Source organism: Acinetobacter sp. YH12108 (assembly GCF_013419055.1).
Classification (GTDB): Bacteria; Pseudomonadota; Gammaproteobacteria; order Pseudomonadales; family Moraxellaceae; genus Acinetobacter.
This window is the reverse complement of sequence record NZ_VPAW01000001.1, coordinates 228,272-285,942: the sequence shown is the minus strand read 5'-3', so window position 1 is coordinate 285,942 and position 57,671 is coordinate 228,272. Positions and strand designations below refer to the sequence as shown.

Below are 57,671 nucleotides of genomic sequence, written 5' to 3'. Positions count from 1 at the left end.
GAATTCATGCTAAAATACTCGGCTTTCATCTTTGATCACTTTTCTGATCTTCCATCTGCCAGCCGAGAATTGCTAGCCATGTCTACTGCTTATACCGCTCAGACTGCGCCTAAAGCGTTGTTTGATTACGACAAATATTGGGCGTCATGTTTTGAACCCGCGCCTTTTTTGCCGATGTCACGCGAGGAAATGGACCAACTCGGTTGGGACAGTTGTGACTTTATTTTTGTCTGCGGTGATGCCTATATTGACCACCCGTCATTTGTGACCGGGATCATTGGACGTGTGCTCGAAGCACAAGGTTTCCGCGTGGGGATTATTGCCCAGCCGGACTGGACTAATGTAGAAGCCTTCCGTGTACTCGGTAAGCCGAATATTGCCTGGGGCGTTTCTGCCGGTAATATGGACTCGATGATTAACCGTTATACGGCGGATCGTAAGATTCGTTCAGATGATGCTTATTCTCCAGATAACCAGCCGAATAAACGTCCAGACCGCGCAGCAACCGTCTATTGCCAACGTTGTCGTGAAGCTTTCCCGGATGTGCCGGTATTACTCGGTGGTATTGAAGGTTCATTACGTCGTATCGCACATTATGACTACTGGTCAGATAAAGTTCGTCGTTCGATTCTGATGGATTCTAAAGCAGATCTGTTGATGTACGGTAATGGCGAACGCTCGATCATTGAAATCATGCATCGCCTGGCTAAAGGTGAAAAGATTCATCAGATTACCGATGTCCGTGGTACTGCATTCATTATTAATAAACATAACCGAGCTGCGAAAGCCCAGTTTGTGGAAATTGCATCCAATGATGTCGATACCATTGGCCGTGTCGATCCGATCATCAACCCCTATGTGATGAGCGAAGATATTGATGGTTGTGAAATTGAAAAAGATAAAGGCAACAGCTTAAGCCAATACCAGAATTTCCAGAAAGAAGTGGTAGCCAACCCAATCGTGCGTGAAGGGGATAACCTGGACGCAGATACGCAAATTGTGCAGCTACAACCGGCATCTAAAGCCATTAAACATAAATTACCGCCACGTGAATTGGCAGTGATTCGTTTGCCTTCTTTTGAAGAAGTGGCCAATGATCCTGTGCTTTATGCGCATGCGAACCGTATTCTGCATCTGGAAACCAATCCAGGGAACGCGCGTGCGCTGGTACAAAAACATGGTGAACGTGATGTGTGGATCAATCCGCCACCGATTCCATTGACTACTGAAGAAATGGATTATGTGTTTGACCTGCCTTATGCACGTCTGCCACATCCGGTATATGGTAATGCACGCTTCCCGGCCTTCGACATGATCAAGTTTTCGGTGAACATCATGCGTGGCTGTTTCGGTGGCTGTACTTTCTGTTCGATCACTGAACATGAAGGTCGTATCATCCAGAACCGTTCTGAAGAATCGATTTTACGTGAAGTGGAAAAGATTCGTGATACTGCACCGGGTTTTACCGGCATTATTTCAGATTTGGGTGGCCCAACAGCCAACATGTACCGTTTGGCATGTAAAGATCCTGAGATTGAGAAGAACTGTCGTAAACCATCTTGTGTATTCCCAGGTGTATGTCAAAATTTACATACTGACCATGCACCGTTGACTCAGTTGTATCGTAAGGCACGTGCTTTACCGGGTATTAAAAAGATTCTGATTGGCTCAGGTCTGCGTTATGACCTTGCCGTATTGAACCCGGAATATGTCAGAGAGCTGGTCACCCATCATGTGGGTGGTTATCTGAAGATTGCACCAGAGCATACCGAGAAAGGTCCATTATCCAAGATGATGAAACCGGGGATCGGGACGTATGACCGCTTCAAGCAGATGTTTGACCGTTTCAGTAAAGAAGCCGGTAAGGAACAGTATCTGATTCCTTATTTCATCGCGGCGCATCCGGGTACCACCGATTACGACATGATGAATTTGGCTATCTGGTTGAAAAAGAATGGCTTCCGTGCCGATCAGGTACAAACCTTCTATCCATCACCAATGGCCACTGCAACCACCATGTACTACACCGGTAAAAACCCGCTGGCGAAAGTCGCGCGTTATACTGAAGATGTGGACATCGTGAAAGGTGAGAAACGTCGTCGTCTGCATAAAGCCTTCTTGCGTTATCATGATCCAAACAACTGGCCTTTATTGCGTGAAGCTTTAAAGGAAATGGGGCGTCAGGATCTGATTGGTAACTCGAAACAGCATCTGATTCCAACCTATCAACCTGCTGGTACAGATGGGCAATACCAGTCTGCACGTAAGAAGAATTCGACTGTAGCGGGTGATTCACAGAAACGTACTGCTAACCCAGGTAATCGTGGTCAGGCTCAAAATAACCGTCCGAAAAAAGGCCAGATTCTGACCCAGCATACTGGTCTGCCACCGCGTGAAACGGGTGATGCGAAAAAGCCATTCGGCGGCCCTAAACCTAAAGCAAAATCAAAGCCAAAATCACGTGCTTGATTAAGCTGATAAAAAAGACACTTCGGGTGTCTTTTTTATGTTCAGACTTTATTGATGCGGCTTTCAGGTTCTCAATTAAAATGTAAAATATTTTATTTTTAGTCGATTTAAATTTTTGAAAAATGATATAAAAATAACACTTTGTCGGAATTGTCTTACAGTTCAACCGATTTATATTGCGATCTATCAGGAGACTATTTTACAGTCGCGTATAAGGATTTAACCCTAATTTCTATTGAAATAGTAAAAAGCGGTTTTTAAGTAACTGGCAATCAAGTTTTGCTAAGAATTGTATTGGTCTCTACACAGAATGGTAGCAGGGCAATTTTAAAAATAGTATGGGTTTATACTGGATAACAATAAAACAAGAATGATTATAAGAATGCAAGGATTGAGTCATGACCACCTATATGATTATAGGGAGTTTCTTGGTGTTCTGTGTCGTGCTCATGGCATGGAAGCAGCTAAGGAATAGCCCAAAACCACAAGACAGCGCCTTAAAACAGCGCGCTATTTTTAATCCAAATGAACAACTGACGTTTACACGCCTGAAAGAAGTATTGCCTGATTATATTGTACTGGCCCATGTTTCTTATGATGCACTACTTACCACCAAATTTGGTCGTACCCGGCACAAGTATCGTGATCTGATTGCAGATTTTGTGATTCTGGATCAGCAATATCAGATTGTTGCCATTGTAGCCGTCGATGATCCGGTGATTTTAAAACGTCCACAGCAGGCGCAATTTCAGGATGCCTTGTTGACTATGGCCGGTTATCGGGTCATTCGCTATGAAGATGTACCGGAATATTATCAGTTACGAGGAGATTTCCTGCGTGAGCAGGAGCATTCCAGTAAAGACCAGAGATTTACCGCTGTGAATGATCTCAAAAAATATCATCTCTATTCAGATCTGGAACGACGTAAAGTCAAAGCATTAAACTGATAGAACCTAAACGAAAAAAGTATGCCAAGTGCATACTTTTTTCTATTTTAGATGAGTAGCAATTAGGCCTGAATAGAAGTCTATTCAGGTTTGACGGCTACGACAGTCAGTTCCACTAACACGCGTGGATCATACAGTTTAGCTTCGACACAGGTGCGGGGTAGGGCTTGAATATCCGATACCCAGGCATCCCAGACTTCATTAAACGCTGCATAATCTTTTTCAATATCTTTGAGATAAATCGTCACAGACATGATCTGGCTTTTATCGGTACCGGCATCCGCCAGGAACTGATCGATAATATCCAGTGTCTGCTGGGTTTGACCTTTGATATCCAGATCCAGATCTGTCGCCAGCTGGCCGGCAAGATGAACCAGATTGCCGGCAATGGCGATCTCAGAAAAGCGTTGTGAAACATGCAAACGTTGAACAGACATCAGCTTAATCCTTGGTTTTTGGCATCAAGGCTGCGACTAATGCAGTCAATAGGCAGCCTATCGCAAGATAGATGGCTACATAATGCCATGAACCATTACCCCAAATCACTAAGGAGGCTGCAATCATTGGGGTAAAACCACCACCAATAATACTGGCGACCTGATAACCGACTCCGGCACCGCTATAGCGATATTCCGTACCAAATAGCGAGGTAAAAATCGGTTGATGCACGCTGACCACCATGTCATGCGCGACATTGGCCAGTAGAATGGCGCCAACAATAATCATCCAGGTATTTTGTGCATCCAGTGCCATAAAAAACGGAAAGGCAGACAGTGCACCGATCAGACCACCCCAGACGCACATGGTTTTATGCTGGATTTTATCCGATAGCCAGGCAAAGAAAGGAATACTGAAACAGCTGATCGCACCGACCATCAGGGTGATATTCAGGAAGAACTGTTTGTCCATGCCCAGATTATTGGTGGAATAGTTTAGGGCAAAGTTGGTGACCAGATACATGGTCAGCAGTTCGGTCAAACGTAAGGCAATAATATAAAAGAAAGCTTTAGGATGTTTGCTGATGGCCTGCAAGATTGGCAGTTTTTCTGGATGATGATCTGCCTTAATCACTTTCTCTACGAATTCTTGAGATTCATCCTGATCACGGCGAATCCACATCGCAATCCCGATCAGCACGATACTGGCAATAAACGGAATGCGCCAAGCCCATTCAGCAAAAGCCTCTTCACCCAGTGTGGCAATAATAACGGATACCGCACCCGTTGCCAGTACCAGACCTACGCCATAGCCGACCTGAACACCACTGCTATAAAAGGCTTTTTTGCCTTTAGGGGCATTTTCCACCGCCATCAGGGCAGCACCACCCCATTCACCACCGACTGCAAAGCCTTGAATGGCACGCAGGGTCACCAGTAAAACCGGTGCCCACCAGCCAATGGCTTCGAAATTAGGTAAAAAACCAATCCCGACGGTGGAAATCCCCATCAGGACCACAGTCAGAACCAGCATTTTCTTGCGGCCGAGCTTGTCGCCGAAATGACCAAATACCACACCGCCTAGAGGACGAAACAGGAAGCCTACCCCAAAGGTGGCTAAAGCCGCCAAGGTACCCATATTGGCACCAATGCTTGGGAAAAACTGGTCTTTAAAAATTAAGGCCGCAACAATGCCGTAAAGGAGAAAATCATACCAATCGACAACAGCACCAACAAAACTGGATAACGCCGCTTTACGCGCGCGTCGTTCTTGAATAACAGAAGAATTTACAGAGGACATGCAGGGAGGGATTCCATGAGATACATCAGAGTTGCCCTGTAATATTCGGATTTGATCGTCACGCCAATCACAGGACAGTATGCTGAAAGTAAAGGTGATTTTCAGCATCTCAGCACATACATGGATAATGCATTGCGCAGATAGAGTACTCCAAAAATTCAAAATGTAAAAACAAAGTTGCCGTATTTTTAAACTAACGTCTAATACTTGTACAAAATAGGCTTAAAGTAGCAGCAATTGCGTTTCTGTTTCACGTGCAGCGAGCTGATAGACGCCAAGCCCAATCAGCCGAAACTGCAGTTGAGGAGTAATATGCATCTCTTGAAGCAATAAGTGTAAAGCCTGCTCCAGTTCTTGCGGGCTACGCAGCAGCTGGCTGAAGCTTTTACTATGCTGCATGGTCTGAAAATTTTTCATTCTCAGTTTTACAGTAACCCCGCGGGCAGAGAGCTGTTTTTTTTCCAGACTCTGCCAGAGCTGGGCAATTAATGGCTGCCAGTAAGGCTGGCATTGCGGTAAATACAGATCATCATCGAAAGTCGTTTCCTTGGAAATCTGTTGGCGTTCCCGTTCAGCTTCAACTGGCCGATCATCAATGCCTTGAGCATAGAGAAACAGGCGCCGTCCATATTTGCCAAAATGCTGAATCAGGATCGCTTCTTCAATCTGCTGTAAATCTCCCAAGGTTTCCAGATTCAAACTTTTTAGTTTTTCTTGAGTGACTTTGCCTACACCGGGAATTTTCTTCAGTGGAAGATCCTGAATAAAACGCTGTACTTGTGAAGGTTTGATGACACAGATTCCATTCGGCTTATGCCAGTCAGAGGCGATTTTAGCGAGAAATTTATTCGGCGCCACGCCAGCAGAAGCGGTTAGTCCAGTAGTTTGAAAAATATCTTCACGAATGCGCATTGCCACTTCAGTGGCACTCGGAATCTGCTGCAAATTTTCGGTGACATCCAGATAAGCTTCATCCAGAGACAACGGTTCGATGACCTTGGTATAAGTTTGAAATATTTGATGAATCTGACCAGAGACCTGACGGTATTTGGCAAAATCCGGTTCAATCACGATGACCTGAGGGCAGAGCTTACGTGCTTGAGTCATCGGCATGGCAGAGCGCAGTCCGAATTCGCGGGCCGGATAGGAGGCAGCCGCGACCACTGCCCGCGGATGATGCGAGGCAATCACCACAGGCAGAGCGTTCAGCTCCGGACGTTCACGCAGCTCGACCGAGGCGTAGAAGGCATCCATATCGATATGAATAATTTTGCGCATATCCAGTATCTTAAGTGGCTTTAGCTGGATTGGGAAGAGACCGGATTGACAAGTAAACAGGCTAAAGCATTATTCAAGACGAAGCATATCCTGCCTAAATAATTCAATATCCATTTCATGGTTGAATCAGGGAGAAATTGAGTTTATTTCTTGGCCGGAGGCTGGGACTGATCTGGGGTGGGAATACTGTTCTGCTGTAAAAATTTGATCCAGTCCTGCTCCGAGCCATAAAACACATTCAGGTCCACAGTACGGGCAATGCCGGGAATTTCACCCTGACTGGTATGCTGCCAGAAGGTCCATTTAGGCTGACCCTTTAAATCTGGTAAACCTTGGTACTCACGTACCCAGAGCGGTACGTCAGCAAACTCTCCCGCCAGCACGATGTTATAAAAAGATTTGGACACATAGAAGATCGGCTGCTTGCCATAATGGTGTTTTAAGGCATCATGCATGATCCGGATTTCCTTGAGCATCTGCTCTTTGGAATAGTGATTGATGCATTTGCTGTCATATTCCAGATCCATTACGGGTGGCAGGGCATCACTTTTACGCGGAACCGACTCTATAAAATTCTGAGCCTGAATGCTGCCATCACGGCAAAGCCGGTAAAAATGATAAGCACCGACCAGAAAGCCCTGTTCGCGGGCCTGCAGCCAGTATTCCTGAAACTTGGTATCTTTAAAATCACCGCCTTCTGTGGATTTTAAATAGACAAATTTATATTTCTGTTTTGGGATTTTCTTCCAGTCTATTTCTTTCTGATGATGGGAAACATCAAAACCATGAATCGGATAATCTGCTGCATGCGCTGATGGCTGTTTGAAAACCAGCAGATAAAGCACAGTGGTTACCACAAGCGTAATCAGCAGCCCGACTGCAATCACTGAGTATTTTTTCCAGTTGCTAGAAGTAGGAGCTGCTTTCATGTGCACGGTGGCCTAATCTAGAGATATTCATATCGAGTTTATATTCTGCCCTAGACTGGTGTGTTTTTGGGGATATGCCAGAAAATATAGGCAGCAATAATGTTAATACAGCCTAGACAGAGCAGCGAAACGTGGAAGGCATTATCCAGCTGCTCAGGGCCGAAGTAGGCACTAAACATATTCACTAGCGTACCTGCCAGTGCCACCCCGATACTCATTGACAGCATCATGATCATCGACAGAAAACTGTTACCACTGCTGGCATCCTGCTGGCTTAAATCTTTTAAAGTCAGCGTATTCATTGAGACAAATTGCAGGGAATTCAGAATCCCGAACACAAAGAAATGAATGGCTCTTAGCCAGATAGGGGTTTCCGCCGTAGTCAAGGCAAAACTGGCAATACACAGACCGACCAGCAAGGTGTTGATCAACAAGACTCTACGATAACCGAAACGCTGAATGATTTTGCGAATAATCGGTTTAGATGCTAAAGAACCGAGTACGGTTGGAATCATCAGTAAACCGGTAATAAAAGGTTCAAAACCAAAAGCGACCTGCAACATTAAAGGTAGCAAAAACGGAATCGAGTTGCCGCCGAGCCGGGCAAAGAAATTACCCAGAATGCCAATCGAATAGATTTTATTTTTAAATAATTTACTACGAAATAGCGCATTTAAATGAGTATGCGAATGGTAGGCATAGATGAGTGAGGCAATCAGACCACTTCCGACCAGACTTAAGCTCCACCATAGTGGATATTGTGGATTGGCAAAGTTTTCAATCCCCAGACACAAACCAATCATCGCGATGACCAGTAGAATAAAACCGCCAAAATCAAAACGCTGTACCGTCGGTTCGGTAATATTGGGCATAGCTTTAAAGGTAATCAATGCACCCAGCAGACCAATCGGCAGATTGATCAGGAAAATCCAGTGCCAGGACAGGTATTCCACCATCCAGCCACCTAAGGTTGGACCGATTAAAGGACCCATTAGTCCGGCCAGACTCATCAGACTCATAGCGGATAGAAACTGGGTACGAGGAATAATTTTCAGCATGGCCAGTCGTCCGACTGGAAGCAGCAAAGCACCTCCAATGCCCTGAAATACCCGATAAACCAGCAGTTCATTCAGATTCTCAGACCAGGCACAGCCGAGTGAGGCCAGAGCAAAAATAATGATCGCTGCAAAATAGATATTCCGAACCCCAAAGCGATCTGCCAGCCAGCCACTTAAGGGAATGCAGGCTGCCACAGAAAGCACATAGGCCACCACCACACTATGCATCCGTAACGGATCTTCCTGCAGGTTACTGGCAATCGCAGGCAAGGCGGTATTGATAATCGTGGTATCCAGGCCTTGCATGAAAAAGCCAATCGATACCAGCAAGACCAGCAGTCTGAATTCAGGTTGTAGGGATTGATGCGTAGGAGTGACATTCATGGATTTAAAAAATCATCTATTTTGAATAGTTTAAAGAAATCTATGCAGCAGTGTGACTGAAATAAAAACGATTGTGAATAGGAGTCGTGTAGACAAAATGCTAATGAATTCACAGCCTGATTTCAGTTATTGAAGAGGAAAGGGTAAAAGATATATTTCTATACTGCGAACCTCTCAAATTGATACAGATTCATAAATACGTCATTTTTGGAACACTTCAAGCTTCTTTTTAAGGAGCAGGCTACAAAAAAATATGACGGAAATGTCATGAAAATGAAATAAAACCGTCATAATCTGGGGCAAACTTCCAGAACTGCTGTACTGGGAACTGTCTAGTAAAAGGTTTTGTACTTATGACCATCGAGATTCTGATGGTAGTTGGCTTCTGTCTGGCCGCCTATTCCATCGTGGGGAATGATGTTCCGCAAACATTAGGAACATTTATTTCATCGAACTCACATCGCCCATGGTGGGTACTCTGGATTTACATCAGTACTATTCTGGTTGTGGTGTTAATGTATGGCTGGTTTGCTTCTGGAGTAGGGGATGCCTCTTATGGACGTCTGGAAACCATTCCTTTCCCTGAAGATGGGGTCACCTGGCTATATGTGGTACCGCCTCTTTTACTGATTATTTTGACTAAATATGGCATTCCGGTCAGTACTACTTTCTTGGTGCTCACGATCTTCTCCCCGAGCAGTCTGGGTTCCATGCTGACCAAGTCAATGATGGGTTACGCCGTCGCTTTCTTTGTGGCGATTGTGATCTATCGTATGGTCATGAAAAAACTCGCGGTCTATTTCAGTGAAACCCGTGATCAGCAACATTCACCAATGTGGATGGCCTTGCAATGGCTATCTACGGCATTTCTGTGGAGCCAGTGGTTAATCCAGGATCTGGCCAATATTTTTGTTTATGTGCCGCGTCAGGTGCCGTTTGAATTCCTGATCTTTGCCATTTCTGTATTTGTCATCCTGCTAGGCATGATTCTTTACCAGCGTGGTGGAGCTATCCAGAATATTGTCGATACCAAGACTGGGGTCACCGATGTCCGTTCTGCTACGATTATCGACTTTATTTATGCATTGATTCTGCTGGTGTTCAAAGAGTGGAGTAACATCCCGATGAGTACCACTTGGGTATTCTTGGGGTTATTGGCTGGTCGTGAATTTGCGATTTCGATGCTGGTGACCGAAGTCAACAAGCACCGTACTTCACGGAATGTCAGCAAAGATGCCATGAAACTGATGTTTGGCCTAGCCATTAGTGTGTTCCTGGCGACGACTTTGCCTTGGTTCTATCACACGATTTCCGGTTAATGTCTTGGCATGTATAAATGAAAAAAGCGAGCATCAAGCTCGCTTTTTTATGGCTTTAAATCATTGTTATCTAAAGCAGACGAGAAAATTTAAACCACAAAACGTTGTGGAGCATCCAGATTCAGCAAGGTGGTATAAATCTGATCTGCATGTTCACAGACAATCAATTTAGCCCGATGTTGGGGCGGCAAGAAGCCTTCCTGCACCGCAAGATCAAGCTGGGCAATCAGGGGATTATAAAAGCCATTGACGTTATACAGCATCATCGGTTTTTGATGCTGGTTCAGCTGACCCCAGGTCGCAATTTCCAGAATTTCTTCAAAGGTTCCCAATCCACCCGGCAAGGCGACAAAGGCACAGGCACGATCTGCCATCATGGCCTTACGCTGATGCATGCTGGTGACGATATGCAGTTCTGTGAGTTGAGGATGGGCAATCTCATAATCCAGCATAAATTCCGGAATCACGCCCACCGCTTCACCACCATGCTGAATCATGGTGTCTGCCACCTGGCCCATCAGACCAATACTGGCGCCGCCATAGACCAGACCAAAACCATGTTCGGCCAGACCTTGTGACAGTTGAATCGCTTTTTCCAGATAAATCGGTTTGTTGCCGGCACGAGAGCCACAATATAAAGCTACTAGCGGGCGTGTTGTTTTTGGGGAGTTATCATTAAAATAATCGGTCATTTCCATTACACTTTGCATTTATTTTTTTCACCTTATCATTTTTTTATCTACTTACTATAACTTAGTTAACAAATATGACAATTCCATGAGCAGACCTCATTTTAGGACAAAATCTTTCATTCAAATTCATCCATAATCCCGGATGAAAACAGGTGAATTTCATGCTGTTCTTGATATACTGAAAGTCTGTCTTACTACAATAGAACTCACATGGGTAGTCGAAGTTGGCGCTTTAATTCAGTAAAACGTCACATTATCAAGTCTTTAATTCAAGTCGGGTATCAACCTGTATCTCATCATGCAAATACTTGCTTTTCTCCTCGGTTAGAGGAGCAGATGCAATGATTTTTGAATGGATGTCAGATCCCTCTGCCTGGATTGGCTTACTCACACTGATTGTTCTTGAAATTGTACTCGGGATCGATAACCTGGTCTTTATTGCAATTCTGGCGGAAAAGCTTCCACCCGAACAGCGTAATGCAGCGCGTATTACCGGTCTGGGCTTGGCGCTGTTAATGCGACTGGTGTTGCTGGCATCGATTGCCTGGGTCGTAACGCTTACTGAACCGCTATTCCATATCTTTGAGCATCCATTTTCAGGACGCGACCTGATCTTATTATTCGGTGGTGTATTCCTGCTGTTTAAAGGCACTATGGAGCTGCATGAGCGTCTGGAAGCCAAACCTGTGACCAAGGAAGAAAATCCGGTTCAGGCGGTGTTCTGGATGGTGATTGTGCAGATCGTGGTACTGGACGCCGTGTTCTCGCTCGACAGCGTGATTACTGCGGTTGGTATGGTCAAAGATCTGTCTGTGATGATGATCGCCGTGATTATTGCGGTCGGTATCATGTTGTGGGCCTCTAAAGCCCTCATGGATTTCGTCAACAAGCACCCGACAGTAGTGATTCTCTGTCTGGGCTTCCTGATGATGATTGGTTTCTCGCTGGTGGTTGAAGGCTTCGGTTTCCATATTCCAAAAGGCTATCTGTATGCCGCGATTGGTTTCTCGGTGATTGTCGAGTTCATTAACCAGACCATGAAACGCAATCAGGAAAAAATGGTGACGACAACTGATATGCGTTACCGTACTGCGTCTGCCGTAATGCGTATGCTGGGCGGTAAACCGGCTCAGGACAATGATTCTTCTGAACCGGAAGATGTACTGGCGACTCGTGCCTTTGCTGATGAAGTCTTTGATGACGACGAAAGTGGAGTCTACCATAGCGTTATGGTGCAGGGCGTACTTGGCCTGTCAGAACGTCCGGTGAAATCGGTGATGACACCACGTCCTGAACTGGAATGGATTGATCTGGAAAATGATCATGCCAGTATCAAAGAGCAGTTATTGCATATGAGCCATTCACGCCTGATTGTGGCGCGTGGTGAACTGGACAATATTGCTGGGGTCGTGCTAACCCATAAAGTCCTGAATGAATACATCGAAACAGGTATTTTGGACTTCGAAAAACATCTGCGTGAACCTGTGATTGTGCATGAAAATGCTCAGGTCTTGATGGTGATGGATCAGCTACGTCAGGCACCGCTACAAATGGCACTGGTATTGAACGAATATGGTTCCATTGAAGGGGTGGCGACACCGATTGATGTGCTGGAAGCCATTGCCGGTGAATTCCCGGATGAAGACCAGTTGGAAGCAGCCGTAGAGAGTCTAGAAGATGGCAGCCTGATTCTGGATGGTTCAACCGATATTCGCCATGTGTCACTGCTTCTGGATCGTGATCTGGTCAATGAAACGGAAGAATATTCGACATTGTCGGGTTATATTCTGTTCCATCTGGGGCGCTTGCCAGAAAATGGCGAAAAGCTCGAAGCAGATGATTATATCTTTGAGGTGGTCACGATGGACGGCCACAAGATTGATAAGGTGCATATCATTGCCCCAGCGAACCGGAAAGACTAGTTCAGCGCCCGAAGGACGAAGCTAAAAGTTTGCTAAAATAGCCCGCACTGTCGGGCTATTTTTTATGGAATTGAGATGTCAGAAGCATGTCCATGTGGACGAGGTGAATACGCAAGCTGTTGCCAGCCACTACATCAGGGCCAGCAATTGGCTCAAAACGCCGAGCAATTAATGCGCTCGCGGTATAGTGCCTTTGCCAAGCATGAAATTGATTATATCCAGCAGACTACTGCCCGTGGACAGCAGCAGGCTTTGGACATGCCAGCCATTGCTGAATGGAGTAGAACCAATCAATGGCTGAAGTTGGAAATCGTGCAGGCGAATGAAAAACTGGACAAGACCCATGCGCTGGTCGAGTTCAAAGCACATTATCACGATGGCAAGCAGGCCCAGATTCATCATGAAATTTCACATTTTGTAAAGTTCGAGAATCGCTGGTACTTTCTAGATCCAACGACAGATCAACAGTTTACAATGAAACAGCCGTGCATCTGTGGCTCCGGGAAAAAATTTAAGCAATGTTGTGCGCATTTTTTATAATTTTCACATAGATTTAGCTTAGAATAGCCGCCATCTCATAGCCTCAGGTGGAAGCAGGGCGATGTTACTGACCGTCATCTATATTATTGCAATTACCGCTGAAGCCATGACCGGAGCCTTGTCTGCCGGTCGGCGTAGTATGGACTGGTTTGGGGTCACGATTATTGCCTGTGTTACGGCGCTCGGTGGTGGTTCGGTACGTGATGTACTACTTGGCCATTATCCTTTGACCTGGGTCAAACACCCGGAATATCTGGTGCTGACTTGCTGTGCCGCCTTTGTCACCATCCTGATTGCCAAATGGATGCGCCATTTACGCAATATCTTCCTGGTATTGGATGCCTTGGGCCTGATTGGCTTTACCATCATTGGCTGCCAGATTGCGCTGGAAATGGGGCATGGTTTTGTAGTCAGTGCGGTCGCCGGGGTTCTGACCGGAGTATCGGGTGGTATTTTACGTGACATTTTATGTAATGATGTGCCTTTAGTCTTCCGCCGTGAACTGTATGCCAGTATTTCCTTTGTTGCAGTCATCTTCTACTGGCTCTGCAGCAATTTCGGTCTGTCACTCGAACTGACCATTATTTCCACCCTGATTTTTGGCTTTAGTTTGCGTTTGATTGCGATCTATTTCGGTCTGGAAATGCCGAAGTTTATCTATAAGGATGATGACGAACAGTCCGCTTCATCCAAAGACGAATCTTGATATGAATTACGGTAACTGCGGGAGGGAAAACTTCCCGCAGGCGTACGTATTCGTAGTATAAAAAAATAAAAAATCAAACCTCCTGTTGGGACAGCAGCATCTCCCGTTTCACCTGATCAGAGATTTTTGTTATGGATTTAGTTTCTCGGATACAGCGCTTGCCGATCGGCAAGTTCCACTACACTCTTTTATGGGTGATTGGTCTTGGCTGGATGTTTGATGCCATGGATACGGGATTGATTTCCTTTATTCTGGCGAAAATGGCTGAAGACTGGCAGATGACCGCTGACCAGAAAAGCTGGGTGGTTTCGATCGGTTTTATCGGTATGGCGATCGGGGCGATTTTTTCAGGTGGACTGGCAGATCGCTGGGGACGTAAAACGGTATTTGCCAGTACGCTGGTGATTTATAGTCTGGCGACTGCTGCCTGTGCCTTTGCACCTAATCTGACCTGGTTACTGGTATTCCGTTTTATTGTCGGTCTGGGATTGGGTGGTCAGTTGCCGGTTGCGGTGACACTGGTCAGTGAATATATCCCGGCACGGGTACGTGGTCGTTTCATTGTGCTGCTGGAAAGTTTCTGGGGCTTGGGCTGGCTGGTGGCTGCACTGGTGTCACGTTTTGTGATTCCTGATTTTGGCTGGCAAGCTGCATTCATGATTGGCGGGATACCGGCACTATATGCCATCGTAATCTGGAAACTGGTGCCTGAGTCGGTGCCATATCTGATCAATCGTGGCCGGGTAGATGAAGCGCAGGCTCTGGTTAAAAAGATTGAGCGCAAATGCGGCGTCGAAGTTATCGAAATCTTTGAAGTTAAACCTGTGGCTGCCAAGCAGAATATCTCGTTTACCCAGCTCTGGAGTGGTATTTTTGCCCGCCGAACCTTGATGCTGTGGCTGATCTGGTTTGGGATCGTTTTCTCCTACTATGGTATTTTTACCTGGTTACCAAGCCTTCTGGTCAAGGAAGGCTATACCATCGTGCAGTCTTTTGAATATGTCCTGGTTATGATTCTGGCGCAATTGCCGGGTTATATTGCGGCAGCATGGCTAGTCGAAAAACTCGGTCGTAAGGCGACTCTGGCTGGCTTTATCGGCATGTGTGCGATTTCAGCCTATTTCTTTGGCCAGTCCGGTAGTGTCACTGAAATTGTGATCTGGGGCTGTCTGATGTCCTTCTTTAATCTGGGAGCATGGGGCGTTCTCTATACTTATACGCCAGAACAATATCCAACCAATATCCGTGCTTTTGGTTCAGGCTGGGCCGGTGCAATTGGCCGTATTGGCGGGATTGCTGCACCTTTTGCCGTAACGCATTTGATGGGGATGCCAAATGGTTTCAGTTACGTCTTTACCATGTTTACTGCAGTATTAATCGCAGTAGCTGTGGTCATTTTAGTCCTGGGTGAAGAGACCAAGGGCAAGACGCTAGAGTCCATGGGTTTATAAGGTTGGTGATTTTTTAGTTGCTCAGCTGCTATAAAGTGGATATTTTTAGCCCATAAGACACGATTTGTCGCGCTGTGTAGTTTACTGCCCTTGTGCAGCCCACAGCCGCGACTTAGCATAAGAAACATTGATACAAAAACGAATTTTAGGATTATAGGTTGTTATGACAAGCCTTGCGCATCATGCGACAGAAAACCGTTCCGTAGCCGAATTTACCGAACAAGCTTATTTAAATTATGCCATGTACGTGATTATGGATCGTGCATTGCCACATATCAGTGACGGTTTGAAACCGGTACAGCGCCGTATTGTCTATGCCATGAGTGAGCTGGGTCTTAAATGGACCAGCAAACCGAAAAAATCGGCACGTACTGTCGGGGATGTGCTGGGTAAATACCATCCACATGGTGACTCGGCCTGTTATGAAGCCATGGTCCTGATGGCGCAGCCATTCAGTTATCGCTATCCGTTTATTGAAGGACAGGGCAACTGGGGTTCACCAGATGATCCGAAGTCTTTCGCGGCAATGCGTTATACCGAAGCTAAACTGTCGCAATATAGCGAACTGCTTTTATCCGAACTAGGACAGGGCACCTGTGACTGGCAGGATAACTTTGATGGTTCGATGAAAGAACCGATTAACTTGCCGGCACGTGTTCCCAATATCCTGCTAAATGGTACCACCGGAATTGCTGTGGGGATGGCGACTGATATTCCGCCGCATAACTTGCGCGAAGTAGTGAAAGGTACCATCGCTCTGATTCGCAATCCGAACTTGACCGATGCCAAAATGGCAGAATACATTCCGGGACCGGATTTACCGACCAAAGCGGAAATCATTACGCCACCCTCCGAACTGCTTAAAATCCAGACCACGGGTCGTGGCAGTTACCGCATGCGTGCGGTATATACCATTGATAAAAATGAAATCGTGATTACCGAATTGCCATATCAGGTATCCGGTTCAAAAATTATCAGTCAGATCGCGGACCAGATGCAGGCGAAAAAGCTGCCATTGGTCACTGATGTTCGTGATGAATCTGACCATGAAAATCCAACACGTTTAGTGGTGGTATTGCGTTCGAACCGTATTGATGCGGAAGCGGTAATGAGCCATCTGTTTGCGACTACAGATCTAGAATCCAGCTATCGTGTCAATATGAACATGATTGGCGCGGATGGCCGTCCCCAGGTGAAATCGATTCGTCGTATTTTGCTGGAATGGATTGAAATCCGAAAAACCACCGTCACTCGCCGTCTGCAATATCATCTGAACAAGATCGAAAAACGCCTGCATATTCTGGGCGGTTTGATCATTGCTTACCTGAATATTGATGAAGTAATTCGGATTATTCGTGAGGAAGATCAGCCTAAACCAGTGTTGATGGAACGTTTTGGCATTGATGAGATTCAGGCCGAAGCTATTTTAGAACTCAAACTGCGTCATCTGGCCAAGCTCGAAGAAATGGAACTGCGCCGCGAACAGGAAGAGCTGGAAGCTAAGGCTGCCGTGATTCGTGAGCAGCTGGCTAATCCTGAGTCTTTAAAAACTTTAATCATCAATGAACTCAAAGAGGATGCAAAGAAATTTGGGGATGATCGCCGTTCTCCAATCGTACAACGTGCCGAAGCCGCTGCAATTGATGAAACTGAAATGCTGCCAGCGGATCCGGTTACAGTGGTATTGTCTGAAGCGGGCTGGATTCGCTGTGCTAAAGGGCATGAAGTGGATGCTGAAAATCTGAATTTCCGTGCGGGCGATCAGTATCTCAGTCATGCCCAAGGTAAATCTAATCAACGCGTCTATATATTAGACGATAGTGGCCGTAGCTATGGCTTGCCAATCAATAGCCTACCATCGGCACGAGGACTTGGTGAACCATTGAGTTCAAAACTGTCTCCGGCAAGTGGAGTCGGTTTCAAGCAGGTATTGGTGGCTGAAGATGATGCGGAAATCCTGGCAGTCAGCAGCAAAGGTTATGGATTTAAAACCCAAGCCAAGCAGCTAGATACCAATGCCAAAGCTGGTAAGGCTTTCCTGAATTTATCTGAAGGTGCACAAGTCATGAACCTGCAGCCGCTGGAAGATGCAACTCATGTTGCACTACTCAGTTCAGCTGGCCGTCTGCTGGTTGTTGATCTGTCGGAATTACCTGTACTCAATAAAGGTAAAGGTAATAAATTGATACAACTTGAAGATAAAGATCAAATTTTATCCATGACAATATTGAAACTTGATGAAATAATTCAAGTGCTTGCAGGACAGCAACAATTAAAACTTAAAGGGGATGACCTGCAAAAATATATTGGGAAACGAGGCTCTAAAGGAACCCTGTTACCACGTGGATATCAAAAAGCAAATAAACTGTTGATTCAAAGATAATACTAGCATCCATGAATCGAAATACGTTATATATGAGTAACGATTCGACAAATGGATGCAATGTTGCACATATACAAGTCTAAAAAATGACGTGCAGCATTGAAAAAAACAGTTGAACTACTAAGGATTATGATTGGAGAGATTGGCATTATGGAAAAGATTTGGTTCGCTGAATACCAAAAAACAGGGATTCCAGAAACTGTAGAATTACCAGCAGAAAATACATCTCTGGTTGATATTTTTGAACGCAATTTCCAAAAATTTGGCTCACGTGATGCCTTTATCTTTATGGATAAGACTTTAACGTTCAATGAGTTGGAAGAAGCTAGTCGTAAATTCGCAGCATATTTACAAAGTTTGGGTCTGGCAAAAGGCACACGTGTTGCCGTAATGATGCCAAACGTTCTTCAGTATCCGGTCGTAGCATTGGGGGTGTTCCGCGCTGGTTTAGTACTGGTGAATGTAAATCCACTGTATACATCACGTGAGCTTGAGCATCAGTTAAAAGATTCTGGCGCTGAAGTTCTGGTCATTATTGAGAATTTTGCAAGCGTTTATCAGTCAATTATTGGCAAAACGCCGGTGAAGCACGTCGTGGTTGCTTCTGTGGGTGACATGCTGGGTGCTTTAAAAGGTACTTTGGTGAACTTCGTATTGCGTTCAGTACGTAAGCAGATTCCGGCATGGGATATTCCTGGTCACATCAAGTTCAATGCTGCACTGAACAAGGTAAATCCAAGCAACTATAAACGCCCTGAATTGACTTTAAGTGATACTGCAGTACTTCAGTACACAGGTGGTACTACTGGTGTTTCTAAAGGTGCTGAACTGACCCATCGTAACCTGGTTGCTAACCTGTTGCAGTGTGACGGTATCTTCCAGAGCAAATTCGGTGCGCAAGATGGCCAGCCAGATGACCGTATTTTCTGTGCTTTACCGCTTTATCACATCTTTGCTTTCATGGTCTGTGCACTTTACGGCATGTATAAAGGTCAGGCGAACGTTCTGATTCCTAACCCGCGTGACCTGCCTGCGGTGATGAAAGAATTACGTAAATACCAGCCAACATTCTTCCCTGCTGTGAACACACTGTTTAATGCGCTTGTAAACAATGAAGAATTCAAGCAACTGGATCATAGCCGTTTAAAAATGGCGATGGGCGGTGGTATGGCGGTTCTGCCTTCTACTGCAGAAGCTTGGAAGAAAATTACTGGCACTAATATCATTGAAGGTTATGGCCTGTCTGAAACTTCTCCAGTGGCAACTGCAAACCCACCGGCATCTGAAGAATTCAGCGGTACGATTGGTATTCCGTTGCCTTCAACTGAAGTTGCTATTCTGGATGATGACGGTAATGAAGTTGCACTCGGTGAGCAGGGTGAAATCTCAATCCGTGGTCCTCAGGTGATGAAAGGCTATTGGAACCGTCCGGATGAAACCGATAAAGTGATGGTGAATGGCTTCTTCCGTACCGGTGATATCGGTGTAATGGATTCACGTGGTTATATCAAAATCGTTGACCGTAAGAAAGACATGATTCTGGTCTCTGGCTTCAACGTTTATCCTTCTGAAATTGAAGAAGTTGTTGCGAAACATCCAAAAGTTCTGGAAGTGGCTGCAATTGGTGTACCAGATGAAAAATCAGGTGAAGTGCCAAAACTGTTCGTTGTGAAGAAAGATCCTTCATTGACGACTGAAGAAGTTCTGGCATTTGCGAAAGAAAATCTGACCGGTTATAAACGTCCACGTTATGTTGAATTTATGGATGAATTACCGAAATCTAACGTAGGCAAAATCCTGCGCAAAGACCTACGTAAGACTGCATAAATCTTGCAATAAAAAAGCGCCTAAGGGCGCTTTTTTTAATTCTCTTTTTTCATTAGCCAGCGGTCGAAGTAAGGACGTCCTACACCGATCACACCCAAAAAAATAAACATGGTACCAAACTGGCGGTTAAATCCTCTCAAATTAAAACTGCCATAACTGAGAATATTATCTATCAAGCAATAAATGATGATTGCGACCACCCAGTGCCAGATCGGCATGCGTTTGATGCCCACGGCATAGAAGGCAATCCATAAGATGGCAAAGGTAAAGAGGGGAGACCAGATATTCATATTGGCACAAATGACCGCTATCAGAAATGCCACAATCGGCAATACGATTTTTAATACGCGATCCACTTGACGTTGATGCTGGCGCTGTTTCTCGAGGACATCGAACATTTCATTTTGATCAGGGCTGACCATAGTGAATCCTTAATCATTTATAAAAACACTCTATTTAACAAAATTTATTCACGAAACGCCATGCTATGATAGACATAAAAATTCTCAAGAGAAAAATCAGATGCATAGCATTAGTGGGGTTATCTATCTCATTTTGGCAGCTTGTCTTTTACCCTATGTTTTTACCTTGATTGCGAAAAAATCGGCAGGGTTTCGTGCAAAAGACAATCAGAATCCGCGGGCATTTTTAGAAAAGTCTACAGGCTTGGCCAGTCGTGCCAATGCCGCCCAGCAAAATAGCTTTGAAAGCTTACCGCTCTTTATCGCCTCGATTCTGATGGCAGAATATATGGTCGTGTCGCAAAGTCTGGTGATGACCTTTGGGATTGCCTATCTGGTTTTTCGGGTCATCTATGGGATCTGTTATCTGGCGAACTGGTCGACCTTACGTTCAATTGTCTGGCTGTTATCCTTATTATGTCCAATAACCTTACTGCTGTTAATTATCAAAATCTCTTAAGCCAAAAATAAAGCAGGTCGAGATATTTACAGTTCGATATTTTAAAATCAAAAAAAATCTGTAAAAACCGTTATAATTATCGCGGTTTTTAAAAGATATAACTTGTTAAAGAGTGATGCTATGAGCTACAGCAATATCCCAGCGGGTAAAGATGCGCCAAACGACATCTATGTCATTATCGAAATTCCTGCAAATGCAGCACCAATCAAATATGAAATCGATAAAGATTCTGATGCATTATTTGTAGACCGTTTCATGGGTACAGCAATGTTCTACCCAGCAAACTATGGTTATGTACCAAATACACTTTCTCTAGATGGCGATCCTCTAGACGTATTGGTCGTAACTCCACATCCAGTAGAGCCAGGTTCAGTCATTCGTTGCCGTCCTGTAGGTAAACTGAACATGGAAGATGATGGTGGTGTTGATGCGAAACTGGTTGCAGTTCCACACGACAAACTGACTCCGATCTACAAAGATGTTCAAGAATATACTGATCTTCCTCCGTTGCTGATCAGCCAAATCGAACACTTCTTCCAGCACTACAAAGACTTGGAACCAGGTAAATGGGTTAAGTTAAGTGGTTGGGAAGGTGCTGATGTTGCTAAAAAGGAAGTACTCAGCTCAATTGCAGCTTATGCAGAAGCAAATAAATAATTCATTTGCTTTTCAGTTTAAGTCTTTAACTTTTTAAAACTTAAACAAAAAAACCTGCACAATGTGCAGGTTTTTTATTATGGCTTGAAATTCGGGTGAATTAGAATAATTTCACAGGAATATCTAACCAGATACGCCATTCGTTGGTGTCACCAATGTATCGATCAGCTTGATAATCATCGCTTGCACGGTAGTAAGAGTGACGTAAACGCAAGCTCGCATCTTTAGCAAAACCAGATTGAACAGTATATTTCACCTGGTTAAAGAATTCACGTTCTTGTGCATCGCTAGTTACTAACTGAGAACGATCTGGACTACCTGCTACATCAATATCCCAACCATATACAAATGCGGAAGTCCAAGATAGACCAGGAACATTTACAGCACCGAAGTCAAATGTGTATTGAAGTTGTGCTGATTTTTCATTATTGCCAATGAAGTCAGACAGGTATGAGTTTGGTAGATAAATCGTTTGATGACCATCACCTACACCGCGACCCAAACCATAGTCATAGCCTGTGTTACCAGTATTTTGTTGGTAAGCCACCATGATATTGTGCGGACCAGTATTGTAAGTGGTAGAAATAGCCCAAATATTGTTGCTTAAGTTACTTAAGTCATTTGTGGTATGAGAATAAGTATATGCACCACCGTCAGCTTTTTTATCCCACTCAGTATGATAGCCACTGAAATCGTGAGTTAAAGTGCCGCCATTGGCTACTGCATAGCTATAGTTCGCATTCACATAATGACGGTCTAAACGGTCTTTAATATCTGTACCGTAGTAAGAAGCGTTTAGAGCATCACTAAATTTATATTTCGCGCCCCAAACAACAGCACGATCAAGCTCGTTACCATCAGAGTCGATTTGGTCTGAATATTGGTTTTTAGTAAATTTACCAGCTGTTAATGACAGGTTATCAATTTCATTGCTAGTCACTAATACGCCTTCAAAGTATTCAGGAACGAGACGTGCAGTATTTGATGCCAATACAGGAAGATCTAAAACTTGGGTACCATATACAGCAGTGGTATTAGATACACGAGCTTTCACATAAGCGCCGCCACGAGCCCAATGATCATAAGTATCGCCAGCACCTTTAACGTACTCACCTTTAGCATTGAAACCGTTTTCACGAGGAATCATGCCATTACCGGCATTTTTGTTGTTTCCTAGTTTGAAAGAAGCATCACCGATGATCCCGGCACCAAAGCCGACTACACCTTGAGTAAAGCCAGAATCCAGTTTCACAATTGCAGTCTGTGCAGCTGAACTTGTATCTGCTATGCCATTTTTCTTATCACGAGATAAATAACCAGTACGGAAAAGTACAGATCCTTCTGCATCTTCTACAAAACCTTTAGACTCACTTTGCTCGCTAGCAAAAGCGGTTGAGATCAATGCAGCCTGAATCAAAACTGCCAATGTTAATTTTTTTGTGTTTTGCATTGGGAGAGAGCCTTATACAAATTGATGGAAATTTTTAGGAATTGTATAAGATTCGCTGAATAAATGTCATTTTTATTTACGATATTCCACTAAAGTCGATGGATTTTTTTTAATCTAAAGTGAACAATGGTAAGAGATCTAACAGTCTAAATCCTGACCATATAGTAAAAAAACAAATAAAAACAAAGATATTTTTTAAATATAAATTCTCTGAAGGGTATGACTCATGAGTGCATCAATAATATTTAAAATTAAAATTCTTAGAATGAAAAAGTTGAGTGTTCAAAATCTTCATTTTCTGTATCAGACTCTTCATTAATAATTTCTTAAAAGTGAGAATTGATTATAAATTATTGAATTTTAATATATAAATATTTAATTTAAATATTTATAAATCCAAAAATACGCATAGATTGCCGAATAATAAAAAGTCATTCTATGAGAGACACATTTTGTTGCTTAGCACTATTTTGAACTTTTTAATCCAGAAAGTTCTGAGTTTGAGCAAGAATCAAAAACTCGAATAGAGCAATGTGTTTCTTTACTTTTTATTTCTGCACCTTTTTTTAGCACAAAATTTAATCAAAGCGAAAATAGACTCAAAATGGCGCAACTTGTAAATGATTATGTATAAGACCGAAAAAAGAAAATAAATCTTTGAAAAAGGACCAAGGTTAAAAAGAATCTATTAAAGTGCTTTTTTTAAAAATTTAAATATAATTTAAAAACAAACACCTAGTGCTTTATTTTATTTTTATTCATCAGATTTTAGTTGTTTTATTCCAGATTGGCATAGCTCTTGCAGTTTCGAGCTTGAGTTTAATCAATGACCATAAAAAACGTCTCAGACGATCTGGGGGAGTCACACAATGAAATCAACATTAAAAGTATTATCTCTTGCTTTATTGGGCGCTGCATCTTCTTTTACTTTTGCTGAGGAACCGGCTGCTGAACATACGGTATCTGGAAATATCAGCGTACTTTCAAGCTATAACCTGCGTGGTATTACCAATACGCCAGAAAATAAGGGCGCTACTTTACAGGGGGGGCTGGACTACAATCATGCTTCTGGTTTCTATGCAGGCTGGTGGGGTTCGACATTAGACTATGGTGATGATTTGCCCAATGCCTTTGAAAATGATTTTTATGCGGGCTATAACGGTTCAATCAATGAAGACTGGGGTTATACAGCGGGTTTAACTTATTATTACTATTATGATATTGGCAATACAGGCTCAAATGGTTTTGAAACCATGCTGGGTCTGACGTACAAAGATTTTGGTGTGACTGCTCAAACATTGCTTGAAGATCTTGATTGGGGTAATGCAGGGGATACCTATCTAAAAGGCACCTATAGCTATGCACTGCCAAAAGATTTTAGTCTGGATACTGCACTTGGCCTATATATTTATGCCAAAGATGGCGACATAAAAGGAACAGAAAACAGTTTCGGTTTCCGTCATTTCGATATCGGTCTAAGCAAGCCACTTGCTGATACAGGCATCACCGCCAGCATGAATTATATTTTTGGTGGTTATAACCGTTTTGAAGATAAACAGAAAAATAAAGTGGTATTAGGACTAGGCTACAGCTTCTAATCTTTGGGGTTTAAAAAAGGCGACTTTAGGTCGCCTTTTTTATTGTTTACATGTGCTGCCCGCGATAAGACAAGGCTTCCGATAAATGTCCAGTCTGAATATCTGGACTTTGATTAAGATCGGCAATGGTACGGGCAACACGCAAAATGCGATGATAGCCTCGGGCTGACAAATTTAATTTTTGCTGCGCCAGTTCAAGCATATTCTGAGCAGACTGATCTAATGCGGCATATTGCTCTAGCTGCTTCGGACTAAGGCTCATGTTCAAGGCATTTTGCCGTTCGATCTGAATATTATAGGCGCTGATCACACGCTGTCTGACCGTTTCAGAGTTTTCGACAGGTTTATTGTCCTGTAATTCCTGTGCCTGTAAAGGTGGTACGTCAATATGCAGGTCAATCCGATCCAGTAATGGGCCAGAAATCCGGCTCTGATAACGCTTAATGCTTTCAGGTGAACATTGACAGCGGCTGTCCTGATTAAATGCATAACCGCATGGACAAGGATTCATGGCTGCCACCAGTTGAAAATTGGCTGGAAAAGTAATTTGCCGGGAAGCACGTGAGATTACAATTTCTTTGGACTCAAGCGGCTGACGTAATACTTCTAAAACCTTGCGGTCAAACTCAGGCAGTTCGTCTAGAAATAAAACGCCCAAATGTGCCAGTGTGATCTCTCCAGGTTTAGGATGTGAGCCACCGCCGACCAGTGCAATGGCAGACGCAGTATGATGCGGTGCCCGAAATGGCCGCTGGCCAAAGGGATGATTGGCATTGGCAATTGAATAGATACTAGCAACTTCCAGATTTTCCTGAGTATTTAAGGGAGGTAAAATACTGGCGAGGCGCGATGCTAATAAGGTTTTACCTGTACCAGGTGGGCCGCGGAACAGCAGGGAATGGCCACCTGCAGCTGCAATTTCCAAGGCACGTCGTGGTCGCAATTGTCCTTTCACATCCGCAAGATCAAATTTATAAAAAGAGTGCTGATCTAATGGACTGGTCTTAAACGGGGGCAAGGTTTCTGCTTGAGCCAGATGTGCACAGACTTCCTGTAAATGATTGGCAGCAAATACCTGAAAATCCGGAAGCTGAGAGGCTTCCTGAGCATTCGGACTAGGCAAGATCAGTTGATGCTGTGCCTGCTGGCAGGCGATTGCAATACTCAGGATTCCTGTTACAGGCCGCAATTGACCATCTAGGGCCAGTTCACCAATAAATTCAAGGTCATCTGTGCAATTTTCTGGAAGCTGCCCTGAGGCCACTAAAATTCCTAGCGCAATCGGCAAGTCCAAACGTGAGCCATCTTTAGGTAGATCGGCAGGTGCCAGATTAATGGTCAGGCGTTTGGTCGGAAACTGAAAGCCGCTATTCAGAATAGCTGATCGAACCCGATCCTTACTTTCCCTGACTGCGGCTTCAGGAAGCCCCACAATGGTGAGGGAAGGCATGCCAGAACTGACATGAACTTCGACTTCAATTAAAGGTGCATGCAGGCCTAACAGGCCTCGCGTATAAATTTTGGCAAAAGACATATTGTTGTTCCAATATAGTGCATTATTTTTATTGTTCTCGTGTCTTTTGTGCACTGTAGTTGTGCTTATTTTTTAATCGAGACTTTTTCTTCTAGCTCTTCGACTTGTTTTAGTAAAACATTTAAACGCTGATTGGCATTATTTAGGGCAGTGCGTTGACGTTCGAGCTCTTCTTTAGACACTAAATCCATTTTACTGACGGCTTCATTGAGCAGGGCACGCAGATTGTGCTCCAGGTCCTTTTTAGGCTGTTCAACTTGCTGCAAAATTGCTTGTAACAGGGTTTCAATCATAATCCGATCCATCGCCATATAAATGCGCGGACAGTGTAGCATTGCTGCAAGAGTGACTGACAGTATTTCAGATAAAATATAGGCTGCTTCGATTAGTAATATTGTAAAAATCCACATAAAAAATATCCAATTTATGCAGATTCCAATACGTTATAAGTATAAAATAAAAGAGCAAGAAACATCGTGCCGGGCTTTCTAATTTCCCCCGACCTTAGGAATCTTGGCATGAAATTTGAACATAAAACCTTACTGGTGAAATAAGCCGAAGGAAAACAAACATGAAGCTCGTAACTGCAATTGTAAAACCTTTCAAATTGGATGATGTGCGTGAAGCATTATCTGAAATTGGTGTTCAAGGCATCACTGTGACTGAAGTCAAAGGCTTTGGTCGTCAAAAAGGCCATACTGAACTTTATCGTGGTGCTGAATACGTTGTAGATTTCCTACCGAAAGTCAAAATTGAAATCGCAATCAGCGACGAAATGGTTGATTCGGTAATTGAATCAATTACTCGTGTTGCAAGCACTGGCAAAATCGGTGACGGAAAAATTTTCGTAACTAACTTAGAACAAGTCATCCGTATTCGTACCGGTGAAACAGGTGCAGACGCTGTTTAATTTGGCACGAAGTTTGCTGAGTACCTAATAACTCACAAAAAACATGGTTGGGGGATACGAATGAAAAAAATGCTAATGGCGTTCGGCTTGTCCAGCGCTCTTTTAGGTGGTTCTGTTGCGTGGGCTGAAGAGGCCGTAACAGCACCAACACCTACTGAAGAAGTCGCACTCGTTGCAGAGACTGGTGATACTTCACTTACAACAACAGACACAACTACAGCAGAGATTGCTGAAGTGGCGCCAGCTGAACCAGCAGTGCCTGCAGAAGAAGAAGCTACTCTCGATACTGGCGATACAGCCTGGATTCTCACTTCAACAGCCCTTGTATTACTGATGACCATTCCAGGTTTAGCCCTGTTCTATGGCGGTATGGTCCGTAAGAAAAACGTATTGGGAACCATGGCACACAGCTTTGTTGCTGCAGCCGTAGTCAGTATTGCCTGGGTCGTGATTGGCTATACATTGGCCTTTGGTGAAGGAAATGCCTTTATCGGCAGTTTGGACAAGCTCATGCTGGCTGGAATAACCACCGATGCGCTTTCAGGCACAATTCCTGAAATCCTGTTCGTGATCTTCCAAATGACGTTTGCCATTATTACGGTTGCCATCATCAGCGGTTCGATTGCTGAGCGTATGAAGTTTGGTGCTTTTGTGGCATTCATTGCACTCTGGGTGATTCTGGTGTATGCACCAATTACTCACTGGGTCTGGGGCGGCGGCTGGTTAGGCAACGACGGTGCGCTTGACTTTGCTGGTGGTACAGTCGTTCACATCAACTCAGGTGTAGCGGGTCTGGTTGCAGCCTACATGCTTGGTAAACGTATGGGTCTTGGCCGTGAATCAATGGCGCCACATAACCTGACTTTAACTGTAGTCGGTGCAAGCTTACTTTGGGTAGGCTGGTTCGGCTTCAACGGTGGTTCAGCATTGGGTGCAAATGGTTCTGCAGGTTATGCGCTGATCGTAACTCAAGTTGCAGCAGCGGCAGCAGCGATCTCTTGGTTAATTACTGAAAAAGTAGTACGTGGTAAAGCATCTGTATTAGGTGGGGCTTCTGGTGCGGTAGCAGGTCTGGTGGTAATTACTCCAGCAGCTGGTTTCGTGACTGTCGGTGGTGCGCTGGCAATGGGTCTGATCGGTGGTGTGGTATGTTTCTGGGGTATTACTGCTCTGAAACGTACACTGAAAGCTGATGATTCTCTGGATGCCTTTGGCCTGCACGGTGTGGGTGGTATCGTTGGTGCGATTCTGACAGCATTCTTCGCAAGCGAATTCATCATGGGTGATGCTGCTCCAGCAAATGTAATGAGCCAACTTTGGGTTCAAGTTGAAGGTGTACTTGCAACCATCGCTTACTCTGCAGTATTAACTTTCGTGATTCTTAAAGTGATTGATCTGATCATCGGTATCCGTGTTTCTTCTGATGATGAACGCATGGGTCTGGACTTGAGTCAACATGGCGAACGCGTAGAATAATCTGCTAAAACAATAATCAATATATTGTGTAAAACAGCCCATCTGGGCTGTTTTTTTTCTATATATTGCGTAAAACTCTACAAAGTTTAGAATTTTTGCTACACTCGGAAATCATCAGGATTTGTTCAATTAAACCGCTATGCATTGCCCATTTTGCAATACACCAGACAGTAAAGTGATTGATTCACGCCTGGCCGCTGAAGGTTGCCAGATTCGCCGCCGTCGTGAATGCGTCAGTTGTAATGAACGCTTTACCACCTTTGAAAGTTATGAAGTGGTGATGCCGCGTGTCATCAAATCTGATGGCAAGAATGAACCCTTTGATGAAGCCAAATTACGCCGTTCCCTGATGCATGCCTTGCAGAAACGTCCTGTGACTCAAGAACAGATTGAAACGGTGCTCAGTGATATCCAGTTGCAGATTCGCCGTCTGGGTGAGCGTGATGTGAAATCACGCACGATTGGTGAAATTGTCATGCAATCTCTATTTGCACTTGATCATGTCGCTTATGTCCGTTTTGCTTCGGTCTATCAGGATTTCCAGGATGTCGAAGCCTTTCGTCGTCAGATTGAACAGATGCAGCAACGCGGTGAGTTTCAAGAATAAGCATGACTGAACTCACTCAAGATCAAATCTGGATGCGCCGTGCCATCGAACTGGCACGTCAGGGGCAGTACTCCACCAAACCGAATCCGAATGTCGGCTGTATCATTGTCAAAGATGGCGTAGTCGTGGGTGAAGGTTTCCATCCTAAAGCCGGTCAGCCTCATGCGGAAGTCTTTGCCATGCGTCAGGCAGGCGAACAGGCACGTGGCGCAACAGCATATGTGACTTTGGAACCTTGTGCCCATTATGGCCGTACACCGCCGTGTGCCAAAGGATTGGTTGAAGCAGGCGTAGCTAAAGTGATTGTGGCTTGTCCTGATCCGAATCCACTGGTCGCTGGCAAGGGTGTGCAAATCCTGAAAGATGCCGGAATCGACGTTGAAGTCGGCATTTGTGAAGATGAAGCGCATCCGCTGAATGATGGCTTTCTGAAAGCCATGGCGACTGGGATGCCTTATGTGCGTTTGAAAATTGCATCGAGTCTGGATGGCCGTACGGCTATGGCATCCGGTGAATCGAAATGGATTACCGGTCCTGAAGCCCGTCAGGATGTCCAGCACTGGCGTGCCATTTCTGGCGCAGTGATTACCGGGATTGAAACTGTATTGGCTGATGACTGTCAGCTCAATGTCCGTAGCCTGAAAGGTATGAATGACATCAGCACGGTAGTTCAGCCCAAACGGATTATTCTGGATCGCCAGGGGCGTTTACCCCTCACTACCAAGATTTTGGAGACTCCAGAAACGGTGATGGTGATGGGGCCTTATCGTCAGGAGCTGGCTGATCTGGGTGTGATCCAATTCGAAATTCAGCCTTTAAAAGAATTATTACAGCAACTGGTTCAGCAGCATCAGATATATGATGTGCTGGTTGAAGCAGGTGCGACTTTATCTACTGCATTTTTACAGGCAGGGCTGGTGGATGAACTCATCAGTTATGTTGCACCGACTTTATTGGGGCAAACTGCGCGTAGTATGTTCAATGCAGAATTCAGCCGAATGGCAGAACAACTTCGATTCAAGTTGCAGGACGTGACCCGTTTGGGTGATGACGTGCGCTTCAGGTTAATTCCCTCTCAAGAGACACTATGAATTCAGAGTCTACGGTTTACCACAAACGTCGCCATGCGGCACGTACCACAGATGAATATCTTTTCCATCAGCTGGTTCCTTATCTGGGGAACAAACGCCGTTTACTACACTTAATTCTGGAAGCACTTGAGAGCACGGGAACCCTAAAACGTGAAGATGGCCGTGCGCCGATTTTTGCCGATTTTTTTGCAGGTTCCGGGGTGGTTTCACGTCTGGCCCGTCAGAATGGCTATCGGGTGATTGCCAATGACTGGGAACCCTATAGTCATGCACTCAATCATGCAGTTTTAGCTTGTACTGAAGCACCTGCCTTTAAAGAGCTCGGTGGCTATCAGAAAGCGATTGATTATCTGAACCGTTTGCCTGAAGTTAAAGGCTGGGTGACACATAACCTGTGTCCGCGTAATGATGAGATTTATGATCCGACCCGAGACCGTTTGTTCTTCAAACGCCGTAACGGCATGCGTATCGATGCCATCCGTCAGCAGATTGCCACCTGGCAGGCTCAAGGTGCGATTGATGACGTGGAAATGAGTGCTTTGCTGGCACCGCTGCTCTATTCAGCCAGTTTTGTCAGCAATACCTCAGGTGTATTTAAAAGTTTCCATCATGGTTGGGGCGGTAAAACCCAGACTGCACTAGAACGCATTGAATCACTACTTTGGTTAACGCCAAGCCGTTTCTGTGAAGATGCTAAGCATCAAGGACCTGCCGCAGAAATGTGGTGTGTGGATGCCCAACACTTAGCCAATCAGATGAGTGGTTTTGAAGTCGATGTGGCTTATCTGGATCCACCGTATAACCAGCATGCCTATAGTAGTAACTATCATGTACTCAATGCTTTAACGCTGTGGGATCAGGTGGATTTACCGACTCCAGACACTAAAGGCTTCAAGAGCGGGATTGACCGTGCATGGCGTAAAGAACGTCCAAGTCAGTACAACTCATCCAAGCATGCCAAAGAAGCCTATGAAACTTTGTTGGCGACCATTAATGCGCGTTTTATCCTGACCAGTTATTCAACCGATGGTAATATCAGTGCCACAGATTTGCTGCAGGCCAACCTGAAACGTGGCCGTGTAACCTTGCTCACTCAGGATGTGCCACGTTATCGTGTCAGTAAGCAGCGCCAGTCTGAACGTGCACGCGTATTGGAATTTATTGTAATTACCGACACGCATGCCAAGTCAGGTCCACCAATTCGTCAGTTACTGAGCCAGTTGCATCATTATGCTGAGCTGGGCGGTGTGGATACGACCGGCGTGAGCACCCAATTGGCCTTGTGGTAAGCGCAGAGAAAAAGGAAATAAAGATGTTTACAGGTATTATTGAAAGTCTGGGCAAGGTCGAGAGCTTGCAAAGCGTTGGCGGTGATGTACGCTTACGCATCCAGACGGATCTGGATATGTCCGATGTACATCTGGGTGACTCGATTGCCACCAATGGCATCTGTCTGACCGTAATTGACTGGGGTGAGAACTGGTATGCTGCAGACGTATCACGTGAAAGCCTGGACCGGACTACACTGGCTAACTGGAAAGTCGGCCAACCTGTAAATGTCGAAAAGGCAATGCTGCCAACTACACGCTTTGGCGGACATATTGTCTCTGGTCATGTCGATGCGGTTGGTGAAATTACAGTAGTACGTTCCGATGCCCGTTCCATTTATTTTGAAGTGACTGCACCAAAAGAAATTGCCAAATATTTGGCAGAGAAGGGCTCTATAACAGTAGATGGTATCAGCCTGACCATTAACTACTTGCGTGGTAACATCCTTAGTCTGAATCTGATTCCACATACAGCCGAACGTACCAATATTAGTACCTGGAAGTTAGGCACTAAAGTCAATCTGGAAGTGGATGTACTGGCGCGTTATATCGAGCGTTTATTGCTTGGTGACAAGGCCGCAGAAACTACAGAACAGTCTAAAATCAGCATGGAATTCTTAGCCGAAAATGGCTTTTTGAAATAAATCCGCTGAGCAATTACCAGACAGTCTAATTGAAAAATTAGACTGTTTTTTTATTTTTCGGGATAATACGTAGCTCAACTCGCGATTTTAGCCCCAGTGGACAGGTCGAATGCTCGATTTTTTACTTCATCTTGAACAGTCTTTACCTCTATTGCTGGAGCAGTATGGGGTGTGGATCTATGCAATTTTGTTCCTGGTGATTTTTGCGGAAACAGGTTCGCCATTTTTTTTCTTTTTGCCCGGTGACAGTCTGTTGATTGCCGTCGGTGCGCTGTGTTCCAGCTCCGATCTGATTACCTTACACTCCATGGGTTTATTGCTGCTGATTGCTTCGATTCTGGGTTATACCGTGAATTATTATTCAGGCAGGGTGCTCGGATTAAAATATTTCAATGAGCATTCACGGTTTTTCAAACCCGAATATATGGTCAAAACCAATCATTATTTTATGAAACATGGCGGCAAGACGATCTTAATTGCGCGTTTTATTCCCTTTGTACGTTCCTTCGGTCCTTTTGCGGCAGGTTCTGGCCATATGAGCTTTGCAACTTTCAGTTTTTATAATGTGACTGGGGGAATTCTCTGGATTAGCACTCTGCTAGGGGCTGGCTATCTGCTTGGCAATACCGCATTTTTACTGGCTGACTTGTTTTAATTTTAAAGCAGATTTTATAGTTTGATGGAATAAACTAACCAAGACAGGGGATGGATTAGGCTGAAAAATAAAAAGAATCTTTTCAGCCAACTGACGATCAACTTTACTCAGCCAGATCAGAATTTTTCAGAATATAGTCAATTTCTTCTTTGGCTGCAGCGCGTAATTTCTCACGCAGTGCATTGACGGTTTGTTCAATCACAGTTTCTGCTTCGAGTTCCAGACGTAACCGTAAGCTTTCCAGCTCAGATAAAATCTGGGTATCGTCGATATTTAGGCGACCTTTGGCAAAGTCGAGCACCTGATCCGGATTTTTCTGATAACGTGCGGCATAATCCTGAACCTCAGTATCTAGCATATGACGCATTTCAGCCAGCTTCCGGGTCTGCTCGGCAAATTTTCGCTCTTCATCACGGCGTAGCTGTTCGGCATAGGCTTGCTCTTCAGCACGTTTTTCGGCTAAGGCTTTTTCGAGTGCCCGTTGTCTGCGAATACGTGCTTCTTCAATCAGTTCGGCCTTGCGCTGTGCATACGCTGCTTCAATTTTACGCTCAGACTCTTTCTGTAACTGCTGGTCGCGAACGAGCCATTCTTCTACAGCAGTTTCAGGCTTAAGTACTTCACAGATGCGCGAGAGGTCATCGATAAAGGTCTGACGTACAGCCTCAGGCGTGTTTAACCAGCGCTGTTTAAAATCTGGACCTACATTTAATGCCACTTGCATCTCCTTGTTCACGTGATTACTTAGAGCTTAAAGGTATTTGGCTGAATGCCAAAGCGACGATATTGTTTATATTTCTCACGTCCCAGCTGTTTAGCCGGTTCATTGTTTTCAATAATCTCAATAATGTGACTAAATTTCGCATCAGGTTCAAGTGCTTCCGGATTAAAATTAAAAATAATCCAGCCAGGCTGCTCTGGTAATTGAGCCGATATACAAACGGTCGCATCTGGCTGATCGATTCCATGCGGAATAAAGCTGGCAGGATCAAAGTTCCATAGCTTTTCATCCAGTTCCTGCTGTAAGGCAGGATCGGCACACAGCAGCCAGATACGCTCTGGCTGACGCAAAATTTTACGGCATAAACGACAAGTGCTGTCCACTTGTCGTTCAGGGCTTTTTTCAAATAAATAAAAGCTGACCTTAGCCATGCTTTTGAACGCGATTAGCCAGGAATTGCATTAATAGAGGTACTGGACGGCCAGTTGCGCCTTTATTTGGACCTGAATTCCATGCAGTACCTGCAATATCCAAGTGAGCCCAGCGATATTCACGCGTAAAACGTTGCAGGAAGCATGCAGCTGTTACAGAACCGGCTTTAGGGCCACCAATATTGGCAATATCAGCAAATGGTGAATCCAGTTGTTCCTGATAGTCGTCCAGTACTGGCATGCGCCATACACGGTCAAATGCATTTTGGCCGGCGGTTTCAAGCTCTGCAGCCAGCTCATTGTCTGGCGTAAACATACCGGTCAAGACTGAACCTAAGGCCACTACACAAGCACCGGTTAGAGTTGCAATATCAATCACCAGGGCAGGGTTGAAGCGTTTCACATAAGTTAGCGCATCACAGAGTACCAGACGGCCTTCAGCATCAGTATTTAAAATTTCAACAGTTTGACCACTCATGGTGGTTACGATGTCACCTGGACGGGTGGCTTTGCCCGATGGCATATTTTCCGCTGCAGCAATCGCACCTACCACATGAATTGGTAAACGAGATTCGCATAGTGCACGAAGCGTGCCCAGAACGGAAGCTGCACCGCACATATCGTATTTCATTTCATCCATGCCAGCGCCTGGTTTTAATGAAATACCGCCGGTATCAAAAGTAATGCCTTTACCCAGTAATACAACTGGTGCTTCTTCACGATGAGCCAGATATTCAATTGTAATAATACGGCCTGGACGGTCTGAACCTTTGCTAACTGCAAGGAAGGCACCCATACCAAGGTCAGCCATTTGCTGTTCATTAAGTACAGTTACTTTAAGCAGGTCCGGATATTGAGCCGCCAGCGCTTGCGCCTGTTCTGCCAGATATTCTGGGAAACAAATATTGCCAGGACGATTACCCAGATCACGCGCCAGATTCTGACCAGTCTGAATGGCCTGAATCAATTGCAACTGTTCAGCTGTTAGCGGAGTTTCGGCAGCGATGAAATCAATCTGCTGCAGAATAAATTCGTTCTTTTTTGACTTGTATTCGTCATAGCCGTAGCTGGCTTGAGTTAAAGCCAATGCAAACAGATAGTGCAATTCTTGTGGAAGTTGTGTCAGATCAACAGAAATCTGTTTGAATTTTTTTTGAGAGCCTTTAATAATGGCTTGGGCAATTTTCGCCAGTTTTCCCGCTTGTAATTCGGCAGTCTTGCCGAGGCCGATCAGGGCCGCATGCTGAGACTGGCTGACCTGTCCAATCAGGCTTAAACTTTCTGCCAGACCAGCCTTGAATTGAGATGCTTCAATTAATGTATCTAGGCTGTTGATTTGGTATGTTGATGCAGCGCTCTGAATCTGTTCTGAGTCGACTAAAATCAACAAAGATTGACTTGATCCATTCTCTGGGAATGACGTATTAATTGTAAGGTTCATATCTTGTTTTCACGCCTGTTTAGATTTGCAAATCATTCAAGCATTGAAACATTTATCCGAATAGATTTTCAATGGGCAGAGCCACCTAGGTTTTATATTTTTGCTATTCGGGTAAACTAGCACTCGTTTTATGGAGCTCATTTTGGAAGAACTAATTTGATTATTCGGCGTTATCTGGTCAAGCAAGTGGTATCGACCTCCTTGGTGGTGATTGCCTTACTGACCCTTATCATGATGGGCGGTCGTTTGATCAAGTATTTTGGTGTGGCCGCACAGGGGCGTCTGGATGCTGGAATCCTGTTCAGCATCATTGGTTATCGTTTGCCTGAATTCCTGACCTTGATTCTTCCACTTGGGTTCTTTATTGGCTTAATGCTGGTCTTTGGTCGTCTCTATGTTGATCATGAGATGGCGGTCTTAAATGGTAGCGGAATTAGCCGGCATCAGCTGGCACGTCTTTTGATTCCGATGACTTTGGTCTATCTCCTTGCACAAGGCTTTCTCATGTTGTGGGCTTCACCGTGGGGGATTCGACAGTTCGAAGCCTTGACCAGTGAGCAGGCAGTACGAACCGGCTTTGATCTGGTTCGGCCCAAAGAATTTATCTCTTCCGGACCTTATACCATTTATGCCGGAGATCTATCCGAAGATCGCAAAAACCTGAAAGATATCTTCTTCTATCAGCGTGCGGAAAAAGAAGGCAAGCCAGATGTGATGATTCTGGCGCAGGAAGCGACCCGAATTGAAATGCCGAATGATGCGGCCAATGTGGTCGATCTCGTCAATGGCCGCCGCTATGAAATTTATCCAGGCACGCCGCAATATACCCAGGCTGAATTTGAAAGCTATCGTTTACGGATCGAAAGTGATAAAGAAGCAGAACTGGCCAGTGATGAAGTCGAGGCCTTGCCGACCGGACAGCTTTGGAAAAACCGTCAGGATCCGGTGGTAGCCAGTGAGCTTGGCTGGCGTGTCTTTGTACCATTTGCCATTGTAATTGCCCTGATTTTGTCTGTAGCCCTGTCTGAAGTGAGCCCACGTCAAGGTCGCTATCTCAAATTATTCCCGGCACTGATGATCTTTGCCAGCCTGATCGTCGCCCTGATGGCGATCAAAACCCGGGTCAGCAAGGCGGAAATGGGCATTTGGGCTTATCCATTGGTTCTGATCATATATGCCATAGCCGGTGCATTGTTCTCACGTAAACAGAATTTGGCGCCAAAAATTAAAAAACGGATTCAGCGAGTGAGGTCTTAACAATGTTAGCACGTCGTATAGTTGCCAAACATGTGACCGGAACCACCGCGCTGGCGATGCTTGGGGCAACCGCTGTTCTTTCAGGTCTGCAGGTCTTATTTACGTATTTAGGTGAATTGGGTTCCCTGAAAGAAGGCTATGGTGCCTGGGATGCCTTGAAATATGTACTCTGGGGGGCACCGAATTATCTTTATGAAATCCTGCCAATTTCGGCACTGATTGGCGCGGTACTCGGTTTAGGTACATTGGCTTCCAATAGTGAACTGATCATAATGCGTTCAGTCGGAGTCAGTCTGTGGCGGATTGTCGGCTGGGTGATCCGTTCAGCATTGCTATTGGTCGTATTATCGTTTGCCCTGAGTGAGTGGGTGATTCCATATACCAATGAACAGGCCAAAGCAGTCAAAAGCTATAACAAGCCGGTAAAAATTGGTGAAGTGAAAGGTTACTGGACGCGTGAGGGTAATCGCTTTATCTATATTGATTATGCCAACGCCAAAGGCCAGCTGAAAAATGTACAGATGCTGGACTTTGATGATAATTACCGTCTGCAGGGTACTCTGGATGGCAAACAGGGTGAGTTTGTCAAAGATGGGGCCTGGAAACTAGATAGCACAGAACAGTTTGATATTTTACAAAATGGCAATGCGACACTAGTACAGCATGATGAGCAACCACTGGCTTTGGCCTTGCAGCCGAAATATGTGCATATGGTGACGATTGATCCGGAAGATTTATCGCCAAGCCAGCTGGTGAGCTTTATGAGCTATATGCATGAATATAGTCAGGTACCTAAAACCTATCAGCTGGCTTTCTGGCAGAAAGTCGGTTCGCCATTTGCCCTGATTGCGCTGGTAGTGATTGCCTGTTCATTTATCTTTGGACCATTGCGTCAGCAATCGATGGGCTTCCGTTTGGTGATTGCGTTATTCGCAGGGTTAGGCTTCTTCTATCTGCAGGATTTTCTCGGTTATGCCAGTCTGGTCTATGCGCCGTCACCGGCATGGTTTGTATTTATTCCTATTTTGCTGATGTTTGCTATTGGCGGCTACTTGCTCCATCGGGCCCGCTAAACTACAGGAAAATAGAAGAAATCAATCGCAACAAGAGGCTTAAACCATCGTCTGGTCATGGCCTCTTTTTGCAAAATTCGGTAAACTAGAGCGATTAATTCGTAGACGAAAAGAGTATTTCATTATGACGGATGCAACTGCTGGCAAAATCCCTCACGTTTTGGTGATTATGGATGGTGTGGGTCATCGCGAAGCGGTCGAAGACAATGCGTTTTTAGCGGCTAAACGACCAAATTTAACTGCTATACAGGAAAAGCATCCGCATGGTTTGATCTCAGGTTCAGGTGAAGATGTCGGCCTGCCTGATGGTCAGATGGGGAACTCTGAAGTCGGTCATATGAATCTTGGTGCTGGCCGTGTGCTGTATCAGGACTTTACCCGTATTACCAAAGATATCCGTACTGGGGCTTTCTTCGAACATGAAGTGCTGGTAGATGCGGTTGAGAAAGCCAAAGCAGCAAATGGCGCAGTCCACATTATGGGTCTGTTGTCTGAAGGCGGTGTGCACTCACACGAAGATCATATCGTGGCGATGGCTGAACTGGCTTTAAAACGCGGTGCTCAGGTTTATCTGCATGCGTTTCTCGATGGCCGTGATACACCACCAAAAAGTGCGCAACCCTCTTTAGAAAAACTGGATGCATTATTTGCTCAATATCCGGGCCAGGGTCGTATTGTCAGCATGATCGGTCGTTATTTTGCCATGGACCGTGACAACCGTTGGGATCGTGTAGAGCAAGCGTATCGTCTGCTGACTGAAGGTGAAGCAATGCGTACTGCAGCTACTGCAGTTGAAGGTCTGGAACAGGCTTATGCTGCAGAGGAATCAGATGAATTCGTAAAAGCGACTCGGATTGGCGACACTGTGAAGATTCAGGATGGCGACAGCGTCGTATTCATGAACTTCCGTGCTGACCGTGCCCGTGAATTGACTCGTGCCTTTGTTGAAAAAGATTTTGCCGGTTTTGAACGTAAGGTTGTACCGAATCTGGCGAAATTCGTAATGTTGACCCGTTATCAGGCGACCATTGATGCACCAGTAGCCTATATGCCAGAAGCGCTGGTAAATTCTTTAGGTGAGTATCTGTCGAACCTGGGTAAAACTCAGCTACGTATTGCAGAAACCGAGAAATATGCGCATGTAACGTTCTTCTTTAGCGGTGGCCGTGAAGATGAATATCCAGGTGAAAAACGTATCCTGATCCAATCTCCAAATGTTGCGACTTATGACCTGAAACCGGAAATGAGTGCCTATGAAGTAACAGATGAACTGGTGGCAGCGATCAATTCAGGCGAGTTTGACCTACTGGTTGTGAACTATGCCAATGGTGATATGGTCGGCCATACTGGTGTATTTGATGCAGCAGTGAAAGCCGTTGAAGCCGTGGATACTTGCTTAGGCCGAGTTTATGAAGCTGTGATGGCGAAAAAAGGTCATATGATTATTACTGCAGACCATGGTAATGTGGAGCAGATGCAGGATTATCAGAGCGGTCAAGTGCATACCCAGCATACCACTGAACTGGTTCCATTTATCTATGTGGGTCCAAGCTCTGCAACAATCGCAGAAGGTGGCGTATTGGCTGATGTCGCACCAACCCTGCTGAACTTGATGCAAATTCCGGTACCAGCTGAAATGCAGGGTCGCAATCTTATTGAGCTGCACGCTTAATCTTTTATAAAACAGGTCTAAGAATGATAAAAACACATGGCAAGTCTGTAGTCTTATCCTGCTTACTGATGTGTTTGAGTCATTCCGCATGGAGTGCTGTTTCGACCGAGATGGCACTCGATGAACTGGAAATGGATGAACAGGTCTATAATGAAATTCCTGTTACATCCATCCAGGAATTTGTTCAGATTTATGGCATCGTCAAAGATAATTATATTCAAGACAAAAATGACGATGTGCTTTTCCAGCAAGCCATTCAAGGTTTGGTGAGTGGCCTGGACCGCTATTCCCGCTATTTATCTCCTGAAGACTATAAACAGCTGCGTGAATATACTGAAGGTGATCTGGCCAGTATTGATTTTGATCTGCATTTTAATCCACAGCTAAAACAATGGATGGTACAAGGCTTAAGTCTGGATGCTGATTCTGCCAAACAAGGCCTTCGCAATGGTGTCACAGTTTATAAGATTGATGATCAGGTCTTGAGTGCGCTGAAACGTGAGCAAGTGCGAGATTTATTAACCGGTGCCATTGGCTCTACTTTAACGCTCCAGCTTTCTGCGCAAAGTGTACCGATTACACTGGTCCGCAATACCAAAGTGGATACCGAGATTAAATCGACCTTACACAGCAATCAGGTTCTGGTGCTGCAGGTCAAAGTCTTCCAGCAGGATACCGCTAATGAAATCAAACGGATTATTGAAAGTTATTCAACCAATCGACTGAAAGCGGTGCTATTTGACCTGCGTAATAATCCGGGTGGTTTATTGTCTGCAGCCGTTGAATCGGCAGATTTATTTCTGAATCAGGGCATTATTGTTTCGACCAAGAGCCGTTCTGAAGGTAATCAGCAATTTCAGGCACTTCCAGGAATTGAATTTCAAAATCTGAAAGTCGGGATTCTAATCAATAACCGTTCGGCTTCCGCTGCAGAAGTATTTACTGCTGCTCTGAAAGAACATAATCGTGCCTGGGTGGTAGGGGAAAAGAGCTATGGCAAAGGGGTGGTGCAGAAACTGTTTCCTTTGAGCAATGGCTCTGCTTTGCAGATGACTGTATCGCAATACTTTAGCCCGAGCGGCAATATGATTGAAGGACAGGGGATTCAGCCACATTTCACCTATCCTCTCGGTCAGGATGCGCGTGAGGAGAGCTATCTGGATCACGTCACAGACTTGCTGCTCCTGCAGAAATAATTATTCCTCTTCTTCGGTATCCAGTCCGAATTTTTTCAGACGATAACGTAAAGAGCGAAACGACATACCGAGTTTTTTGGCGGCCAATGTACGATTCCAATGCGTCAGATTCAAAGCATTCAGCAGAATTTCTTTTTCAATCTTTTCTAAATACAGTTCCAGACCTTCCTCGGGGAGTTTCTTGGGAATAATGATCTGATCCGTAGATGAGGTCGGCTCTGCCAGATTTGCCGTTTCTGATTGGACGGATACCGTATGACGCAGTGGAGCAGTTTGCAGATGCTGAAGATCAATCTTGTCTTCATCACTCAAAGTAATGGCACGTTCAATGATATTGCGCAGTTCACGCACATTGCCCGGATAATATTGCTCCAGTAAAAATTCCTTGCTCCGTTCCGCCAGTTTTTTCGCAGGAATCTCCCATTCCTGACAGATCTTTTGAACAAAATGCTCAGCGAGGAGCAGAATATCCTGACCACGCTCACGCAGTGGTGGTAAGACCAGATCCATCACATGAATACGGAAAAACAAATCCTGACGGAATTTGCCTTGTTGTACCAGCGCATCGAGATCCTGGTGGCTGGCACTAATGACACGGAAATCGACATCAATTTCAGTATCGGAACCGACGGGACGAATGCGTTTTTCCTGGACGGCACGTAACAGTTTAACCTGCATAGATAGCGGTAATTCGGCGATTTCATCTAAGAACAAACTACCTCCATGGGCAGACTGAATTAGTCCTTGTTTGTCCTGAGTCGCGCCAGTAAAGCTGCCTTTCTTGTGGCCAAACAGTTCACTTTCCATTAATTCAGTCGGGATTGCACCGCAGTTAATCGCAATAAAAGGTCCTTCATTGCGGTTACTAAGACGATGGACCAGATTGGCCACCACTTCTTTCCCGGTCCCTGATTCACCAGTAATAAATACCGGAGCTTGAGAACGGGCAATTTTTTTCAAGGTGACCCGCAATTGCTGAATAGGCAGAGATTGTCCAATCAGCAATTTATGTTCTAATGAATCATTGGAATTATTCTGATAATAGTCTACTGGTTTATTCAGTGCTTTTTGCAGCAGTTGTTCCAGATGCTTTTGATTGATCGGTTTGCTAACAAAGTCAAATGCACCTGCCTTGAGTGCAGCAATAGCAATATCCATATTGCCATAAGCCGTTAGAACAGCTACCGGAAGGTGAGGGGAATGCTGGTTAATCCAGTCCAGTAATTGCAGACCATTGCCATCAGGAAGATTTAGATCTGTCAGACAGGCATCATATTGATGATCCCTAAGACATTTTTTTGCATCTTCCAGACGATGAGCAATATGCGTACGGATTCCCATGCGCATCAATGACATTTGCATGAGGGTACATAGATCTTCCTCATCATCCACCAATAAAACCAGTGGTTGTTGTTCCACAATATTTCCCCTTATTCCTTTTATGCTGTCACACGTTGACAGCTAATCCGAAAGCATGCGCCCTGTTCTTGTGAAATGTAGTTGAGTTGTGCCTGATTGGCTTCACAAAAACTGTGTGATAAATATAGTCCGAGTCCCGTTCCATGGATAGACGTGCTGAAAAAAGGTTTAAATAATAATTCCTGATCATGGGTGGCAACACCAGAGCCAAAATCCCGGACATCTATCCATACCTTATGTTCATATGGGTGAATATTCAATTGAATATGGGACGAATCCGGTGAATTATGACGGATAGCATTACGAATCAGGTTAATTAGAATCTGACGTAACTGGGCCTCATCAAACTGAATTGCCAGTGGTACATCAATATTAAATTGAATCTGGTCCGCCACATCTGCTAAATCTTCCTGAATAAACAGTGGTATAAATTCATTCAGCTGAATTACGACTGGATGGGTTTCTTTATTCTTCACCATATTCAGGGTGTCCTGAATAATCCGGTCAATCCGGGTGGCCTGTCGGCTAATCATCTGATGCAGAACTTGTTGCTGTTCAGGTTCAGAATCGAGATAAAGATCATTGGCCTGTACAATGGCAGCCAGAGGATTGCGAATTTCATGGGCAATACTGGCGGAAAGCTGGCCTAGAGCAGCAAGCTTTAACTGTTGCACCTGCTGATTAAGTTTGCGGGCATCTTGCAGCACGAGGAGAGTCAGAGTCTGGTGCGGCACAATCAGCTTTTGTACCTGCACGTGAATATTATAACGACTCTGCTGGGATTCAAATTGAAACCGCTCGCCATTTTCCAGATTTTCAAAACGGATCAGTTCAAACAGGTCATTTTGAGATTGGTATAACGAAAATCTTTCATGGGCATACATTGGCTCAATGCCGAGCAGATGACAGGCAGCCGGATTACTGAGCACCACATGGTAATTCTCATCTAAAACCAGATAGCCGGTTTCAATCTGTTCCAGAATATAGCGGTTAATATTCTGTAAGCGATATAGTTCCAGCGATTGAGAAAAATTCAGGTTTTCCAGAATCTGAAAGCGCCGTACCGCAATTTGTCCTGAGCCATAGACGACAAAAAACAAAAAGGCCAGCAGGGCACTATTCCCGATATTGGTAAGCGAGGAAAAGGCAAAAATACTGCCGATAAAATGCTGATAGATGATACTAATCACCGCAATCAGGGTGATGATCAGGGCCTTCTTGGCATCGAGCAATAATGAGGCTGAAAAAATGGTAATAACAAAAATCAGTCCGAGATGGACGTTTGGACCCTGACTGGCCAAGGTCAATAAACTGAGAAAAAAGACATCGCTGGCAAAAATCAGAATGAACTGCGGCTGAATCAGGCGCTTTACCCATCTCAGCGTAAACAGCTGCACAGTATTGACGGCGACGCTAATCATTAAGGCATAGTGATAGAGTTTAGGATACTGATAATCTGTAGTCATATCAGGATAAGTCAGCAGAAAAATCAGCAACAGACCCGTGCTGATAATCAGGCGGTAGGCGCTATACCATAGGCCCAGATGATATTGATTCAGTTCAGAATAACTGGATGTTTGCGCCATAGGAACCGCATTAAGCAGAGGGTTAAATTAAGGTTTAATCAGGCCATAGCGCATTGCAAGATGGGTTAGTTTAACATCACTATCGATATTCAGTTTTTCGAAGATCCGGTAACGGTAAGTATTAACTGTTTTAACACTTACAAACAGCTTGTCGGCAATTTCCTGCGCGCTGATACAGTTCACTACCATCATGGCTACCTGCATTTCACGTTCAGACAGTGCGTCAAAAGGAGATTGCTGGGTATCGGACAGGTAAGAACTCGCCAGCTGTTCAGCAATGTCGGCACTGAAATATTTACCGCCTTGCATGACTTTATTGATGGCACGGACCATCTCTGATACAGGTGCACCTTTGGTGATATAACCTTTGGCACCTGCTTTCAATAATAGTGAAGGATAAGGTTCTTCAGCCAGGCCACTGACCGCAAGAACTTTGGTTTCAGGAGCAGTCTGTAGCAAACGGCGTGTGGTTTCTACACCACCGATACCTGGCATGTTGACATCTAACAGAACCACATTGGGATGATGCTGACGGACGAGGGTAATTGCTTCTTCACCAGATTCAGCCTGTCCAATCACCTGAACATCCGCATGGTCTTCCAGCATTCTGCAAATTCCAGTACGAACTAATTCATGGTCGTCGACAACTAAAACTGTGATCACCTAGACTCTCCCTCATTAAAAAATCATTTTTTTGTTACATAAAGCAAAATAAGCTTGCAATGAAACTACAAAATTAGCAATCCTATTCGCAGATTAAATCTGAAACTTATCACATAGTGTCAAGAACAAAAAATGTTCGGCATTGTGTTTAAATGTAAGGCATATTAGAGGTAATACGCAAATCAATCTTACCTCTGTTAGTTGAGTGAAGGAATAGTGAAGAAAATAAACAAGTCTTTAAGGCATCTACTCGGCCTGTCCGTGTTAATCAGCATGAGCACGACAAGTTTTGCTGAAATCATTATGAATTCTGGCACAACAGAGGGCGGATCCAGCATCAGCTGGTCTTCTGATGAAGTCAATCAGCTCATGAATGATAATTTGAGCGTATCTGCTGCAGAACCTTCACCACCAGGTTCAGCAACTGTTACGACGACGATTCGTCAGGGCGGCGCACCAGCACCAGTACCGACAAAACCTGTGCAGATTATTGATAATAGTCATTTTATTAATCAACCTGCTGTAAGTGCGCGTGCAGCTCTGGTGATGGATTCACAGACAGGTGAAGTGTTATTCAGTAAAAATACCAATAATGCTTACCCGATTGCGTCGATTACCAAATTGATGACTGCAGTAGTGATTTCAGATGCGCGTTTGAATATGTCTGAAAAAATTACCCTGCAACAGGCTGATTTTTCCTGTGCAGGCTGTAAGAGCTCAAGTTCTACCTTAAGAGCCGGGGACAGCATGAATCGTGCTGAAGCCTTATTATTTGCTTTGATGAAGTCTGAGAACCCGGCTGCAGCTGCATTGGCGCGTACTTATCCAGGCGGTCGTGCAGCCTTCATTGCGAAGATGAATGCCAAAGCTAAAGAGCTGGGCATGAATTCAACCCACTATATGGAATCTACTGGCCTGCATCCTGGCAATGTGTCTTCTGCACGTGATTTGGGGATTCTGGTCAATACCGCTTCACAGTATGGCCTGATCCGTCAATTCTCTACCACTGCCAGCTATGATTTCAACCTGGGTTACCGTGTATTGAAATCTAACAACACCAATTCACTGGTGCGTAATGGTGGCTGGAATATCAATCTGTCTAAAACCGGTTATATTAATGAAGCAGGACGTTGTGTCGTCATGCACACCACCTTGAATAACCGTCCTGTGGTGGTCGTGGTATTAGGTGCGGATTCAACTGCTGCACGTACCAATGATGCGACTCGTCTGATGACTTGGGTATCTAGCCTGCCTAAACAACGTGTTTAATCTTTTTTAAGCGCCTATAAAAAGCCCTGCAATTGCAGGGCCTTTTATTTCAATCTAAATTACATATTAGAAAGAATTGATTCACGAACCTGTTCTAAAGTTGCGTCAATTGAAAGCATTACGGCATCAGAACATTGTTTGATCGCAGTATCCGGATCTTTCAGACCGTTACCAGTTACAGTACACACGATCACAGAACCTTCAGCAATTTTACCTGCTTTAATGTCACGGATTGCGCCACCGATTGAAGCTGCAGATGCAGGTTCTACGAATACGCCTTCATACATAGAAAGAAGACGTTGCGCTTCCAGAATCTCGGCATCAGTCAGTTCATCGAACCAGCCTTTAGAATCACGAACAACCGCTTTCGCATGGTTCCAGCTTTGTGGATTACCGATACGGATTGCAGTTGCAACAGTCTCAGGATTTTCAACAGGTGCACCACGAAGGAAAGGTGCAGCACCAGAAGCCTGGTAACCTACCATTGTTGGCAGACCTTCAGGTTTAGGACCAGTGAAGGCATCAGTAGCAGCGTCGTAAACCACTTGCTCAAACTCGCCAGCAGGCTGATTTGCAACCGCTTCGGTATAACCCATCCAGTGCGCAGTAATGTTACCCGCATTACCTACAGGCAGGCAGTGGTAATCTGGTGCACGGCCCAATTCATCCACGATTTCGTAAGCAATGGTTTTTTGACCTTGCAGACGGTATGGGTTGATTGAGTTCACGATAGTGACAGGTGCTTTGTCAGCGATTTCTTTTACCAGACGCATACCGTCATCGAAGTTACCGCGGATTTGCATGGTGATCGCACCATACATCATCGCTTGCGCCATTTTACCCATCGCAATTTTGCCTTCTGGGATTAAAACAAACGCCTTGATACCTGCACGCGCTGCATAAGCTGCTGCAGCTGCTGACGTATTACCTGTAGAAGCACAGATAATCGCTTTAGAGCCTTCTTCAACCGCTTTTGTTACCGCCATGGTCATACCACGGTCTTTAAATGAACCAGTCGGGTTTAAGCCCTCGTACTTCACATAAATTTCAACATTTTTGCCAATAATGCGCGGAATATTCGCAAGCTTAATCAGTGGCGTGTTACCTTCACCCAGAGAAACGGCTTTAGTAGTTGCAGACACTGGTAAACGGTCGCGATAGCGGTCAACTAAACCAGTATAACGATTGGCATTCGACATGATGATGTTCCAATTGTGTGTAGAGCTTGGCAAGGGGAGAGTGTCCCCTCGACCCGATTAATTATCAAGCGATTCTAAACGAATTCGTACAATTTCGCCATGAATGACAGGAAGAGCTTGAATTTGTTTTAACGCTTCATCCATTTTCGCTTCCTTGACTGGATCAGTCAGGATCACGATAGGAATAAGATCTTTCAGACGTGACTGCTGCAGAATTGCATCAATACTGATGCCTTCGCGGCTTAGAATAGAGGTTACTTCAGCCAGTACTCCGGTTTGATCTTCAGCATTGATCCGGATGTAGTATCCAGTCGTCATTTCTTCACGTGGCAGGATTGGCAGGTCACTTAAGCTTTCAAAAGCCAGTTGCGGAATTGTACCAGCACCATCTTCAGTATAAGAAATATCACGTACGATATCCACGACATCTGCGACTACTGCAGAAGCTGTAGGACCTGCACCCGCACCTGCACCGTAATACAGTGTAGGACCAACCGCATTGGCCTGAACCAGAACTGCATTTTTCACACCATTCACATTAGCGATCAATTGCTCTTCAGGAATCAGGGTAGGGTGTACACGGAGTTCAATACCGGTTTCAGCACGACGCGCAATACCGAGGTGTTTGATACGGAAGCCTAAGTCTTCAGCATATTTCACGTCTTGTGCAGTAATTTTGCTAATGCCTTCAGTAAAGACTTTATCAAACTGCAACGGAATACCAAAAGCAATAGAGGCCAGTAATGTCAGTTTGTGTGCTGCATCGATGCCTTCTACATCGAAGGTTGGATCTGCTTCTGCATAACCCAGTTCTTGCGCTTCTTTCAGTACATCAGCAAAGGCACGGCCTTTATCTCGCATTTCAGTCAGGATAAAATTGCCTGTACCGTTGATGATGCCAGCCAGCCAGTCAATCTTGTTGGCTGCCAGACCTTCACGCATCACTTTAATAATTGGAATGCCGCCAGCTACCGCTGCCTCGTAAGCAATTTGCACAGCGTTGTCATCGGCAAGTTTGAACAGTTCATTTCCATGTTCAGCCAATAGGGCCTTGTTGGCAGTTACGACCTGTTTGCCATGCAGAATGGCTTCTTTAATCACTTCATAAGCAGGGTGAATACCGCCCATGACTTCAACCACCACATCTACATCAGGTTGACGTACGATATCGAGCAGATCTGCACTTTGTTTGACTGATTCAGGTAGATCCAGATCAGGACGCGGGCGACGCGTACCAACATGGGTAATTTGAATTTCACGACCGGTGCGACGTTTAATCTCAGCAGCATTTTCTTTTAATAGTTTAAGGGCACCACCACCCACAGTACCAAGACCGAGGATTGCCAGACGAACTGGTTTCACGTCACACTCCAAATATAAACAGTTTTTTACGAGAGCCTAGATCATAGCTAAAAAAGCGGCCTGACTCTAGGGTCATTTCAGAATATCTTCATCTATAAAATAAAGTTAAATAACTAATTAAAATGAGTTATTTAAGTCGATCCAATAATTCTGATGTGCTCATATAGCCACCGAGATAAAGTCCTTCAGAACTGTATACACCCGGCGTACCATTGACACCAATATTAAGACCCATTTGATATTGATCTTTCACAGGATTTTTACAAGTGGTAGGGGTGATAGATCCACCGGCAATGGCCTGATCGAAGGCTGCGCGACGATCGGAATTACACCAAATGGCTTCCATAGCAGGCATATGCTGCTCGCCACGTGGCCAAGCAATATAGCGTACTTCGATGCCTTTGCTGTTCATTTCATCCATCTGTTCATGGAATTTGTGACAATACGGACAGCTGACATCGGTAAAGACATAGATCACATGCTTGGTTTTGCCTTTGGCTGGATAAATCAGCAGGTCTTCCGCTTTAAGGTTTGCAAAGATTTTCTTGTTGACGTCAGATTGCAAAGTTTCACTGACATTGTGCAGCTCTTTATCTCCAAGGCGAATGACATCGCCCTGAATCAGATATTTACCGTCATTTGTCACATAGACGGGTGCCATACCTTCCAGGCTGACCCAAGACATGTTGGGTACTTCAGTGGTTTTAATGCCGGTGATTTTTGCGTTAATCCCCGCTTTTTTGAAATGACCTTCGAGCGTTGAAATCAGGCGTTGCTGTGCATTACGTTCGCTAAGGTTAGAGGCTTCACCCGTCGCCGGTGCACTTGCTGTAAGCGTATCTTGCTTTTTATCTGAATTATTGGAATTGGAACATGCGCTCAGTCCCAGACCGGTAGCAAGCAGACAAGCGATAAAAATTTTGGTGCGGGCAAATGTCATAATAACCCTTTTTTTTCTTGGACTAAAAACAGAGCATTAGCATAGCAAAAAAAGATAGAGCTACGTCAAACTTCTCAGTTTATTCTATTCAAATCAGCTCTTAAGCCCGTGGATGATGGGTTGCATGCAGTTGCTGCATTCTAACTTGTGCCACATGGGTATAGATCTGTGTGGTGGATAAATCACTATGACCTAGCAACATTTGTACTACCCGTAAGTCAGCGCCATGATTAAGTAAATGCGTGGCGAAGGCATGGCGCAAAGTATGTGGAGACAGTTCAGCCTGAATTCCGGCTTGTAGTGCGTAGCGTTTAATGGCATACCAGAAATTCTGCCGGCTCATGATCCCACCATGCTGGGTGAGAAACAGATAATCAGTCGCTGTCTTATACAATTGCGGACGTGCTTCCTGTAAATATTTTTCTACCCATTCACAGGCCATCTGTCCCATCGGCACTAGACGTTCTTTATTGCCTTTACCGACAATACGCAAATAGCCCTGTTTTAAATTAATCAGATCCAGACGCAGATTAATCAGTTCCGTCACCCGTAAACCACAGGCATAGAGGACTTCAAACATGGCACGATCACGTAAACCAAGGGCAGTATTAATATCAGGTGCATGAATCAGCGCTTCGACATCAGCTTCAGACAGGTCTTTGGGCAGGGCACGGCCCAGTTTTGGTGTTTTATGGGCAGCGACCGGATTGTCACTCCGCAGTTTTTGTTCCCGCAGGAATTTATAAAAAGAACGTAAGGCGGACAAACATCGTGCAATTGAACGTGGACTTTTTTGCTGTTTGGTTAGTTCAATCAGCACATCGGAAATATCATCATGGTTCCATTCTGGTAAAGGTTTAACCAGACATTCAGCACACTGGATCAGATCAGACAAATAGGCATTTCGGGTATGAGGGCTCACTGTCTGGGCAATCAGATAATCACGAAAACCCTGTAAGTAACTGAAAGCTTCAGGAATCTGAACTGGACTAGGAATGCGAGGTTTTTTATTCAGCATGATGTTTAATGAAGATAATTTTTAAAAGCGAGAAGCCTGATTGCTCATCTCCACTCTAGTTTAATTTTACTGACATGTCGATGTGCTATACAGCCAAGAAGAAATGTAATTAATACTTATTTGTTAATTATTCTCATTTGTTTGTATACTGTACAAAAGTCTTAGGAATTTTCACGGTGCGTTTGTCTGATTTGAAAGCAAAACAAACTGCCATCATTCGAAAAGTTAATCGAACTACTGATGGTAAAGGCGCTTCCCACGATGTTGTGGCCAGTCGCTTGGAAACTTTAGGTTTTGTACCAGGGACTCAGGTACAAGTCATTACCAAAGGTATTTTTGGTGGGGATCCGATTCTTATTCAGGTGGGGTTTACGCGTTTTGCTTTACGAAAATCGGAAGCGGCCAAGATTGAAATTGAACAGGGAGCCGCGGCATGAGTGATACCTTACGTATTGCCCTTGTCGGTAACCCAAACTGCGGTAAAACTTCTTTATTTAACCATTTAACCGGATCTCGTCAAAAAGTCGGCAACTATGCCGGGGTTACGGTTGAGCGTAAAGTCGGGAATTTTACACTTCCTTCAGGCAAACCGGTACGCGTACTGGATCTGCCAGGAACTTATAGTCTGGATGCGACCAGCCCGGACGAAGAAATTACCCGTAATGTGGTTCAGGGTAAAATTGCAGAAGAAGGCCAGCAGGATACTTTCCTGTGCGTTGTAGATGCAACCAACCTGAAACTGCATCTGGGACTGGTACTGGAAATGATTCAGCTGGGTCGTCCAATGCTGGTGGTGCTGAACATGATGGATGAAGCACGCCGTCGCGGGATGCAGATTAATACTCAGAAACTGTCTGAACGTCTGGGTGTACCTGTGGTTGAAACGGTAGCTGTGCGTACTTCAGGCATTGAAAACCTGAAAAATGCACTGGATAAAAACAAGTTTTCTGCTCCGCAAACTGAACTCAGCGGTTTGAGTGGCGATCACCATCATCAGATTGCCAGTATTCTGAAAGATGTGGTGAATTATGCCGATCAGGAAGATAAACGTACTGATTTCCTGGACAAGATATTCCTGCATCCAGTATTAGGCCTGCTTAGCTTAGCCATTATGATGTTTGTGGTGTTTCAGGCGGTCTTTGCCTGGGCTGCGCCCTTCATGGACGGGATCGAAACTTTCTTCGGCTGGTTGGGCGAGTACATGGGTGGACTGATCGCTCACCCTTTATTAAACAGCTTGGTGGTTGACGGGATTATTGCCGGCGCGGGTGGAGTAGTGGTCTTCCTGCCGCAGATTCTGATTCTGTTCTTCTTTATTCTAGTACTAGAAGAGTCCGGCTATTTACCACGTGCTGCTTTCCTGCTGGATAAATTGATGTTTAAGGCAGGTCTTTCGGGCCGTGCTTTCATCCCTCTATTGTCCAGCTTTGCCTGTGCCGTGCCGGGAATTATGGCTTCACGGACGATTAGTGATCCACGTGATCGTCTGACCACGATATTTGTGGCACCACTGATGACCTGTTCGGCACGTCTACCAGTATATGCTTTGCTGATTGCAGCCTTCATTCCTGAGCAAACCGTGTGGGGCTTCATGAACCTACAAGGTCTGGTGTTATTTGGTCTGTATATGGCCGGTATCCTGAGTGCTTTGATTGTTTCCTTTATTCTGAAATTTTTCCATAAGGACAAGTCTCAGCACATGCTGTTGATGGAGCTGCCAAGTTACCGTTTCCCGGATGTGAAAAACGTCTGGATTGGCCTATTGGATCGCGGCAAAATTTTCTTGAAGCGTGTCGGCGGCATCATCTTTGCATTATCTATTCTGCTATGGTTCCTGTGTACGTTCCCGCAGCCACCAGAAGGTGCAACTTTACCGGATATCGATTATTCCTTTGCCGGGATGCTGGGCCATGTGATGCAACCTATTTTTGCACCATTGGGCTTTAACTGGCAGATCTGTATTGCACTGATTCCGGCGATGGCAGCGCGTGAAGTTGTCGTGGCAGCATTGGGTACGGTTTATGCCTTGTCTGCAGTCGATGAAGATGCCATGTCTGAGGGTCTGGCGGCACTGATTAGTGGCGGCGGTGATCTGGGCTGGTCGATCGCGACCGGCTTGTCTCTACTGGTATGGTTTATCTATGCGCCGCATTGTCTGGCGACCTTAGCTACTGTGAAGCGTGAAACCGGTTCATGGAAAACGGTCAGCTTTATGACCTTCTACCTGTTTGGTTTGGCATATTTCATGTCATTCCTGACTTATCAAATTGCATCACATTATTTGGGTTAAACTGGCTGAAGGGAAACCTTGGCTAGATCTGACTGATCATGTGAATGGGAGATTGAGATGATTGAAATTCTGATTGTAGCGGTACTGGTTGTCTGGAGTGCGCTCGTGGTATTTAAAAAGGTATTTCCGAATACTTCACGCTCAGTCTTCCAGAAGTTGTCTGATGCCTGTGCAGCCAAGGACTGGCATACGCTGGCGAAATGGTTAAAACCGGCTATGGCCAGTGGCTGTGGTGGTAATTGCGCTTGTCCGGCATCGGAGCAAAGCTCAAGTACAAAACCTAAAGCTCAGGCAGTGAAATGGAAGTAAACTTTCATTCTGTTTGAGAATAAAAACTGAACATGCAAATGAGTGAGGGAGTCTAGAAATAAGCTCCCTAATTTTTTATTTTTTAAAAACTTATTGATTTATCTGGGAGAAAAGAATCCACTATTTTTTTATATATGGATGGAAGCGTTGTCTGATTTTCCCTTCAAGTTATGGATAGCATGGTCTTAACTTTTATTACAATGATGACGCCAATAAAAGTTTATTAATTATTAAACCGATTAAAGATGAAGATTTAACGATATTTTTTTACGCCCTGACACAAAAAATGCCAGAGAAAGTCAAAACAGAAAAAGCATTCAAAACAGCAAAGTGCTACCATTTCGTCAGTTTTAAAATAGACCAGAAAATGGGGCGAAAATGTTAATACAACGTGGTGGATTAAAAGTCGTTGCAGGACTCGGGATTTCAGGTGTTGCAGCGGTCAACTTCTTACATGACCAGGGCTACCGCGTTGCAGTAACGGACTCAAGAGCCACCCCTCCGGGACATGACCAGATTCCTGCGGAAGTACAGACCAGTTTTGGCAAGTTTGACCAGAATCTGTTGCTCTCTGCTGAAGAAATTATCATCAGCCCGGGACTCGATCCGAAACTGCCTGAGATTCAAGCAGCACTGGCTCAAAGTATTCCCGTGGTAAGTGAAATCCAGATTTTACGTCGTGCGACGGATAAGCCGATTGTGGCGATTACCGGTTCCAATGCCAAAAGTACCGTAACAACTTTAATCGGTTTGATGGCAGCGAATGCGGGTAAAAAAGTGGCGGTTGGGGGGAATCTTGGTCGTCCAGCACTGGATCTGACCAAAGATGATCCTGAACTGTATATTTTGGAGTTGTCGAGCTTCCAGTTAGAAACGACCTCAAACTTGCAGGCTGAAGTGGCTGTTGTTCTGAATATGAGTGAAGACCATCTGGATCGTCATGGAGACATGATGGGTTATCACACCGCCAAACACCGTATTTTCCAAGGTGTGAAAAAAGTGGTGTTTAACCGTGATGATTCACTGACCCGTCCACTGGTTCCAGATGCAACACCGATGCAGAGCTTTGGTTTGAATGCACCGGACATCAACCAATACGGTATTCTCAAAGATACGGATGGCACGATCTGGCTGGCCCGTGGCCGTGAACGTCTGCTCAAAAGTTCCGACATGTACATTCAAGGCACCCATAATGTGGCGAATGCTTTGGCTTGCTTAGCTTTGGGTGAAGCAATTGGCCTGCCAATGGACGTTATGCTGGATACGTTAAAAACCTTCAAAGGTTTGGAACATCGCTGCGAATTTGTTAAAGAAGTCAATGGGGTACGTTATTATAATGACTCCAAAGGAACCAATATTGGTGCAACACTGGCAGCACTTGATGGCTTGGGCATGGCAATCGAAGCTCAAGGTGGTAAAGTTGCCATTATTCTTGGCGGTCAGGGTAAAGGTCAGGACTTTACTGCTTTACGTGACTCATTATCTAAGTATGCAAAAATAGCTGTATTGATTGGCGTGGACTGCCCAATTATTGAAAAAGCCATTGCGGGTACAACTGAGCTGGTGCATGCAGAAAGCCTGCAGGAAGCAGTAGAAATTTGTCAGAAGCGCACTCAGGCACATGATGTCGTGTTATTGTCTCCTGCATGTGCAAGTTTTGACATGTTCTCCGGTTATCCGGAACGTGGTCGCAAGTTTGTGGCCTATGTGAATGAACTCAATTAAGAATAACAAGGATTCGTGATATGGCTGAGTTTGCTCAGACTGCGATCAATAAAATTAATCAATTTTATCAGCAGTGGGTACCTAAGTTACCCGCTGAAGTTAATCCGCGTAATGTGCTGATTTTTTGTGTGCTGGCTTTGCTGTGCATCGGTTCGATCATGGTGGCATCGGCTTCGATGCCTTATGCGGAACGGATGCATGAGAATGCTTTCCATTATGTGACCCGACATGCGATCTCGATTCTGGTTGCGGCGGGTGCAGCCTTTTTAGCCTATAAAGTTCCATTAAAAGTCTGGTTCAATAACACTTTCTTTTTATGGATTATTACCATTGTTTTGCTGGTCGCCGTACTCTTTGTCGGGACTGAAGTAAACGGCTCCAAGCGCTGGATTCGGGTAGCCGGTTTTACCTTGCAGGCTTCCGAAGTCGCTAAGGTCATGATGGCGATTTTTACCGCTGACTACGTCGTGCGTCGTGCTGAAGAGGTTCGTAATAATATCAAGGGCTTGGTACGTTTAAGTGCCATCATGGGTGCAACTGTTGGCCTGATTATTCTTGAGCCTGACTTGGGTGCAACGGTGGTAATTACCTTGACCATGCTCGGTGTATTCTTCCTGGCAGGTGCTCCCTGGATTCAGTTCGGTGTCGCTTTTATTACTTTATTGGGTGCGTTTGCTGCCGCAATTGCTCTGGAACCTTATCGTTTACAACGTTTATTGTCTTTCTCGAATCCTTGGGAAGATCCGCTCGGTACCGGTTATCAGCTTTCTAATGCCTTGATGGCGTTTGGTCGTGGTGAATGGACCGGAGTAGGGCTAGGCCATAGTATCCAGAAAATGTCATATCTGCCGGAAGCGCATACTGACTTTATGTTGGCGATCTTAGGGGAAGAATTTGGTTTCTTGGGTATTTCTACCATTCTGATTCTGTCCTTTACCGTGATGGTCTGCTGCATCCGGATTGGGCATCGTGCCTTGCAGCATCAGTACTTGCGTGCAGGTTATCTGGCTTATGGGATCAGTATCATTTTCCTGTTACAGATTCTGGTAAACGCCGGGATGAATATGGGGCTATTGCCAACCAAAGGTTTGACCCTGCCATTTATTAGTTATGGCGGTTCATCACTAATTGTCTGTGCAGTGATGATCAGTTTGATTCTGAAAATTGATTCAACGACCCAGCAGGTCAATCCAAGCCGGGAAGAATCAAGCTTCTAGATTAGACGGACGCTGTGGATCAGGCTGAGCATGGTCAAGTACTGTGCTCGGCATGACAGTTCCACAATTCAGGCAACGCACAAAAGCACTTTTCGCCTTGGAAAGTGGAACCAGCGGAATAAAAAATAAAGAAAAATAATTACGCTGCTGTTTTAGTTCATACCCAGAACGGGTTCGGCAGACTGGACAAAGAAACTGGCTTTTCTCAATGACCTTGGTTTTCGGTCCTATACCAAAAATAAAAAACATTTTTATGATCCTCACTCGCCTTTGTTATTGCTTTTAGCTTAAGTGAAAACCCGTTTTTATAAATAGTGACCTTGTAGCTTAGTTGTATGCGGGATTCGGGAGATGTCCCATTGTGCGACGGCTTGTTTGAGCATACGAGCAGGACGATCCAGTTCTACTGGCACCTGACATAGGGCTTGAAGTGCTTGTTGCAAGAGCAGGGGAGCCTGATCAAGATCCAGTGCTTGCGCCAAGTTTTGTTTGGACAGTTTCTGGCCCTGATCATTCATTGCCAGTGGTAAATGCATATAGCTTAAACGCGGATAACCCAACAATTGACCCAGATAAATCTGACGTTCGGTATTATCTAAAAGATCTGCACCACGCACCACATGGGTCATGCCTTGCAGATAGTCATCGACTACGACTGCCAACTGATAATTTATAATGCCATCACGACGTTTCAGTACAAAGTCACCCAAGTCTTTTTTCAGCTGTGAACAGTGTTGACCTTGCAGGCGATCTTCAAAACAGATTTCAACATCTTCAACTTTGACCCGAATCGCCTGATGTTCAAAAGGCAGACCGAGGTCACGGCAAGTATCCTGATAAATATGATTGGAGCCCAGCATTTTGCGGGTACATTGACAGGCATAGACCAGACCCTGCTGACGCAATTGCTGAATGACATTTTCGTAAATATCCAGACGATCTTTCTGATAAATGATTTCGCCATCTGGCTCGAATTCAAAAGCATCCAAGGCACGCAAAATATGTTCTTCGCTGCCGGGATAAATTCGCGGGATGTCTGTATCTTCAATACGGACTAGCCAGCGCCCCTGATGGGCTTTGGCATCGCAGTAACTAGCGACTGCGGTAATGAGGGAACCAAAATGCAAAGGGCCGGTTGGCGATGGCGCGAACCGGCCCACGTAATTCTCTTCAGCTTTCCCTCCCTTTGATAAAAGGAGGGTCAGGGAGGGATTACTTAAAGACATGCTTAACCGTTATTTTGCTTCTCTTTGATCTCTGCCAAAGTCTTGCAGTCGATACATAAAGTTGCAGTTGGACGTGCTTCCAGACGACGCAGACCAATTTCGATACCACAAGTTTCACAGAAACCGTAGTCATCGTTTTTAATCGCTTCGATAGATTGCTCGATTTTGCGGATCAGTTTACGTTCACGGTCACGAGTACGAAGTTCGATGGCAAATTCTTCTTCCTGAGTCGCACGGTCGTTTACATCAGGGAGTGCAGTGTTTTCGTCTTGCATCGTATTTAAAGTACGATCAACTTCTGACATCAGTTCAGCTTTCCATGCCATCAAGATTTGGCGGAAGTGTTCAAGCTGCCCTTCAGACATGTATTCTTCATTTTTTTTAGGTTGATAAGGTTCAATACCAAATAAGCTAGCAGTAGAACCACCCTCAGTCGTTTTCGGCTTAGATTTGCGCACACGTTTTGTAGGTTTTTCCTCTACAACATCAGTTTGTTCGTCTAAGACTTGATTTTGGTTGTCATTCGCCATTTAGGGCATTCCTCATCATATGCGTATGTTAATACGCAAAAAATATGGTGATATGCAATTTTTATCCACCCTGTAGAAAGATTATCCTCCTACGGGGGTCGTCATCATATAGACTTTTTATGCTTTTTGATAGTCTTTGATGTCTGGATTATAGATATCACATTTCCTTTGGTTGCAATAAAGTAATTCAAAAAAAATAAAATGCAAAGTTAATAACCTGAAATTTCGGTATTAATATTTTGCTGGCTTAAGGTCACACGTTCGATATGTGTATCGAACTCCCCATTTTGTTTCAAATGTAATACACGATAGCCAGGTGCCGCCTGGTCTAGCGCGAATTCATCACTCTTGGGTTTGAACTGTACGCTGGTCGATGGCGTCGATAAAAACTGGATACCGTGCCATTCATTGCAGGAATCCTGATGCACATGACCAAACAGAACCAGCTTCACATTCTGGTGCCGGGCCAGTACATCTTTTAGATCTTCGGCATTCTTTAGCCGGTGCTGGTCAATCCAGTGCGACTTCATCGCAAAAGGATGATGATGGCAAGCCACAACCACATGCTGATTACGATATTCAAGCAATAATTGGTCTAGCTGTTCCAGTTGAGC

53 protein-coding genes (1 of these 53 cut by a window edge) are annotated in these 57,671 nt (G+C 44.8%); 29 read left to right on the top strand and 24 right to left on the bottom strand.

Annotated features, from left to right (window positions below; translation table 11 throughout):
* The first annotated feature begins 78 nt into the window (after window positions 1-78).
* A complete protein-coding gene (locus FTU46_RS01450; RefSeq protein ID WP_180104199.1) occupies window positions 79-2,469 on the top strand; it encodes a YgiQ family radical SAM protein in 2,391 nt (796 codons plus the stop codon).
* A gap of 398 nt (window positions 2,470-2,867) precedes the next feature.
* Complete coding sequence (locus FTU46_RS01445) at window positions 2,868-3,416, top strand: DUF2726 domain-containing protein (protein WP_166136543.1); 549 nt, start codon at window positions 2,868-2,870, stop codon at window positions 3,414-3,416.
* Between the two features lie 80 nt (window positions 3,417-3,496).
* Here the strand turns inward: FTU46_RS01445 and FTU46_RS01440 are convergent, their stop codons facing one another.
* The 5 genes from FTU46_RS01440 to mdtD form a co-directional block, all read right to left on the bottom strand.
* The gene (locus FTU46_RS01440) at window positions 3,497-3,853 is read right to left on the bottom strand and encodes a RidA family protein (RefSeq protein ID WP_005233436.1); all 357 of its coding nucleotides are present in this window, start codon (window positions 3,851-3,853) and stop codon (window positions 3,497-3,499) included.
* 4 nt (window positions 3,854-3,857) lie between these two features.
* On the bottom strand, window positions 3,858-5,153 hold the full coding sequence (gene shiA / locus FTU46_RS01435; protein WP_180104189.1) for a shikimate transporter: 1,296 nt from the start codon (window positions 5,151-5,153) through the stop codon (window positions 3,858-3,860).
* Between the two features lie 222 nt (window positions 5,154-5,375).
* A complete protein-coding gene (gene dinB / locus FTU46_RS01430) occupies window positions 5,376-6,431 on the bottom strand; it encodes a DNA polymerase IV (protein ID WP_180048220.1) in 1,056 nt (351 codons plus the stop codon).
* Window positions 6,432-6,574: 143 nt separating this feature from the next.
* Complete coding sequence (locus FTU46_RS01425; RefSeq protein WP_180018529.1) at window positions 6,575-7,360, bottom strand: GH25 family lysozyme; 786 nt, start codon at window positions 7,358-7,360, stop codon at window positions 6,575-6,577.
* Between the two features lie 50 nt (window positions 7,361-7,410).
* Window positions 7,411-8,802 carry a multidrug transporter subunit MdtD gene (gene mdtD, locus FTU46_RS01420; RefSeq protein ID WP_179992221.1) on the bottom strand — a complete coding sequence of 464 codons (1,392 nt, stop codon included), beginning with the start codon at window positions 8,800-8,802 and terminating at the stop codon, window positions 7,411-7,413.
* 353 nt (window positions 8,803-9,155) lie between these two features.
* Between mdtD and FTU46_RS01415 the strand changes: the two genes are divergently transcribed.
* A complete protein-coding gene (locus tag FTU46_RS01415; protein ID WP_004787382.1) occupies window positions 9,156-10,121 on the top strand; it encodes a hypothetical protein in 966 nt (321 codons plus the stop codon).
* 89 nt (window positions 10,122-10,210) lie between these two features.
* On the opposite strand, the gene FTU46_RS01410 is transcribed toward FTU46_RS01415, so the two are convergent.
* Window positions 10,211-10,831 (bottom strand): TIGR00730 family Rossman fold protein, encoded by a 621-nt coding sequence (locus tag FTU46_RS01410; protein ID WP_166136525.1) that lies wholly within the window; start codon window positions 10,829-10,831, stop codon window positions 10,211-10,213.
* Between the two features lie 323 nt (window positions 10,832-11,154).
* On the opposite strand from FTU46_RS01410, the gene FTU46_RS01405 reads away from it, so the two are divergent.
* The 6 genes from FTU46_RS01405 (at window position 11,155) to FTU46_RS01380 (ending at window position 19,642) form a co-directional block, all read left to right on the top strand.
* On the top strand, window positions 11,155-12,735 hold the full coding sequence (locus FTU46_RS01405) for a TerC family protein (RefSeq protein ID WP_159123942.1): 1,581 nt from the start codon (window positions 11,155-11,157) through the stop codon (window positions 12,733-12,735).
* 75 nt (window positions 12,736-12,810) lie between these two features.
* Entirely contained in the window at window positions 12,811-13,275 is a 465-nt protein-coding gene (locus tag FTU46_RS01400) for a YchJ family protein (RefSeq protein WP_034169795.1), read from the top strand.
* A 61-nt stretch (window positions 13,276-13,336) separates the two neighbouring features.
* Window positions 13,337-13,981, top strand: a complete 645-nt coding sequence (locus FTU46_RS01395; protein WP_034169794.1) for a trimeric intracellular cation channel family protein — start codon at window positions 13,337-13,339, stop codon at window positions 13,979-13,981.
* 131 nt (window positions 13,982-14,112) lie between these two features.
* Entirely contained in the window at window positions 14,113-15,432 is a 1,320-nt protein-coding gene (locus FTU46_RS01390) for an MFS transporter (RefSeq protein ID WP_180104188.1), read from the top strand.
* Window positions 15,433-15,595: 163 nt separating this feature from the next.
* Window positions 15,596-17,815, top strand: a complete 2,220-nt coding sequence (parC, locus tag FTU46_RS01385) for a DNA topoisomerase IV subunit A (RefSeq protein ID WP_180104187.1) — start codon at window positions 15,596-15,598, stop codon at window positions 17,813-17,815.
* 150 nt (window positions 17,816-17,965) lie between these two features.
* Window positions 17,966-19,642, top strand: a complete 1,677-nt coding sequence (locus tag FTU46_RS01380) for a long-chain-fatty-acid--CoA ligase (RefSeq protein ID WP_180011317.1) — start codon at window positions 17,966-17,968, stop codon at window positions 19,640-19,642.
* A 35-nt stretch (window positions 19,643-19,677) separates the two neighbouring features.
* Here FTU46_RS01380 and FTU46_RS01375 read toward each other — a convergent pair whose 3' ends face one another.
* Window positions 19,678-20,064, bottom strand: a complete 387-nt coding sequence (locus FTU46_RS01375) for a hypothetical protein (protein ID WP_034703874.1) — start codon at window positions 20,062-20,064, stop codon at window positions 19,678-19,680.
* Between the two features lie 100 nt (window positions 20,065-20,164).
* Between FTU46_RS01375 and FTU46_RS01370 the strand changes: the two genes are divergently transcribed.
* Together FTU46_RS01370 and ppa are read left to right on the top strand one after the other, a co-directional pair.
* The gene (locus FTU46_RS01370) at window positions 20,165-20,563 is read left to right on the top strand and encodes an MAPEG family protein (RefSeq protein WP_004787362.1); all 399 of its coding nucleotides are present in this window, start codon (window positions 20,165-20,167) and stop codon (window positions 20,561-20,563) included.
* A 120-nt stretch (window positions 20,564-20,683) separates the two neighbouring features.
* Window positions 20,684-21,220 (top strand): inorganic diphosphatase, encoded by a 537-nt coding sequence (gene ppa / locus FTU46_RS01365; protein ID WP_034703878.1) that lies wholly within the window; start codon window positions 20,684-20,686, stop codon window positions 21,218-21,220.
* Between the two features lie 100 nt (window positions 21,221-21,320).
* Here the strand turns inward: ppa and FTU46_RS01360 are convergent, their stop codons facing one another.
* Window positions 21,321-22,670, bottom strand: coding sequence for an OprD family outer membrane porin (locus FTU46_RS01360; protein ID WP_180104186.1), 1,350 nt, complete (start codon window positions 22,668-22,670; stop codon window positions 21,321-21,323).
* A gap of 869 nt (window positions 22,671-23,539) precedes the next feature.
* On the opposite strand from FTU46_RS01360, the gene FTU46_RS01355 reads away from it, so the two are divergent.
* Entirely contained in the window at window positions 23,540-24,268 is a 729-nt protein-coding gene (locus tag FTU46_RS01355) for a TorF family putative porin (RefSeq protein WP_144723540.1), read from the top strand.
* Window positions 24,269-24,314: 46 nt separating this feature from the next.
* Here FTU46_RS01355 and FTU46_RS01350 read toward each other — a convergent pair whose 3' ends face one another.
* The gene (locus FTU46_RS01350) at window positions 24,315-25,802 is read right to left on the bottom strand and encodes a YifB family Mg chelatase-like AAA ATPase (RefSeq protein WP_180104185.1); all 1,488 of its coding nucleotides are present in this window, start codon (window positions 25,800-25,802) and stop codon (window positions 24,315-24,317) included.
* A gap of 65 nt (window positions 25,803-25,867) precedes the next feature.
* Entirely contained in the window at window positions 25,868-26,095 is a 228-nt protein-coding gene (locus tag FTU46_RS01345; RefSeq protein WP_180025476.1) for an accessory factor UbiK family protein, read from the bottom strand.
* Between the two features lie 278 nt (window positions 26,096-26,373).
* Here FTU46_RS01345 and glnK point away from each other — a divergent pair, with 278 nt between their 5' ends.
* The 7 genes from glnK (at window position 26,374) to FTU46_RS01310 (ending at window position 32,513) form a co-directional block, all read left to right on the top strand.
* A complete protein-coding gene (glnK, locus tag FTU46_RS01340; protein WP_004650081.1) occupies window positions 26,374-26,712 on the top strand; it encodes a P-II family nitrogen regulator in 339 nt (112 codons plus the stop codon).
* A gap of 60 nt (window positions 26,713-26,772) precedes the next feature.
* Window positions 26,773-28,188 (top strand): ammonium transporter, encoded by a 1,416-nt coding sequence (locus tag FTU46_RS01335; RefSeq protein WP_180053833.1) that lies wholly within the window; start codon window positions 26,773-26,775, stop codon window positions 28,186-28,188.
* A 139-nt stretch (window positions 28,189-28,327) separates the two neighbouring features.
* Window positions 28,328-28,795 carry a transcriptional regulator NrdR gene (gene nrdR, locus FTU46_RS01330; RefSeq protein WP_004787309.1) on the top strand — a complete coding sequence of 156 codons (468 nt, stop codon included), beginning with the start codon at window positions 28,328-28,330 and terminating at the stop codon, window positions 28,793-28,795.
* Window positions 28,796-28,797: 2 nt separating this feature from the next.
* On the top strand, window positions 28,798-29,886 hold the full coding sequence (gene ribD / locus FTU46_RS01325; RefSeq protein ID WP_180048000.1) for a bifunctional diaminohydroxyphosphoribosylaminopyrimidine deaminase/5-amino-6-(5-phosphoribosylamino)uracil reductase RibD: 1,089 nt from the start codon (window positions 28,798-28,800) through the stop codon (window positions 29,884-29,886).
* Entirely contained in the window at window positions 29,883-31,175 is a 1,293-nt protein-coding gene (locus tag FTU46_RS01320) for a DNA adenine methylase (protein WP_034703433.1), read from the top strand. The genes ribD and FTU46_RS01320 overlap by 4 nt, the downstream gene beginning before the upstream one ends.
* Window positions 31,176-31,198: 23 nt before the next feature.
* Window positions 31,199-31,858, top strand: a complete 660-nt coding sequence (locus FTU46_RS01315) for a riboflavin synthase (RefSeq protein ID WP_180104184.1) — start codon at window positions 31,199-31,201, stop codon at window positions 31,856-31,858.
* 109 nt (window positions 31,859-31,967) lie between these two features.
* Window positions 31,968-32,513 carry a VTT domain-containing protein gene (locus tag FTU46_RS01310; protein WP_004787301.1) on the top strand — a complete coding sequence of 182 codons (546 nt, stop codon included), beginning with the start codon at window positions 31,968-31,970 and terminating at the stop codon, window positions 32,511-32,513.
* Between the two features lie 103 nt (window positions 32,514-32,616).
* Here the strand turns inward: FTU46_RS01310 and FTU46_RS01305 are convergent, their stop codons facing one another.
* Genes FTU46_RS01305 through FTU46_RS01295 form a run of 3 tightly spaced genes read right to left on the bottom strand, consistent with a single transcriptional unit; the run spans window position 32,617 to window position 35,106 of the window.
* On the bottom strand, window positions 32,617-33,231 hold the full coding sequence (locus FTU46_RS01305; protein WP_159123955.1) for a hypothetical protein: 615 nt from the start codon (window positions 33,229-33,231) through the stop codon (window positions 32,617-32,619).
* Window positions 33,232-33,257: 26 nt separating this feature from the next.
* Window positions 33,258-33,665, bottom strand: a complete 408-nt coding sequence (locus tag FTU46_RS01300) for a DNA polymerase III subunit chi (RefSeq protein ID WP_179992212.1) — start codon at window positions 33,663-33,665, stop codon at window positions 33,258-33,260.
* Complete coding sequence (locus tag FTU46_RS01295; RefSeq protein WP_180015001.1) at window positions 33,658-35,106, bottom strand: leucyl aminopeptidase; 1,449 nt, start codon at window positions 35,104-35,106, stop codon at window positions 33,658-33,660. The genes FTU46_RS01300 and FTU46_RS01295 overlap by 8 nt, the downstream gene beginning before the upstream one ends.
* 156 nt (window positions 35,107-35,262) lie before the next feature.
* Here FTU46_RS01295 and lptF point away from each other — a divergent pair, with 156 nt between their 5' ends.
* The 4 genes from lptF (at window position 35,263) to FTU46_RS01275 (ending at window position 40,304) form a co-directional block, all read left to right on the top strand.
* The gene (gene lptF, locus FTU46_RS01290) at window positions 35,263-36,363 is read left to right on the top strand and encodes an LPS export ABC transporter permease LptF (RefSeq protein WP_034703425.1); all 1,101 of its coding nucleotides are present in this window, start codon (window positions 35,263-35,265) and stop codon (window positions 36,361-36,363) included.
* 2 nt (window positions 36,364-36,365) lie between these two features.
* Window positions 36,366-37,436: an LPS export ABC transporter permease LptG gene (lptG, locus tag FTU46_RS01285; RefSeq protein ID WP_179992210.1), complete on the top strand. Its 1,071-nt coding sequence runs from the start codon at window positions 36,366-36,368 to the stop codon at window positions 37,434-37,436.
* A gap of 124 nt (window positions 37,437-37,560) precedes the next feature.
* Window positions 37,561-39,108 carry a 2,3-bisphosphoglycerate-independent phosphoglycerate mutase gene (gene gpmI / locus FTU46_RS01280; protein WP_180104183.1) on the top strand — a complete coding sequence of 516 codons (1,548 nt, stop codon included), beginning with the start codon at window positions 37,561-37,563 and terminating at the stop codon, window positions 39,106-39,108.
* Between the two features lie 23 nt (window positions 39,109-39,131).
* Complete coding sequence (locus FTU46_RS01275; protein ID WP_179992208.1) at window positions 39,132-40,304, top strand: S41 family peptidase; 1,173 nt, start codon at window positions 39,132-39,134, stop codon at window positions 40,302-40,304.
* On the opposite strand, the gene FTU46_RS01270 is transcribed toward FTU46_RS01275, so the two are convergent.
* The 3 genes from FTU46_RS01270 to FTU46_RS01260 are packed head-to-tail and all read right to left on the bottom strand — an operon-like array spanning window position 40,305 to window position 43,972.
* The gene (locus FTU46_RS01270; protein WP_180104198.1) at window positions 40,305-41,726 is read right to left on the bottom strand and encodes a sigma-54 dependent transcriptional regulator; all 1,422 of its coding nucleotides are present in this window, start codon (window positions 41,724-41,726) and stop codon (window positions 40,305-40,307) included.
* Window positions 41,727-41,743: 17 nt separating this feature from the next.
* Window positions 41,744-43,309, bottom strand: a complete 1,566-nt coding sequence (locus FTU46_RS01265) for a PAS domain-containing sensor histidine kinase (protein ID WP_180011332.1) — start codon at window positions 43,307-43,309, stop codon at window positions 41,744-41,746.
* A 27-nt stretch (window positions 43,310-43,336) separates the two neighbouring features.
* Window positions 43,337-43,972, bottom strand: a complete 636-nt coding sequence (locus FTU46_RS01260) for a response regulator (RefSeq protein WP_005233474.1) — start codon at window positions 43,970-43,972, stop codon at window positions 43,337-43,339.
* 216 nt (window positions 43,973-44,188) lie between these two features.
* Here FTU46_RS01260 and FTU46_RS01255 point away from each other — a divergent pair, with 216 nt between their 5' ends.
* On the top strand, window positions 44,189-45,241 hold the full coding sequence (locus FTU46_RS01255; RefSeq protein WP_034703413.1) for a serine hydrolase: 1,053 nt from the start codon (window positions 44,189-44,191) through the stop codon (window positions 45,239-45,241).
* 59 nt (window positions 45,242-45,300) lie between these two features.
* Here the strand turns inward: FTU46_RS01255 and thrC are convergent, their stop codons facing one another.
* The 4 genes from thrC to xerD all read right to left on the bottom strand — a co-directional run bounded on the left by thrC (window position 45,301) and on the right by xerD (window position 49,760).
* Complete coding sequence (thrC, locus tag FTU46_RS01250) at window positions 45,301-46,440, bottom strand: threonine synthase (RefSeq protein WP_104426956.1); 1,140 nt, start codon at window positions 46,438-46,440, stop codon at window positions 45,301-45,303.
* A gap of 57 nt (window positions 46,441-46,497) precedes the next feature.
* Window positions 46,498-47,802: a homoserine dehydrogenase gene (locus FTU46_RS01245; protein WP_005233480.1), complete on the bottom strand. Its 1,305-nt coding sequence runs from the start codon at window positions 47,800-47,802 to the stop codon at window positions 46,498-46,500.
* 127 nt (window positions 47,803-47,929) lie between these two features.
* Window positions 47,930-48,742: a DsbC family protein gene (locus FTU46_RS01240; RefSeq protein WP_034703409.1), complete on the bottom strand. Its 813-nt coding sequence runs from the start codon at window positions 48,740-48,742 to the stop codon at window positions 47,930-47,932.
* Between the two features lie 100 nt (window positions 48,743-48,842).
* The gene (gene xerD / locus FTU46_RS01235; RefSeq protein WP_159124366.1) at window positions 48,843-49,760 is read right to left on the bottom strand and encodes a site-specific tyrosine recombinase XerD; all 918 of its coding nucleotides are present in this window, start codon (window positions 49,758-49,760) and stop codon (window positions 48,843-48,845) included.
* A 176-nt stretch (window positions 49,761-49,936) separates the two neighbouring features.
* On the opposite strand from xerD, the gene FTU46_RS01230 reads away from it, so the two are divergent.
* The 5 genes from FTU46_RS01230 (at window position 49,937) to ftsW (ending at window position 55,301) form a co-directional block, all read left to right on the top strand.
* Window positions 49,937-50,197, top strand: coding sequence for a FeoA family protein (locus tag FTU46_RS01230; RefSeq protein ID WP_004787267.1), 261 nt, complete (start codon window positions 49,937-49,939; stop codon window positions 50,195-50,197).
* Window positions 50,194-52,050: a ferrous iron transporter B gene (locus FTU46_RS01225; RefSeq protein WP_004787264.1), complete on the top strand. Its 1,857-nt coding sequence runs from the start codon at window positions 50,194-50,196 to the stop codon at window positions 52,048-52,050. Before FTU46_RS01230 ends, FTU46_RS01225 begins: the two co-directional genes overlap by 4 nt.
* A 57-nt stretch (window positions 52,051-52,107) precedes the next feature.
* Window positions 52,108-52,359, top strand: a complete 252-nt coding sequence (locus FTU46_RS01220) for a DUF6587 family protein (protein WP_180031560.1) — start codon at window positions 52,108-52,110, stop codon at window positions 52,357-52,359.
* A 378-nt stretch (window positions 52,360-52,737) separates the two neighbouring features.
* Entirely contained in the window at window positions 52,738-54,084 is a 1,347-nt protein-coding gene (gene murD / locus FTU46_RS01215; RefSeq protein ID WP_180104182.1) for a UDP-N-acetylmuramoyl-L-alanine--D-glutamate ligase, read from the top strand.
* Between the two features lie 20 nt (window positions 54,085-54,104).
* Window positions 54,105-55,301 (top strand): putative lipid II flippase FtsW, encoded by a 1,197-nt coding sequence (gene ftsW, locus FTU46_RS01210; RefSeq protein ID WP_004787257.1) that lies wholly within the window; start codon window positions 54,105-54,107, stop codon window positions 55,299-55,301.
* On the opposite strand, the gene FTU46_RS01205 is transcribed toward ftsW, so the two are convergent.
* The 4 genes from FTU46_RS01205 to cpdA form a co-directional block, all read right to left on the bottom strand.
* Window positions 55,290-55,550, bottom strand: a complete 261-nt coding sequence (locus FTU46_RS01205) for a zinc-ribbon domain-containing protein (RefSeq protein WP_004787255.1) — start codon at window positions 55,548-55,550, stop codon at window positions 55,290-55,292. The two genes, ftsW and FTU46_RS01205, sit on opposite strands and share 12 nt — an antisense overlap.
* Window positions 55,551-55,606: 56 nt before the next feature.
* Window positions 55,607-56,527 carry a tRNA glutamyl-Q(34) synthetase GluQRS gene (gene gluQRS, locus FTU46_RS01200; RefSeq protein WP_257224573.1) on the bottom strand — a complete coding sequence of 307 codons (921 nt, stop codon included), beginning with the start codon at window positions 56,525-56,527 and terminating at the stop codon, window positions 55,607-55,609.
* Window positions 56,528-56,529: 2 nt separating this feature from the next.
* Window positions 56,530-57,057 (bottom strand): RNA polymerase-binding protein DksA, encoded by a 528-nt coding sequence (gene dksA / locus FTU46_RS01195; protein WP_004787252.1) that lies wholly within the window; start codon window positions 57,055-57,057, stop codon window positions 56,530-56,532.
* 209 nt (window positions 57,058-57,266) lie between these two features.
* On the bottom strand, window positions 57,267-57,671 hold the end of the coding sequence (cpdA, locus tag FTU46_RS01190) for a 3',5'-cyclic-AMP phosphodiesterase (RefSeq protein ID WP_159124361.1). Its footprint extends 408 nt past the window's final position; 405 of the gene's 813 nt are visible here — the last part of the coding sequence; its start codon lies beyond the right edge, outside the window; the stop codon is at window positions 57,267-57,269.

Excerpts from the sequence above, each read along its gene's own strand:
- ribD (WP_180048000.1), top strand. The coding sequence starts at position 28,798 with ATGACTGAACTCACTCAAGATCAAATCTGGATGCGCCGTGCCATCGAA.
- FTU46_RS01370 (WP_004787362.1), top strand. The coding sequence starts at position 20,165 with ATGCATAGCATTAGTGGGGTTATCTATCTCATTTTGGCAGCTTGTCTT.
- gluQRS (WP_257224573.1), bottom strand. The coding sequence starts at position 56,527 with ATGTCTTTAAGTAATCCCTCCCTGACCCTCCTTTTATCAAAGGGAGGG.
- FTU46_RS01225 (WP_004787264.1), top strand. The coding sequence starts at position 50,194 with ATGAGTGATACCTTACGTATTGCCCTTGTCGGTAACCCAAACTGCGGT.
- FTU46_RS01335 (WP_180053833.1), top strand. The coding sequence starts at position 26,773 with ATGAAAAAAATGCTAATGGCGTTCGGCTTGTCCAGCGCTCTTTTAGGT.
- FTU46_RS01320 (WP_034703433.1), top strand. The coding sequence starts at position 29,883 with ATGAATTCAGAGTCTACGGTTTACCACAAACGTCGCCATGCGGCACGT.
- ftsW (WP_004787257.1), top strand. The coding sequence starts at position 54,105 with ATGGCTGAGTTTGCTCAGACTGCGATCAATAAAATTAATCAATTTTAT.
- glnK (WP_004650081.1), top strand. The coding sequence starts at position 26,374 with ATGAAGCTCGTAACTGCAATTGTAAAACCTTTCAAATTGGATGATGTG.
- FTU46_RS01445 (WP_166136543.1), top strand. The coding sequence starts at position 2,868 with ATGACCACCTATATGATTATAGGGAGTTTCTTGGTGTTCTGTGTCGTG.
- FTU46_RS01390 (WP_180104188.1), top strand. The coding sequence starts at position 14,113 with ATGGATTTAGTTTCTCGGATACAGCGCTTGCCGATCGGCAAGTTCCAC.
- nrdR (WP_004787309.1), top strand. The coding sequence starts at position 28,328 with ATGCATTGCCCATTTTGCAATACACCAGACAGTAAAGTGATTGATTCA.
- parC (WP_180104187.1), top strand. The coding sequence starts at position 15,596 with ATGACAAGCCTTGCGCATCATGCGACAGAAAACCGTTCCGTAGCCGAA.
- FTU46_RS01380 (WP_180011317.1), top strand. The coding sequence starts at position 17,966 with ATGGAAAAGATTTGGTTCGCTGAATACCAAAAAACAGGGATTCCAGAA.
- thrC (WP_104426956.1), bottom strand. The coding sequence starts at position 46,440 with ATGTCGAATGCCAATCGTTATACTGGTTTAGTTGACCGCTATCGCGAC.
- FTU46_RS01440 (WP_005233436.1), bottom strand. The coding sequence starts at position 3,853 with ATGTCTGTTCAACGTTTGCATGTTTCACAACGCTTTTCTGAGATCGCC.
- FTU46_RS01405 (WP_159123942.1), top strand. The coding sequence starts at position 11,155 with ATGATTTTTGAATGGATGTCAGATCCCTCTGCCTGGATTGGCTTACTC.
- gpmI (WP_180104183.1), top strand. The coding sequence starts at position 37,561 with ATGACGGATGCAACTGCTGGCAAAATCCCTCACGTTTTGGTGATTATG.
- FTU46_RS01275 (WP_179992208.1), top strand. The coding sequence starts at position 39,132 with ATGATAAAAACACATGGCAAGTCTGTAGTCTTATCCTGCTTACTGATG.
- FTU46_RS01410 (WP_166136525.1), bottom strand. The coding sequence starts at position 10,831 with ATGCAAAGTGTAATGGAAATGACCGATTATTTTAATGATAACTCCCCA.
- FTU46_RS01220 (WP_180031560.1), top strand. The coding sequence starts at position 52,108 with ATGATTGAAATTCTGATTGTAGCGGTACTGGTTGTCTGGAGTGCGCTC.
- xerD (WP_159124366.1), bottom strand. The coding sequence starts at position 49,760 with ATGCTGAATAAAAAACCTCGCATTCCTAGTCCAGTTCAGATTCCTGAA.
- shiA (WP_180104189.1), bottom strand. The coding sequence starts at position 5,153 with ATGTCCTCTGTAAATTCTTCTGTTATTCAAGAACGACGCGCGCGTAAA.
- ppa (WP_034703878.1), top strand. The coding sequence starts at position 20,684 with ATGAGCTACAGCAATATCCCAGCGGGTAAAGATGCGCCAAACGACATC.
- FTU46_RS01360 (WP_180104186.1), bottom strand. The coding sequence starts at position 22,670 with ATGCAAAACACAAAAAAATTAACATTGGCAGTTTTGATTCAGGCTGCA.
- FTU46_RS01345 (WP_180025476.1), bottom strand. The coding sequence starts at position 26,095 with ATGATTGAAACCCTGTTACAAGCAATTTTGCAGCAAGTTGAACAGCCT.
- FTU46_RS01395 (WP_034169794.1), top strand. The coding sequence starts at position 13,337 with ATGTTACTGACCGTCATCTATATTATTGCAATTACCGCTGAAGCCATG.
- murD (WP_180104182.1), top strand. The coding sequence starts at position 52,738 with ATGTTAATACAACGTGGTGGATTAAAAGTCGTTGCAGGACTCGGGATT.
- dksA (WP_004787252.1), bottom strand. The coding sequence starts at position 57,057 with ATGGCGAATGACAACCAAAATCAAGTCTTAGACGAACAAACTGATGTT.
- FTU46_RS01375 (WP_034703874.1), bottom strand. The coding sequence starts at position 20,064 with ATGGTCAGCCCTGATCAAAATGAAATGTTCGATGTCCTCGAGAAACAG.
- mdtD (WP_179992221.1), bottom strand. The coding sequence starts at position 8,802 with ATGAATGTCACTCCTACGCATCAATCCCTACAACCTGAATTCAGACTG.
- FTU46_RS01265 (WP_180011332.1), bottom strand. The coding sequence starts at position 43,309 with ATGGCGCAAACATCCAGTTATTCTGAACTGAATCAATATCATCTGGGC.
- FTU46_RS01400 (WP_034169795.1), top strand. The coding sequence starts at position 12,811 with ATGTCAGAAGCATGTCCATGTGGACGAGGTGAATACGCAAGCTGTTGC.
- FTU46_RS01315 (WP_180104184.1), top strand. The coding sequence starts at position 31,199 with ATGTTTACAGGTATTATTGAAAGTCTGGGCAAGGTCGAGAGCTTGCAA.
- lptG (WP_179992210.1), top strand. The coding sequence starts at position 36,366 with ATGTTAGCACGTCGTATAGTTGCCAAACATGTGACCGGAACCACCGCG.
- FTU46_RS01310 (WP_004787301.1), top strand. The coding sequence starts at position 31,968 with ATGCTCGATTTTTTACTTCATCTTGAACAGTCTTTACCTCTATTGCTG.
- FTU46_RS01355 (WP_144723540.1), top strand. The coding sequence starts at position 23,540 with ATGAAATCAACATTAAAAGTATTATCTCTTGCTTTATTGGGCGCTGCA.
- FTU46_RS01425 (WP_180018529.1), bottom strand. The coding sequence starts at position 7,360 with ATGAAAGCAGCTCCTACTTCTAGCAACTGGAAAAAATACTCAGTGATT.
- FTU46_RS01295 (WP_180015001.1), bottom strand. The coding sequence starts at position 35,106 with ATGAACCTTACAATTAATACGTCATTCCCAGAGAATGGATCAAGTCAA.
- FTU46_RS01415 (WP_004787382.1), top strand. The coding sequence starts at position 9,156 with ATGACCATCGAGATTCTGATGGTAGTTGGCTTCTGTCTGGCCGCCTAT.
- dinB (WP_180048220.1), bottom strand. The coding sequence starts at position 6,431 with ATGCGCAAAATTATTCATATCGATATGGATGCCTTCTACGCCTCGGTC.
- FTU46_RS01240 (WP_034703409.1), bottom strand. The coding sequence starts at position 48,742 with ATGACATTTGCCCGCACCAAAATTTTTATCGCTTGTCTGCTTGCTACC.
- FTU46_RS01205 (WP_004787255.1), bottom strand. The coding sequence starts at position 55,550 with ATGTTTTTTATTTTTGGTATAGGACCGAAAACCAAGGTCATTGAGAAA.
- FTU46_RS01350 (WP_180104185.1), bottom strand. The coding sequence starts at position 25,802 with ATGTCTTTTGCCAAAATTTATACGCGAGGCCTGTTAGGCCTGCATGCA.
- FTU46_RS01300 (WP_179992212.1), bottom strand. The coding sequence starts at position 33,665 with ATGGCTAAGGTCAGCTTTTATTTATTTGAAAAAAGCCCTGAACGACAA.
- FTU46_RS01450 (WP_180104199.1), top strand. The coding sequence starts at position 79 with ATGTCTACTGCTTATACCGCTCAGACTGCGCCTAAAGCGTTGTTTGAT.